The organism is Amycolatopsis tucumanensis (genome assembly GCF_021654135.1).
GTDB classification, from domain to species: Bacteria; Actinomycetota; Actinomycetes; order Mycobacteriales; family Pseudonocardiaceae; genus Amycolatopsis_E; species Amycolatopsis_E tucumanensis.
This window is the reverse complement of the sequence record NZ_JAKGSD010000051.1, coordinates 1-55915: the sequence shown is the minus strand read 5'-3', so window position 1 is coordinate 55915 and position 55915 is coordinate 1. Positions and strand designations below refer to the sequence as shown.

Sequence of the window (55915 nt, the reverse complement as noted above, 5' to 3'; positions counted from 1 at the left end):
GCTCTTGTAGACCGCCGCGACACCCACCAGGAAGGAGCCCTGCTCCTCGGAGAACACCAGCGGGGTGACGTTCGGCGCGGTCACCGAGTCGTCGTCCACGATGGCGAACTGGGTGTTCGGGAACTTCGGCGCGACGGCCTGCACGGCGCTCGCGTAGGCGAAGCCGATCGCCAGGATCGGGCTGTAGCCGTCCGCGGCCAGCTGGGTCAGGCGCTGCTCCTTGGCGGCCTCGTCCTCGGTCGGCGACGCGGTGCTCTCCCGGACGTCGGTGACGCCCATGTCGGCCTTGGCCTTGTCCACGCCCGCGGCGGCGGCGTCGTTGAACGACGCGTCACCACGGCCCCCGATGTCGAACGCGAGCGCGACCCGCAGCTTGCTGGCGTCGACCCGCTCGCCCGCGGCGCTCGAAGTCGTCGAAGCCGCGGTGGCCGCCGGCGCCTGTGCCGTGACGCAGGAACCGGCCGCGGCGTTGTCGTTGTTGCTGCTCCCGCTGGTGCCGGAGTCCTTCGCACACCCCGCCAGCGCGAGCGCCGCCGCCATGGCGGTGGCAGCCAGTGTGGTGGCACGCGTCTTACGCACCCTGTCTCTCCCTCCCCGCTGGTGTTCCAGCGGACCCGAGAACGACCCGGCTCATTGCCGGGCTCGACGGGCGAACGGTACCCGCCTGTGAGCAAATGGCCATGCCAGAGCCACAGCACGTAACCTAAATGTTTGCTTGTTCTCCGGCACGGCGACAGTTCAATCACATTGAGTCACGCCCACCCGACCGAGTGAGGGAGATTCACCTCACTTCGCGAAGTTTGACCGCCGTGCTAACGGGGATGAGACCTGCGACACGCAGAGGGTGTCTGGTCGATCACACACACCAACCACAGGTTGAGTGCGGTATGGCGAGCAGGTCTAGCATCCCCTTTATCCAAGCTCGATGGCCTTGAACACCCCGCCGGGGCGCCTGCGAAGTCCCAGGTGGACGCTCCCGCGGCCCGGTGGATTCGCAGGTCAGCCGGGCACAGTCCAACCACGACGTTGGAGGCCGTACACCGATGTCCACCACGGCGAGCACCGCCGCCGACCAGACGGCGGCGGAGGCGAGCGATCGGGCGGGTGCCTCACGCCGGAGCGGGACCTTCTACCGGGGCGACCCGGGCATGTGGTCCTGGGTCCTGCACCGGATCACGGGCGTGCTCACCTTCTTCTTCCTGTTCGTCCACGTCCTCGACACCGCGCTGGTCCGGGTTTCCCCCGACACGTACAACGAGGTCATCGAGACCTACAAGACCCCGCTGGTCAACCTCATGGAGGTCGGCCTGGTCGGCGCCGTGCTGTTCCACGCGCTGAACGGCATCCGGGTCATGCTGGTCGACTTCTGGTCGAAGGGCACCAAGTACCAGAAGCACATGCTGTGGACGGTCGCCGTCATCTGGGTGCTCGTCATGATCCCCGGTGCCATCGCGATGATGTGGCGCACGGTGTCGGAAATGTTCGGAGGCTGAGCGAGAGATGGCAACCGAGACCCTCGCACTCGACAAGCCGCGCTCGCCGCGGCGCCCCGCCGCCCGCCGCAGCAACTTCGAGCTCTACAGCTGGCTGTTCATGCGGATCTCCGGCCTCGCACTGGTCGTACTGGTGCTCGGCCACCTGTTCATCATGAACATCCTCGACGGCGGCGTGCACCGGATCAACTGGGGCTTCGTCGCAGGCCGCTGGTCCTCGCCGTTCTGGCAGTTCTGGGACCTGGCGATGCTGTGGCTGGCCCAGCTGCACGGCGGCAACGGCCTCCGGACGGTCATCGACGACTACGCGCGCAAGGACAGCACGCGCTTCTGGCTGAAGATCGTGCTCTACGTGTCGATGGTCATCATCCTGTTCGTGGGCACCCTGGTGATCTTCACCTTCGACCCCGACATGGCCGGCAGCTGACCCACCACCACCCGAGGAAGAAGCGGACATGCAGTTCCACAAGTACGACGTGGTGATCGTGGGCGCCGGTGGCGCCGGGATGCGCGCCGCCATCGAGGCGGGCCAGCGGGCCCGCACCGCGGTCCTCACCAAGCTCTACCCGACCCGCTCCCACACCGGCGCGGCTCAGGGCGGCATGTGCGCCGCCCTGGCCAACGTCGAGGAGGACAACTGGGAGTGGCACACCTTCGACACGGTCAAGGGCGGCGACTACCTGACCGACCAGGACGCGGCGGAGATCATGGCCAAGGAGGCCATCGACGCCGTGCTCGACCTGGAGAAGATGGGCCTGCCGTTCAACCGGACACCGGAAGGCAAGATCGACCAGCGCCGGTTCGGCGGGCACACCCGTGACCACGGCAAGGCCGCGGTGCGCCGGGCCTGCTACGCGGCCGACCGCACCGGTCACATGATCCTGCAGACGCTGTACCAGAACTGCGTCAAGCACGGGATCGAGTTCTTCAACGAGTTCTACGTGCTCGACATGATCACGACCGAGACCGAGAACGGGCCCGTCGCCACCGGCGCGGTCGCCTACGAGCTCGCGACCGGCGAGATCCACGTCTTCCAGGCGAAGGCCGTCGTGTTCGCCACCGGTGGCTTCGGCAAGGTCTTCAAGACCACGTCGAACGCGCACACCCTCACCGGCGACGGCATGGGCATCTACTACCGCAAGGGCCTGCCGCTGGAGGACATCGAGTTCTACCAGTTCCACCCGACCGGCCTGGCCGGCCTCGGCATCCTGCTCACGGAGGGCGCCCGCGGTGAGGGCGCGATCCTGCGCAACGCCTCGGGTGAGCGGTTCATGGAGCGCTACGCCCCCACCATCAAGGACCTCGCGCCGCGCGACATCGTCGCCCGGTCGATGGTCCTGGAGGTCCTCGAAGGCCGCGGCGCCGGCCCGCACAAGGACTACGTGCTCCTCGACTGCACCCACCTGGGCGCCGAGGTCCTGGAGACGAAGCTGCCGGACATCACCGAGTTCGCCCGCACCTACCTGGGTGTGGACCCGGTGAAGGAGCCGGTGCCGGTGTACCCGACCGCGCACTACGCGATGGGCGGCATTCCGACGAACGTGCACGGCGAGGCCCTGCTCGACAACGACACCGTCCTGCCCGGCGCCTACGCCGCCGGCGAGGTCGCGTGCGTGTCGGTGCACGGCGCGAACCGGCTGGGCACCAACTCGCTGCTGGACATCAACGTGTTCGGCCGCCGCGCCGGCATCGCCGCCGCCGAGTACGCCAACAACCACGACTTCGTCGAGCTGCCGGAGAACCCGGCCAAGATGGTCGAGGGCATGGTCGACCACCTGCGCACCGCGCACGGTGGCGAGCGGGTCGCGGACATCCGCACCGAGCTGCAGCAGACCATGGACACCAACGCGGCCGTGTACCGCACCGAGGACACGCTGAAGACCGCGCTGACCGACGTGCAGCGGCTCAAGGAGCGCTACGGCCGGATCTCGATCCAGGACAAGGGCAAGCGGTACAACACCGACCTGCTCGAGGCGATCGAGCTGGGCTTCCTGCTCGACCTGGCCGAGGCGCTGGTCAACGCGGCGCTGGCGCGCAAGGAGTCCCGCGGCGGGCACGCCCGCGAGGACTACCCGAACCGCGACGACGTCAACTTCATGCGGCACTCGATGTCGTACAAGATGCTGCCGGAAACGCCCGACCCGGACGCCCCGCTGGGCATCAACGGGTTCATGGCCGACATCCGGCTGGACTACAAGCCGGTGACCTTCACCCGGTACGAGCCGATGGAGCGGAAGTACTGACATGACCGCGGTAGCCGAACAGAAGACCGTGAACGGCATTCCCGCGCCCGAGGGCTCGGTCACCATCACGGTGAAGATCCAGCGGTTCAACCCGGAGATCGACGACGCGCCGCACTGGGAGTCCTACGAGGTCCCGGCGCTGCCGACCGACCGGGTGCTGAACCTGCTGTTCAACATCAAGAACTACGTGGACGGCACGCTGTCGTTCCGCCGGTCGTGCGCGCACGGCATCTGCGGTTCGGACGCGATGCAGATCAACGGCATCAACCGGCTGGCCTGCAAGGTGCTCGTCAAGGACCTGCTGGCGAAGGACGGCAAGGAGACCACCGTCACCGTGGCCCCCATCAAGGGCCTGCCGACGCTGAAGGACCTCTACGTCGACATGGAGCCGTTCTTCGAGGCGTACCGGGCGGTGAAGCCGTACCTGATCACCTACGGCAACGAGCCCACGCGCGAGCGGATCCAGTCGGCGGCGGACCGCGAGCGGTTCGACGACACCACCAAGTGCATCCTGTGCGCGGCGTGCACCTCGTCGTGCCCGGTGTACTGGAACGACGGGTCGTACTTCGGCCCGGCGGCGATCGTCAACGCCCACCGGTTCATCTTCGACAGCCGTGACGAGGGCTCCGAGGAGCGGCTGGACATCCTGAACGACGCCGAGGGCGTGTGGCGCTGCCGCACGACCTTCAACTGCACCGACGCGTGCCCGCGTGGCATCCAGGTGACGAAGGCGATCCAGGAGGTAAAGCGCGCGCTGCTGTTCAAGCGCGTCTGAGGTTCCTGTGGAAGAGGCCCCCTCGCCCTGGTGGCGAGGGGGCCTCTCTCGTTGGTGGTGCGTCGGTCAGGTGCGGCGGCCGCGGACGGCGAGCACGATGATCGCGGCCACGACCACGACGGCCGCGCCGCCGAGCCAGAACGGCCAGACGGGCGTGCCTTCGCCGGTGGCCTCGGCGAGGGGCGTGGCCTCAGCGGTTTCGGTGGGCTGGTCGTCGCCGAAGACGCCCCCGCTCGGGCCGGTGTAGGCCGGGCCGGGTTCCGGCGTGCCTGCCACCGTGAGGTCCAGCGTGACCGGGGCCGGGACGTTGTCGCCCTCGTCGAAGGTCGCGCCCAGTTTGACCGCGATGTAGTACCAGCCCGCGACGGCCTGCGTGCGCACCGTCGAGTCGTCGGCCTCGCGGTTGTGGTAGCGCACGGGCGCGGTGGCGATCGCGTCTTGGGTCGGCAGCACGCCGCCGGAGCCGGTGAAGACCGTGGTGTCGGAGTCGATCTCGGCGCGGTACGGGTTGTAGGCGGTGGTGGCGATGTTCGAGACGTTGTCGACGCCGCTGCCGCCCGCCTGTCCGAAGTGGACGCGGTAGGCCAGGCCCTGGCCCCAGCCCAGCTTGACGCGGTAGAACACGTACTCGCCGCGCTGGAGAGTGTCGGTGTAGCGGCCGCTGCCCGTCAGCGGGGCGGCGACGTTGAACGAGCCGCCGCCGACCACGGGCGTGCCGGCGCCGGTGGGTTCGGTGAACGCGGTGGTGGGCAGGACTGCCTCGGGGCCACCGTCGGCGACCGCGGGCTCGACGCCGACGAGCAGTTCGACCGGCAGCCGCTCGGGCACCTCGGCCGACACGCGGTCCCAGGTCAAGGCGAAGTAGTACCGCCCGCCGCCGCGGCAGTTGTCGGTGCTGCCGCTGCCCTTCTTCGGCTCGGTGGCGCCGTCCCAGGCCTTGGCGATCGTGAGGGCGACGCCGTCGCTGGACATGGTCGCCTGCTCGGACAGGAAGGCGTGGCAGTCCTCGCCGCCCGCGCCGTAGACGCGCAGCTGGAGCGAGTTGATGTCGTCGAGCCGGTCGACGCCGGGCAGGCGGGGGAAGGAGATCGTGCCGCTGAAGTAGGCGGTGGCGCCCTGCGGGACGTCGACCGCGTAGTAGCGGGTTTCCTTCTGGCCGAGGGTGTCCAGGTGCTGGCCGGAGGCGGCGACCGGCGCGGTGTCCCAGCTCGCGGCGCCGGCGATCGGGGTGCCCGCGGGCTCGTAGGTGCGCAGCGCGGTGGCGGAGACGCGCGGCAGGATGCGCTCCAGGGTCTTGCCGTCGGGCGCGTCGCTGTAGGTGCCGCCGGTGACCTGGGCGATGCAGGTGAGCTGCTCGCGGGACTTGGCGTCGACGTCGAAGCCGACCGCGTGCACGACGACCTTGGCGCCCTGGGCGGTCAGTTCCCTGGCGACCTCGCACGGGTCGGGCGGGGCGCAGGTGTCCTCGCCGTCGGAGACGAGGACGATCGCGCGCGGACCGGTCTGCGGGAGCGCGGCGGCGGCGGTGCGCAGGGCGGTGCCGATCGGGGTGTAGCCGCTGGGCTGGATGCCGTCGACGGCCGCGGTGAGGGCGGGTTTGTCGATGGTCTTCGGGGGGCTGAGGACCTGGACGTCCTGGCAGCCCTGGGCCTTCTCGGCGTCGGACGAGCCGGTGCGGGTGCCGTAGACGGTGAGGCCCACTTCAGCCTCCGCGGGAGCCGACCCGATGAACCGGCGGAGGGCGCTCTTCGCGGCGTCCATCTTGGTGCCGGTGGCGTCCGCCTGTTTCATCGAGCCGGACCCGTCGAGGACGAGCATGGTCGGGGCGTAGGCGGGTTGCTGCGCTTCGGGCTGCGCCTGTGCCTGTGCGTGGGCTGGGGCGAGCCCGACGGCCAGCAGACCAGCGACGGCCGCCGGGAGGAGCCTGGAAAGTCGGAACATGATCCCCCATCCGTGTGATCGATGCCGCTTGGATGCGATCGCAAACGGATGGGTTCCGCCTACTTCCGGAAGACGGTGGGCAACGGCCCGCGCGCGACGGCGGGTTCCAAGGTGAAGCCGAGCGCACGGGCAAGCGTGGCCAGGGTGCCGACGAATTCGGCCCGCCGGTCGTTCGACAGCGGGGGCGGGATCAAGCCTGGCGGCGCTTAGCCATGTCGCGACAGCGCCGCGCCGGGCCGGCTCTACGGGACGCCCTTCTCCAGGAGAGCTATCCACTCACCGCAAGCGGCTACCCCGCACGTTCGGCGGCGCGATGCTCCAGCACCCACTGCCAGCCGGTCAGGCGTCGACCTTTTCGGGGCGCTTCGTGCGCAGCCCGCGCCATCCGATGATCCCGATGATCGTTCCCAGCGTGAAGCTCACGATCGCCAGGATGAGGTGCACCACGAAGAACCCGGTGGCCGACCCGTCCGGCCCCCACGAGTTCTCGCTGGCCCACAGGTTCTTCACGAACGTGATCCAGATGACCCAGGACCAGATCCCGAAAGCCAGCAGGAACCACGCCACACGTCGAGACATGCTCCGAGTATCCCCCGATCGGATCAGGGCGCCGCGCCGGGGAACCGGTACGCGCGTCCTCTAGCCTGCTTTGGTGCGACGCGGTTTTCTGCTCTCCCTCGTTCTGGTTGTGTTGTCCGGTCTCGTGCCGTTCGCCGGCACCGCGGCGGCCGCTCCCGCCGTCTGCCCTGACGCGGTCGTGCCACCCCCGCCGGTGGACACCTCCGAACAGCCACCGCCCGGCGTCGCCTCGCCCGCTCCCCTTCCGGTGCCCAAGGCGGCCGTCGGCGGGGCTCGGATGGGCGAGTGCGGTGTCGTCTACCCGTCCGGCGCCGCCGTTCCGCCCGACACCACCGCCGCGTCCTGGGTGGTGCAGGACCTCGAAACCGGCGAGGTGCTCGCCGCGAAGAACCCGCACGCCCGGCAGCGCCCGGCGTCGCTGATCAAGACGCTGCTGGCGCTCGTGGTGATCCGCGACCTCAAGCCGGACCAGGTGATCGTCCCGACGGTCGAGGACGCCAGCCAGGAGTGCACCTGCGTCGGCCTCGTCGCGGGCGGGCGCTACACCGTCGACCTGCTGCTGCACGGCCTGCTGATGCACTCCGGCAACGACGTCGCCCACGCCTTCGCGACCGCGCTGGGCGGGGTGCCTGCGACCGTGCGGAAGATGAACGAGCTGGCCGCGGAACTCGGCGCGACGGACACCCGCGCCGCGACGCCGTCCGGCCTCGACGGCCCGGGCATGTCGGCGTCGGCCTACGACATGAGCCTGATCTTCAACTACGCCATGAAGCAGCCCGAGTTCGCCGACTCGATCGCGACCCGCGCAGTCCAGATCCCGGCGCAGCCCGGCAAACCGGCGTTCTCGATCGTCAACGACAACAAGCTGCTCGGCACCTACAACGGGTTCCTCGGCGGCAAGACCGGCTTCACCGACGACGCCCGCCACACCTACGTCGGCGGCGCCGAGCAGAACGGCCGTCGCGTCGCAGTGGTCCTGATGCGCGCCGAGAACCGCCCGACCCCGGTGGTGAACCAGGCCAAGGCGCTGCTGGACTACGGCTTCGCGCTGGCCCGGTCCAACGCCTCGCCCGTCGGGCACCTGGTGTCGCCCGTCGTGTCGGAGGAGACCGCGGGCAGCACCTCGGACGTCGCCGGTGTCTCCGACGCCGGGGCCGCCGCCGGGGAGAAGGATCCGTTCGGAGTGACGGGGTGGATCCTGACGCTGGTGGTGGCGGTGATCATCGTGGCCGGGTTCGTGATCGGGCACCACCGCAAGAAGGGGCAGGGGCCGCAGGCCTACTGACGGCCTTCGGACCGGCCGGCGCTGTTGTGCGGGAGCCGCGCTGCTACCGCCGGCGCCGGCCGAGCCAGGCCAGCATCGCACCGGCGCTGAACGCTCCTGCCACGGCGCCCGCGCCGGGGCCGCGCCGCACCTCCACCGTCGGGCGGATGACCGCCGGTGGCGGGGGCTCGACCGTCGTCACGAGGTTCTCCCGCGCGGTCGCCGTCCAGGCCGTCACGAACAGCAGGAACCGGGACACCAGGTTGGCGAACACCAGCAGACCGATGATCGGCCCGAACAGGGCCCCGCTCGGCGAACTGGTCACGCTCGCCAGGTAGATCGAACCGACCTGCTTCAGCACCTCGAAACCCACCGAGGCGATCGCGGCGCCCTTGATCGCGCTGCGCGCCGACACCTTCTCCCGCGGCAGCCGCGACAGCACCCACAGGAACACCAGCATGTTCGCCAGCAGCGACAACAGGATCGTCGCCAGGCGGAGGATGAACACCGCCCACCCCTGGTCGTCCAGGCCGACCCACCGCAGGATCAGGTTGCCGACCCCACCGCCGATCGCGGTCAGGCCGAACGACACCACCAGCGCCAGCCCGAGCCCGGCCAGCGCGAGCAGGTCCTTGATCGTCGTCGAGACGATCGGGCGGCTCTTCTTCTCCTGTCCCCACTGGGCGGTCAGCGCGTCCCGCAGGTTGCTCATCCAGCCGATCCCCGAGTACAGGGCCAGCAGCAGACCGAACACCCCCGTGCCGCCGCGCGACTTCAACGCCGTGTCCACGATGTTCGCGACGAAGTCCCCGATGCCCGCCGGCGTCGACGACACGATCCCGTCACGCAGCTCGTTCAGGGCGGCCTCGTTGTTCGCCAGCACGAACCCGGCGATCGAGAACCCGACCATGAGCAGCGGGAACAACGACAGCACGCTGAAATACGTGATCGCCGCCGCGTAGTGGTTGCCGTAGCGCTCACCGAACGCGTCGTTGGCCCGCACCAGGTGATCGAGCCACGGGTACTTCCGGCGCAGCCGCGGGACCAGCTTTTCCTTCTCTTCCGCCACGGGAAAACGCTAACGACCCCGCCCCGACCTCGCAATTCGGGGCCGGGGCGAGTCCACTGTGGACGTCAGGACGCGGGCGGCAGGAATCCGACGCGGTCGAACACCCGGGCCAGCGTCCGCGACGACACCTCGCGCGCCTTCTCCGCGCCGCGGGCCAGGACCTTGTCCAGTTCGGCCACATCGTCCAGATAGGACTGGACGCGCTCCTGGATCGGGGTGACCCACTCGACCAGGACCTCGGCCAGGTCCTTCTTCAGGTCGCCGTACCCCTTGCCCTCGTAGGCCGCCTCCAGGTCCGCGATCGTGCGGTCGGTCAGCGCCGAGTAGATCGACAGCAGGTTCGACACGCCGGCCTTGTTCTCCCGGTCGAACTTGACCTCGCGGCCGGTGTCGGTGACCGCCGAGCGGATCTTCTTAGCCGAGCGCTTCGGGTCCTCCAGCAGCTCGATGATGCCGTTCGGCGAGGACGCCGACTTGCTCATCTTCACCGCCGGGTCCTGCAGGTCGTAGATCTTCGCCGTGCCCTGCACGATGTGCGGCTCCGGCACGGTGAACGTCTTGCCGAAGCGCTGGTTGAACCGCTGCGCCAGGTTGCGGGTCAGCTCCAGGTGCTGGCGCTGGTCCTCGCCCACCGGCACCGCGTCCGCCTGGTAGATCAGGATGTCCGCGGCCATCAGCACCGGGTAGGTGAACAGGCCGACGCTCGCGTGGTCGGTGCCCTGCTTGGCGGCCTTGTCCTTGAACTGCGTCATCCGGCTGGCCTCGCCGAACCCGGTCAGGCACTCCAGCACCCAGGACAGCTGCGCGTGCTCGGGCACCTGACTCTGCACGAACAACGCGCTGCGCTCCGGGTCCACACCCAGCGCGAGCAGCTGCGCGGCCGAGACGCGGGTGCGCTGCCGCAGCACCTTCGGGTCCTGCTCGACCGTGATCGCGTGCAGGTCGACGACCATGTAGAAGGTCTCGTGCGTGTCCTGCATGCGCACCCACTGCCGGAGGGCGCCGAGGTAGTTGCCGAGGTGGAACGAGTCGGCGGTCGGCTGGATCCCGGAGAGCACGCGCGGGCGGGCGGTGGTTTCTGGCGCTTCGGACACGACCCTGATTGTCTCAGGCCCCGCGGACGGCGATCGCAGCGAGGTCCGCCGCCGGGCCGCGCAGCCGCGACCCAGCGCGCCAGACCAGCCGGAGCTCGCGGTGCAGGTCGAGTCCGCCGACGTCGACGGCGACGAGCGTGCCCGCCGTGATTTCCGCGGCGACGGTGTGCGCGCCCAGCACGGCCGGGCCGATGCCCTCCATGACCGCCGACTTGATCGCGGTCGTCGACGAAAGTTCCAGCAGCGGCTCGGCCAGCTCCGCGGGCGCCAGCGCGACTTCCAGCGCGCGGCGGGTGCCGGAGCCGCGTTCCCGGCTGATCAGCGGCGTAGCGGCCAGCTCGTCCGCCCGCGTCGGCCGCCGTCGCCGGGCCCACGGGTGGCCGGGAGCGACGACGAGCCGGAGTTCGTCGACGGCCACCGTCTCGGCCTCGAGTCCCGCCGGCAGGTCCGGCCCTTCGACGAACCCGAGGTCGACCTCGCGGGCCAGCACCTGCGCGGCGACCTCCCCCGAGTTGCCCGAGGTGAGCGCCACCGCGGTGCCCGGGTCGAGGCGGCGCAGCGCGGCGAGCCACCGGGGCAGCAGGTACTCGGCGACGGTCAGGCTGGCCGCCACGCGCAGGTGCTCGTCCCGGCGGGCGCGCAGCGCGGCGATCCCGGCTTCCAGGTCGGTGGCGGCCTCCACGACCGGCCGGGCCCAGTCGGCCACCAGCGCGCCGGAGTCGGTGAGCCGGGAGCCGCGCGGCGACCGGTCGACGAGCGCGACGCCGATCTGCGCCTCCAGCTGGCGGATCCGGGCGCTGGCCGCGGGCTGCGAGATCCCGTGGGCACGCGCGGCCGCCCCGATGCTGCCGAGCTGCGCGACGGACAGCAGCAGCTCGAAGCCGGCGAGGTCGGTGACACGCAGGGGCATAGACACAGGTTATGAGCTCATCGGCCGGTGATCCCTACCGGATGCGGCGTGGTGGACCGAACGTGGAGGCATGCTCGAACGCGCGCCGCGCCTGTCCCGCCCCGGCACCACCCCGAACTGGTTCGCTTCCGTGATGGGCAGCGGCATCGTCGCGACTGCCCTCCCGGCGCCGCTGTCGGTGCTGCGGCCGGTGGTCACGGTCGTGTGGGCGCTGGCCGCGGTGTGGCTGGTGGTGCTGGTCTGGCAGCTGGTCGCGGACCGGCGGCGGCAGCACCGGCACCTGCGCGACCCGGTGCTGGTGCACTTCTGGGGCGCGCCGCCGATGGCGCTGCTGACGATCGGCGCGGGCGCGGTGGCCCTTGGCCGGGACTGGATCGGCACCGGCCCGGCGCTGGTGGCCGGCGCGGTGCTGTGGACCGCGGGCACGGCGCTGGGGCTGGTGACCGCGGTGGGCGTGCCGTACCGGATGATCACCGGCCGCATCCCGGCCGCGGAGCCGTTCGCGGGCTGGCTGATGCCGGTCGTGCCGCCGATGGTCTCGGCGGCCACCGGCGCCGCGCTCGTGCCGCACCTGCCGGCCGGGCAGCCACGGCTGGCGCTGCTGCTGGCGTGCTACGCGATGTTCGGGATCAGCCTGTTCGCCACGGTCGTGCTGCTGCCGCAGATCTGGCACCGGCTGGTGACCGCGGGGACGGAGGCCGCCCGGGTGCCCGCGCTGTGGATCGTGCTGGGGCCGCTGGGCCAGTCGATCACCGCGGCGAACCTGCTGGGCGCTGCCGCGCCGGGGGTGCTGCCGTTCGGGGCCGCGGCGGAGGCGTTCGGGTTGTTCTACGGCCTCGCCGCGTGGGGGTTCGCGATGCTGTGGCTGGCGATCGCGGCGGCGGTCACGTTGCGGACCGTGCGCGCCGGGATGCCGTTCTCACTCACCTGGTGGAGCTTCACGTTCCCCGTCGGCACCTGCGTCACCGGCACGAGCGCGCTGGCCGCGGTGACCGGTTCGGCGTTGTTCGGCGGGGCCGCGGTGGCGCTCTACGTTTTGCTCGTGGGCGCCTGGGTAACCGTCGTACTGCGGACGGGTCAGACCTGGGGACGCCGGTAGGGGGTCAGGGCCGGGCGCGTGGGCTCTTCGGGGGCCTCGACGACGACGGGGACGACGGCCTCCGCCTGGGCCTTGCGGCGCTGGCGCACGATGCCCAGTGCCATGCCGATGATGCCGAGCAGGACCGCGGCGAGGCCGACGGGGCCGAGCAGGCCGAACGAGACGCCGGTCGGTTCGGCCTGGGTGGCCGGCGACGCCGCGGCGACGCCGGTGGTGGTCGCGGTCGCGAAGACCGCCAGGACCAGGCCGGCCCGCAGTACGTGCACTGTTCGGTTGCGCACCGGTGTGCCTCCTGAGACGAGACTGCCGTTCCAAGGTGTGCGTCACCCTAATGGGCGACGGTTACCAGCGTGAAAACTACCGACCGTGTCAAGGCCGATCGTTTTTGATCACGTGCGGGGCAGAGAGTAGCGCCCAACGGAGTGCCGGGGACACGGGGGCCACACCCGAACCAGCACCAAGCACGACGTGCCAGCTCAGACGGCTCGCGCTAGTCGGTCTGCTTCGGGTGCCCGACGCCCGCGTGCTGAACCCAGACCGTCCGCCGCGGCTCGTCGAGGAGGTACCAGACCCGGGCCGCGCCGGTCACCTCCAACTGCCACCGCGGGAGGCTGCGCCCCTGGTGCGTCCCGTGCGCGAGTCCGCCCTTGAGCTGGTGGTGGCGGCTGGTCGGCTTCCCGGGGCCCGGACCGGGGTCCGTCCGCATGGTCTCCCAGGCCTTCCGCAGGTTCCCCCGGGCCGCCGCTTCGAGTTCGTGCCGGCCCTTGACGGCTTCCGTGGTGCTGAACCGGATCTCCCACTCGCCGCCGACGGCAGGCGGAGCGACCGGGTCACCACGCTTGGGGCTCACGCGTCCGCTGCCCCCGGAGCTGGGACCGGGCCGAAGTCGTCTCCGTCCCGCTGCAGCACGGCGAGCAGCTCGGGATCGGCGTAGACCTCCGCCGTGTGCCGCCACGAGGTGATGACCTGAGCCACGGGAGCCGGATTGCGCAAGGCCTCCGCACCTTCGAGCGCGTCGACGAGTTCGACGACGAAGGCCTGCACGTCCTCGCGCGGCAGGAAGCGCACCCACGGGAAGGCGTCTGGCACGACCTCGGTGACCAGGGACCGGATCTGGTCGTCGTGCTTCATCAGCGCCAGGAACAGCCGGGTGGTGGCGGACGCGGCTTCGTCCGCCTGCTCGGCCCGGCTCGACGTGGTCAGGACGAGGTCTTCCTCGTCCGCCGCGCGGCGGTGCACCCGCAGCGTCCGGGCACGCCGCAGCTTGCTCAAGGTGTCCTTGGGCTTGTTGAGCAGGTCGGAGAGGTTGACCTCCGGTGCGGTCATAGTTTCAAACTACTTGCGAACTACTGCGACGGCGAGTCAGGACTTGCTCTGGTCGTTGCTCAGCCACTTCTCCGGGCGCACGCGGACCAGCAGCGACTTCTCCCCCAGCGCGTCGTCCACGTAGGCGCGCGCGTCGGGCTCCGGGAGGTACCTGGCGGTGATCGCGAGGGCCTCCTCGCGCGTCGGCGGGTCGTCGTTGGCCACGACGGGTCCCTCGATCGTCACGTACTTGTACGGCCAGTTCTCGTTCTGCACGGTCAGGCTGAGCCGGCCCGCCTTGCGCGCCAGCTTCTCCTTCACCGTCCCGCGTTCCATCCACAGCAGAACGTCGCCACCGGGCCGGTAGTCGTACCAGATCGGCACGGCCAGCGGCGCCCTTCCGTCCCGCTCGACGGCCAGCACGCCGATGTGCACGCCGGCCAGGAAATCCTCACGCTCGGAAGCGGTCATCACGAATGACACGAGCTGCCCCCAATCAGTCGGTGTGCCAGGGACAACACCCGTGTTCATCCGGACATTCCGGCTATTCCGGAGAAAAGTCGAACGTCGCCGTCACCGGGGCGTGGTCGGACCACCGCAGCTCGTAGCTCGGCGCCCGCTCCACCACCACCGACGTGCACTTCTCGGCCAGGCCGGGCGTCGTGACCAGGTAGTCGATGCGCCAGCCGGCGTCGTTGTCGAAGGCCTTGCCGCGGTAGGACCACCACGTGTACGGGCCGGGCCCCTCCGGGTCGAGCTTGCGCTGCACGTCCACGTACCCGGCTTCGCCGAACACGCGGCTCATCCAGGCCCGCTCCTCGGGCAGGAAGCCGGAGTTCTTCTGGTTGCCCTTCCAGTTCTTCAGGTCGATCTCGGCGTGCGCGATGTTCCAGTCACCGCCGACGACGACCTCGCAGCCCGCCGCCTCGGCCTTGCCCCGCAGCTCGACCAGGTACGGCAGGAACGCGGCCATGAAGCGTTCCTTCTCGTCCTGGCGCGGCGTCCCCACGTCGCCGCTCGGCAGGTACAGGCTGGCCACGACCACGCCGGGCAGGTGCACCTCGAGGTAGCGCCCGCTGTCCTCGAACTCGGCCTCGCCGAAGCCGACGCGGACCTCCGACGGCTCGGCCCGGCTGTAGACGGAGACGCCGTTGCGGCCCTTCACCGCGGACGGCGCGTGGTGCGCGTGCCACCCCGCCGGCGCGACGACGTCCTTGGGGAGCTGCCCGGCCTCGGCGCGCACCTCCTGGCAGAGGATGACGTCGGACCCGCTGGCGGCGAGCCACTCGACGAACCCCTTCTTGGCGGCGGCGCGCATGCCGTTGACGTTGACTGTGGAGACGGTGAACACGCCCAGCACGCTACCGGCCGCCACCGACGTTCCCGGACACTGCTGCCATGAGCGAGCTCATCGTCCTCGGCAGCTGCGGCGCGTGGCCGGAGCCGGGCCGCGCGTGCGCCGGCTTCCTCCTCACGCACGAGGACTTCCGCGTCGTACTGGATCTGGGCTACGGCACCGTCGGCGCCCTGCTGGAGCACTGCCCGCACGGCGAGGTCGACGCCGTGATCGTCACCCACCGCCACCCGGACCACTGCGTGGACCTCAGCGCACTGGCCCGCGTCCGGCACTACGAGGCCCCGGACGCGCCCAAGATCCCCCTCTACTGCGAGCCGGGTGTGCTGGACGTCCTACGCGCCCTGGAGCCCCGGCCGGACCCCGCGACCGTGTTCGAGGTGCACGACCTCGGCCGTCCGGCGCGGGTCGGGCCGTTCTCCCTGACCCCGTTCCCGCTGCCGCACCACGTGCCGGACTACGGCGTGCGCCTCGCGGCGCCCGGCCTCACCGTCGCCTACACCGGCGACTGCGGACCGACGGAGGCCCTGCGTGAACTGGCGCGCGACACCGGCCTCTTCATCGCCGACGCGACACTGCAGGAAGAACCCCCGCCGGGCAGCCCGCGCGGCGTCATGACCGCCACGGAGGCGGCGACCTGGGCGGCTGCCGCGGGCGCGCGCCGGTTGCTGTTGACCCACTTCTGGCCGGGCAGCGATCGGGCGATCTCCGCGGCGCAGGCGCGCGCCGTGTTCGGCGGCGAGGTGATCGTCGCCGAGGAGGGTCTGGTCGTGGCGCTCTGAGGTCAGCAGTTCCCGCTGACCGGCTGCAGGTACTCCGTCTTCGCCCACTTGTTCTCGGCGATCTTGCGGAACCCGTTCTGGACCTCGGCCTGGGCGTCGGTCTCGGCGTTCTGGTTGAACTTGCCCACGATGTCCGCACCGGTGTCCGGCGCCGCCCGCACGTTGAGCACGTCCGCGGTGACGGTCACGCGGCAGCCGCCAGAGCCGCCGCCGGTGGCGCCCTCCGAGACCTGCTTGTCGCTGCCCATCACGTAGATCAGCCCGACGCCGGCCAGGATCGCGACGATGATCAGTGCCCGCTTGGGGATGCCCAGGAACACGGGTGCTCCTCACCAGCTGAAAGTGCGCGTTCCGGGTAAGGGTAGCCACACTTCAGCACCCCCGACAGGCCCGCGCGGGCGAACCACCCGAGAGGCGTCACGACGCGGGCACGCTCGGTGACGAAACGGTCTGCCAGACGCTGTCGTGGCGCACCACGTGAGTGCCGGCGCGGGCCAGGAGGGCGACGACGACCGGATCCCGGTACGGATCGAACGGGCGCTGGGCCTGCCACAGGTGACCGGACAGGGCCTTCGCCAGCTGTTCGGCCGCCCCGGCCCCGCGGACGGTCAGGACGGTGAGCGAGACGATCCGGTCCCCAGGGACGCGGCAGACCACGTCCAGGCGGCTGCGCGCGGCGCCGATCAGCCGCAACGCGCCGAGCACCAGCCCGCACAGCAGCTGCGCGAGCATCTCCAGCAGCGCGAACGGCACGAGCACGAGCCAGACGAGGAGCTGCACGCCGGCCACGACCGCTTCCAGCGCCTGCCCGGCGAGCCCGGCGACCAGCAGCAGCGGCGCGAGGTAGAGCCACTCCCAGCCGCGGATCTCCCGGTCCTTGGCCTTGCGCTGCTCCCGGCGCTCCTGGCGCCACTCCGACGGTGTGCGCCGCGGATCGGTCCGCACGGCGCGGTAGCGGTCGTACTCGCCGGACGCGATGTTCATCGGCTGGATCACGCGCTTCCACGGCGCGAAGCGGCGCGTCAGCGTCCAGACGTGGTCGTCGGGGTGGATCACCTGCACCCGCGCAGTCATACCCGAGACCGCGGGCGGACGAAGAAGAGGCCCGGTCACCGTGCGGTGACCGGGCCTCTCGCAGTGGCCGGAAAAACGCGGACTCAGCCCTGTGCGATCTTCGCCGCCAGGTTCTCGTCCAGGGTCGCCAGGAACTCCTCCGTCGTCTGGAACGGCTGGTCCTTGCCGACGAGCAGCGCCAGATCCTTGGTCATCTTGCCGCTCTCGACGGTCTCGATGACGACCTGCTCGAGCTTGTTGGCGAAGCCGACCAGCTCGGAGTTGCCGTCCAGCTTGCCGCGGTGCTCGAGACCCCGGGTCCACGCGAAGATCGACGCGATCGGGTTCGTCGAGGTCGGCTTGCCCTGCTGGTGCTGGCGGTAGTGCCGGGTGACCGTGCCGTGCGCGGCCTCGGCCTCCACGGTCTTGCCGTCCGGCGTGCGCAGCACCGAGGTCATCAGGCCCAGCGAGCCGAAGCCCTGCGCCACAGTGTCGGACTGCACGTCACCGTCGTAGTTCTTGCACGCCCAGACGTAGCCGCCCTCCCACTTCAGCGAGGCGGCGACCATGTCGTCGATCAGGCGGTGCTCGTAGGTCAGGCCCTTGGCGTCGAAGTCGGCCTTGAACTCGGCCTCGAAGATCTCCTGGAAGGTGTCCTTGAACATGCCGTCGTAGGCCTTCAGGATGGTGTTCTTCGTCGACATGTAGACCGGCATGCCGCGGTCCAGGCCGTACTGCAGCGAGGCGCGCGCGAAGTCCTCGATCGACTTCCGGTAGTTGTACATGCCCATCGCGACGCCGCCACCCTCCGGGTAACGGGCGACCTCGAACTCGATCGGCTCGGAGCCGTCCTCGGGCACGTACGTCATGGTCACCGTGCCGGGGCCGGGAACCTTGAAGTCGGTGGCCTTGTACTGGTCACCGTGCGCGTGGCGGCCGATGATGATCGGCTTCGTCCAGCCCGGGACCAGCCGCGGGATGTTCTGGATGATGATCGGCTCACGGAAGACGACACCGCCGAGGATGTTGCGGATGGTCCCGTTCGGGCTCCGCCACATCTTCTTCAGGCCGAACTCCTCGACCCGGGCCTCGTCCGGCGTGATGGTGGCGCACTTGACGCCGACGCCGTGCTTCTTGATGGCGTTCGCGGAGTCGACGGTGATCTGGTCGTCGGTCCGGTCGCGCTCTTCGATACCCAGGTCGTAGTACTCGAGGTTGATGTCGAGGTACGGGTGGATCAGCTTGTCCTTGATGAACTTCCAGATGATGCGAGTCATCTCGTCGCCGTCGAGTTCTACGACGGTGCCCTCGACCTTGATCTTGGCCATGAGCCGCGGTGCTCCTCTCGCGGATCTGCGCGTGTCTGTGCAGCACGTCTATGCGGTACAAGCGTACTGCTATTAGGAGACGAACGCCTTAAGTGGTGACGTACCTCAGTCTCGCAAAGGCCCGAAGTGGCAGAAGTCACGCCCCTGGCGGAGCAGGTTCCCCGCCATGCGGTTCACGGCGCGGAGGTGGGCCGGGGTCGACGTGGTCGTGCTGAACCTGCCGCACGCCGGGCCAGGCCTGCTGGAGCCGCTCGCCGAGGCGCTGATCAGGTCGGGAAGTGCGCGCTGACGGGCACGGGTGCGACCATGGGCCCATGCCGAAGAAGCTCCGTCTCACCGGTGACGCCGACGCGGACAAGCTCCTCTCCGAGGACCCGTTCGCCCTCCTCACCGGGATGCTCCTGGATCAGCAGATCGCGATGGAGACCGCGTTCATCGGGCCCAAGAAGATCGCCGACCGCATGGACGGCTTCGACGTGCGCAAGATCGCCGAGTCCGACCTCGACGAGTTCGTCGAGCTGTGCGTGACCCCGCCGGCGATCCACCGCTACGGCGGCTCGATGGCGCGCCGCGTGCACGCGCTCGCCAACCACATCGTCGAGCACTACGACGGCAAGACCGACCGGATCTGGAAGCAGGGCAAGCCGGACGGCAAGGAGGTCCTGCGCCGCCTCAAGGAGCTGCCCGGCTACGGCGACCAGAAGGCGCGGATCTTCCTCGCCCTGCTCGGCAAGCAGCGCGGGGTCCAGCCCGAGGGCTGGCGGGAGGCCTCCGGCGCGTACGGCGAAGAGGGCTCGCGCCGCTCCATCGCCGACGTCGTCAGCCCGGAAACGCTCGCCGAGGTCCGCGCCTTCAAGAAAGCCGCCAAGGCCGCCGCGAAGAACTGATCAGCCGGGGTGGGCGCCGACCGTGTCGCGGATTTCGGCGCCCAGTCCCGAACCGCTCTCCCGCGCGCAGTGCGCGCAGCAGAAGAACCGGCCCTCGACCTCGGCGCCGTGCCCGAGGATCCGGCACCCGCAGTGCTCGCACGACGGCGCGATCTTCTGCGCCGCGCATTCGATGCTGTCGAACGTGTAGGTGTCCCCGCTGACCGTCCGGACCTCGAAGGACATCCAGTAGTCGTTTCCACAGACCACACAGCTAGCCATCGCCAGAACTCCTTTTTCGCATCGGGATGAATGGAAGCCTGCTCGCCTCCCGGAAACCCGGCAACTTGATCAATTCCCGGTCCAGTGACAATTGCCCCGCGCCCGATTTACCCTGGTTTCGCGGGAGGTGGTCGGTGATGCACGCAGCCGTAGGAGACCGGATCCTCGTCCACGGTCGCACCGTCGGAGCGGCCGAGCAGCGCGGTGAGATCGTCGAAGTCCGCGGGGAGAACGGCGGGCCGCCCTACCTCGTGCGCTTCGCCGACGGCCACGAAGGCCTGATCTTCCCCGGCTCGGACTGCGAGGTCAGTCACGACAAGCAGGAGCACAACGCCTGACCGGGCCGCGCACGTGGTCATGGTCACCCGGCCGGCGGGATGACATCGGGCTCCCGCCTGGTTGACACTGGTCGAGGGACAGCTCGTGCCGCCATGGACGGCGATGGGCTGTCCTTATTCATGTCCGTTGACTGTATCGATGCAGACGACCCTGGAGAGGAGAACCGTGCCCATCGCGCTGCTCGCGCTCGCCGTCGGTGCCTTCGGTATCGGCACCACGGAATTCGTCATGATGGGTGTCCTTCCGCAGACGGCCGCGACGTTCGGGGTGGACATCCCGACCGCCGGTCACCTCATCTCCGCCTACGCTCTCGGTGTCGTCGTCGGCGCGCCGCTGCTGACGGCGGTCGCCGTCCGGCTGCCGCGCAAGACGATGCTGCTGGCGATGATGGCGCTGTTCACGGCGGGCAACCTGCTGTTCGCCGTCGCGCCGAACCAGGAGTTCGGCGTGGTCTTCCGGTTCCTCGCCGGACTGCCGCACGGCGCGTTCTTCGGCGCCGGGGCGGTCGTGGCGTCGAGCCTGGTCAAGCCAGGCGACCGCGCGAAGGCCGTGTCGCTGATGTTCCTCGGCCTGACCCTGGCCAACGTCGTCGGCGTGCCGCTGGGCACGCTGCTCGGCCAGCAGGTCGGCTGGCGTGCCACGTTCGCCGTGGTCGCGGTGATCGGACTGGTCGCCGTCCTGGCGATCGCGAAGCTCGTGCCGCACCAGGGCCGCCCCGAGTCCCCCTCCCTGCGCGGTGAGCTGGGCGCGTTCCGCCGCCCGCAGGTGTGGCTGGCCCTGGCGATCGTCACGTTCGGGCTGGGCGGCGTGTTCGCCTGCCTGTCCTACGTGACGCCGATGATGACCGACGTCGCCGGCTACGACCCGCAGGCGGTGACGCTGCTGCTCGCGCTGGCCGGTGTCGGGATGACGATCGGCAACCTGCTCGGCGGGCGGCTGGCCGACAAGGCGCTGATGCCGAGCCTGTACGTGGCGCTGCTCGCGCTGGCCGCGGTGCTCGCGGTCTTCACGGTCACCGCGCACAACAAGGTCGGCGCGGCGATCACGATCTTCCTGGTCGGCGTCGCCGGGTTCATGATCGGCCCGATGATGCAGACCCGCGTCATGGTCAAGGCCGGTGGCGCGCCGTCGATGGTGTCCGCCGCGGTGCAGTCCGCCTTCAACGTCGCCAACTCGATCGGCGCCTACCTCGGCGGCCTGGTGATCGCGGGCGGGCTCGGCCTGGTCTCGCCGAACTGGGTCGGCGCGGGGCTGGCCATCGTGGGCCTGACGATCGCCGTGGTGTCCGGCTCGCTGGACCGCCGCGAGGAGGCCACGCGGACTCCGGCGATGGCCGAGGCCTGACTCAGGTGCCGAACGGCCCGTCGGTGATCGTGAAGGCCAGGAAGAGGATGAGCACGCCGAGCCCGGCGTAGCTGAGGACGTCCACCGGGCGGCCGCGGATGGCCAGGAGGCCTGCCCGCACGCCCGGCAGGACGGCCCGCAGGATCGCCGCCACGAGCAGGGCGCCGCCGATGATCGCGGCGCCCTGCCGCCAGTGGTACTGCCAGATCCGCACGCCCGCGACCGCCACCAGCAGCATCACGAGCAGGAACGGGACCTGCTCCAGGACGGCCGCGCGGTTACGCCGTGGCGAGTGCACGCTCGGCCGCCTCGACGACGTTGGTGACCAGCATCGCCCTGGTCATCGGGCCGACCCCGCCGGGGTTGGGCGACAGCCACCCGGCGACCTCGGCGACCGCCGGGTCCACGTCGCCGGTGAGCTTGCCGTCGACGTGCGAGACGCCGACGTCCAGCACCGCGGCGCCAGGCTTGACCATGTCCGGCTTGATCAGGTGCGGCACCCCGGCCGCGGCGATCACGATGTCCGCCCGCTTGACCTCGGCCGCCAGGTCCCTGGTGCCGGTGTGGCACAGGGTCACGGTGGCGTTCTCGCTGCGGCGGGTCAGGAGCAGGCCCATCGTGCGGCCCACGGTGACGCCGCGGCCGACGACCGTGACGTTCGCGCCCGCGATGGGCACGTCGTGGCGCTTGAGCAGCTCGAGGATCCCGTACGGGGTGCAGGGCAGCGGGCCTGCCTCGTTGAGCACCAGCCGCCCGAGGCTGACCGGGGCGAGGCCGTCGGCGTCCTTCTCCGGCGCGATGCGCTCCAGGATCCGGCACGCGTCGAGGTGCTTGGGCAGCGGGAGCTGGACGATATAGCCGTGGCAGGCCGGGTCGGCGTTGAGCTCGTCGATGACGGCTTCGAGCTTGTCCTGGCTGATGTCGGCGGGCAGGTCGCGGCGGATCGAGTTGACCCCGATCTTCGCGCTGTCCGCGTGCTTCATCCGCACGTACGAGTGCGAGCCGGGATCGTCGCCGACCAGGACGGTTCCCAGCCCGGGCGTCACGCCCCGCTCGGCCAGGGCGGCCACCCGCGGCTTGAGCTCTTCGAAGATGGCGTTCTTGGTCGCTTTGCCGTCGAGAACCGTCGCAGTCACGGTCACCATTCTGGCAAAGGAATGAACGGGGCCTCACGCGAGGACGGCGGAGGACACTATGGGTAGTGCCGCTGAAACGCTTAGTACCTCGATTGATGTATCTGCACTGGTCATTGCCCCTATTGGTGCGGGTGGTGTGCAATCGGATCAGTGACCAGTCAAAATGGCCTGGTGGCGCAACCGACGACCCAGCTGAACGCGACCGAGCAGGACACCCTGGTCAAGCAGATCGGACTGGCCCTGCTGCGGGCCGCTCCGCGGGACTGGCGGCGGGTGACCGCGACCTACCGGGCGGTCGGCCGCTACCACGAGCTGTCCGGTGAGGTGCTCCTCGAAGACGGGTCGGCCCAGGAGTGGATGGCCACCCACGACATCGCCACGCTGTTCGGCCGGTTGCGGGCCGGGATGTACCGCGAGGGCCGCGGCACCTGGTTCAACGCGCGTTACCAGCTCGACCACCCATCGAGCTACAACCTGGAGTACGACCGCGACGAGCCGCGGTGGGACCTGATGCCCCCGCCGCAGGCCTACGCCGACGAGCTGCGGATGTTCCCCCGCTCCGAGGACAACGTGCCGGAGTGGCTGATGCGCCGCATGGCAGGCCTGGCGCCCGAGCAGCCCGGTCCGCGCTTCCGGATCGCCCGGATCTTCGACGGCCACGAGCCGAACGGCCGCCCGGTGCTCAACCGTCCCGAGCTGGACGCCGACGAGCAGCAGCGGGTGCTCGAGTACCTGAACAACGCGCCGGTCGTGCGCGCCGAGCGCGGGTTCGACCTGGACCGGCTGGCGCAGCAGCCCGCCGCGACCGTGCCGGTGGCCTTCCACACCGACGGCGTGTGGATCTGGCCCGCCGCGGTCAACTACTACCTGCAGGAGTACGGCGTCGCGCCGGAGGCCGAGCTGGTCGCGCACATCGCCGCGGCCGGGCACACGCTGCCGGAGGTGCCGGAGCAGACCGTGCAGGCCGCGGGGGCGTACCTGAACCGCGGTCCCGCGCAGCCGCCGCGCCGGGTGCCGGAGCAGGCCGCGCCGCCGCCCGCCGAGCCCGCTCCCGCTGTTGAGGCGGAGCCGGTTGAGCAGCCGACCACGCTGACACCGGTGATCGACCCCGACGCCGGGCCGCCGACCATGCTGGTGCAGCCGGCGGTGAAGGACGCCGAGCCGGAGCCCGCCGAGGAGACCGGGGACGAAACCCGCAGCTGGGACGCGCGCGAGGCGTTCACGGACTCGCCGCGTGGTGCTGAAGGGGCTGCGCGTGGTGCCGAAGGGGCTGCGGAAGACCGGCCGTGGGAGCCGACCTGGGAGCCGCGGGACGGTTCGGCCGCCGACGAGGAGCCCACGGAGGGCCGGGGCTGGGACGGCCGCGAGGCGTACGCCGCGCAGGAAAGCGCTGAGGCGCGTGGTGCGGCTGGTGCCGAGGGTCGCGGTGCCGGCCCGGAGGGTGCGGAGGCGCGTGGCTTCGGCGCCGAGGGCGCGGAAGCGCGTGGCTTCGGCCCGGAGGGGCGCGGCTTCGCCGGTCCGGAGGGGCGCGGCTTCGCCGGTCCAGAGGGACCGGAGGCGCGTGGCTTCGCCGGTCCGGAGGGACCGGAGGCGCGTGGCTTCGCCGGTCCGGAGGGACCGGAGGCGCGTGGCTTCGCCGGCCCGGAGGGACCGGAGGCGCGTGGCTTCGCCGGCCCGGAGGGGCCGGAAGGGCATGGGCTCACCCCCGAGGCTCGCGGGCCGGAGCGCTTCGGACAGGAAGCCCCGGAGGGCCGTGGGCTGCCGCAGGAACGCCCCGGACCGGAAGCGCGGGGGCAGGAACGCTTCGGCCAGGCCGGCTCTGAAGGCATCCCCGGCCAGGAGGGACTCGCCGGCCCTGGCTTCGGCCAGGACGGTCCGGAAGGGCGGGGCAGCGGTCCCGAACCCCGCGCCTTCGGCCAGGAAGGCCGTGGCGCCGGGCCGGAACCCCGGGGCTTCGGCCAGGAGGCGCCCGAGGGCCGTGGCCAGCACGGTCTTGCCGGCCCCGAGTCCCGCGGCTTCGGCCAGGAAGGGCACGGCACCGGACCCGAGTCCCGCGGCTTCGGCCAGGAAGCGCCCGAGGGGCGCGGCCAGCACGGCTTCGCAGGCCAGGAAGGGCCGGAATCGCGCGCCTTCGGCCAGGAAGCACCCGAGGGGCGCGGCCAGCACGGCTTCGCACGCCAGGAAGGGCCGGAATCGCGCGGCTACGGCCAAGTAGCGCCCGAGGGGCGCGGCCAGCACGGCTTCGCCGGCGCGGAGCGCTTCGGTCAGGAAGCTCCCGAGGGACGCGGCCCCCGCGGCACGGAGCGCTTCGGCCCGGAGGGGCAAGCCCCCGGCCAGGTGCCCGCGGCGGGGTTGGACGCCCGCCGTTCCGAGGGCTTCGGCCAGGAGGCTCCGGAGGGCCGCGGCCAGCGCGGCTTCGCCGGTCCCGAAGGCCCCGAGGGCCGCGAGGGCCGCGCCTTCGTCGGCCACGAGGGTCCCGACCAGCGCGCCTTCACCGGGCACGAGGGCCCCGACCAACGCGGCTTCACCAGCCCCGAAAGCCCTGACCAGCGCGGCTTCGCCGGGCACGAGGGCCCCGACCAAGGCGGCTTCACCGGCCAGGAAAGCCCTGATCAGCGCGCCTTCACCAGCCACGAAGGCCCCGACCAGCGCGCCTTCACCGGACACGACGACCAGCAGGACACTCCCCCCGGCGCGGATGGCCGCTCCGTCGAGGGGCGTCCGGGCTTCGAGCGGGGTGGCGATCCGCGCGGTGGCTCCAGGGCGTTCGCGGGGCAGGCGCCGCGCGGGGGGCGGCCCTCGAGTGACGGTCCGCCGACCATGCTGGCCCGCCCGGTGTCCCCGCCGCCCGGCCCGGCCGAGCCGAAGCCGTCCGGTCCGGTCGAGCCGGCTCTGGACAACCTGCGCTCCAAGCTCGCCGACCTCGGGGTTCCGGACGGGGCCTACCGCATCGGCGAACCGGCCGAGCACGGCTGGAGCCTCGAGAAGGTCGACGACGGCTGGCGCGTCGGCTGGTACGACGAGGCCCTGACGAGCCCCGCGGTCTTCGGCGACGCCGACGACGCCGCCGCGTTCATGCTCGGCAAGCTGCTGCTCAACCCGGGCGGCCGCACCACACCGCCGGCACGGCCGGAGATGGACGCCACCGAGGTGCCGCTCACCCCGGCCCAGGAACCGGCCGAGCCGCAGCGGCACGACCTCCCGCAGCGCACCCTCACCGACCGCCTCGACGAACCGGACCCGGCCGGGCCGCCCACGGTGCTGGCCGCGCCCCCGGTCGCGCCGCCCCCGCCCGCCCCGCCGCGACGCGAACCGCCGCCGCGACGGGTCGAACCGGCCGCGCCCGCCCCCGCGGCGGCCACGGCCTCGGCGGCCTCCGGTGGCGGCAACCAGCAGTGGCCGATCCAGCCGCTGCCCGGCGAGCCGCCGCTGACGCTGTTCCGCGGCAAGGAGATGCGCGAACTGCCCGCGGGCAGCGAACTCGACCGCTTCGGCGGCCCGAACGGCAACCTGACCTACGCGGCCGGGACCCCGTTCGAGGAGCGCTCGCTGGTGCCGGAGTGGGTGACCCGCCCGTACCACGTGTACCGGGTGCAGCGGCCGATCGAGGCGCTCGCCGGCGTCGCGATCCCGTGGTTCAACCAGCCCGGCGGCGGTGCGGCGTACCTGCTGCCCGCGTCGATCGAGGACCTGCTCGCCTCGGGCGACCTGATCGAGCTCGACCCGGGCGAACCGCCGATCGACTGACGCCAGCCCGGCGCGCGGCCCGGGGTCAGTCGACCACCAGGCCGTGCGCCGCCACGCGCAGCGTGACCGTTGAGGGCAGTGGTGGGTGACGGGTGGGCGGTTCACCTCCGAAACACGCCCCAGCTCCAGCCCGGCGCGCGGCCCGGGGTCAGTCGACCACCAGGCCGTGCGCCGCGGCGAAGGCGATCGCCGTCTCCAGGTCGACCCGCGCGCCGCGCAGTTTCGCCTGCACCAAGGCGTTCGCGTCGAGCTTGGCGCCACGCAGGTCGGCGCCGGTCAGGTCCGCGCCGCCCAACCGGGCGCCGCGGAAGTCGCTGTCCCGCAGGTCGGCCTCGGCCAGGTTCGCGTCCACGAAACTGGCCTCCCGGAACCGCAACCCGGACAGCGACCGGCGCCGCAGGTTCGCCCGGCTGAAGTTGGCCAGCGAGAAATCGCTGTCCCGCACGGACATTCCGCGCAACCCACCGTCCACGAAGGACGATCCGAGCAACGAGCACGCGCTCCACGTGCTGTCCGCCAGCACCGTCCGGTCGAACACGCACGACCGGAACGCCGAGGCCTGGTGCCGGGACTCCCCCAGATCCGCGCCCGAGAAGTCGCACTCGTCGAACGTGCAGCCCTGCGTGACCAGCCGGCGCAGGTCGGCGCCGCTGAAGTCGCACCGGCTGAACTGCCGCTTCTCCCACGTCGTCCCCGGCAGCACGGCGTCCCGGTAGTCCTCGGCGATCTCCATCCGGCGAGCTAATCACACCCGCCAGACCGGGCTGTCGACGTAGTGGTTGTCGTAGCGCTCCTGCGATTCCCGGATCTCCCGCGGGTCCGCCTCGCCGCGGTTGACCCGGTCCAGCAGCCGGTAGTAGTCGAACCGGTCCATCCCGGGCGTGAACGTGACGAGCACGTCCGCGGGAGACCCGGCCGCGGGCGCGAACGCGTGCGGCACCCGCGGCGGCACGGTGAGGAAGTCGCCTTCGCCGAGGGTGACCACCTCCTCGTCGAGCAGGACGTCCAGGCGGCCGCTCAGCACGAAGAAGACCTCGGTGGCCTTGGTGTGGAAGTGCGGCGGCGCGCCGGTGGCGCCGGGCTCGAACGTCGCGCGGTTGCTGGTCAGCGTGTCCGTGTCGGTGAGCAGCGTGATGCGGCTGCCCGGGGCGTCGGCGAGGACTTCGGCTTCGGTGGCGCGGATCAGGTTCATGCCTCCACTCTCGCCGTCTCGAGCGCGGCGACCAACGACAAAACCAGGCTCGATCGATAACCTGGGTGTTATGGATGTGGAGCGGCGGGACATCGAGATCTTCCTGGTGCTCGCCGAGGAACTGCACTTCGGCCGCACGGCCGAGCTGCTGCGCGTCTCGCAGGCGCGGGTCAGCCAGACGATCCGCGCGCTGGAACGGCGCATCGGCGCGCGCCTGTTCGACCGGACGAGCCGCCGGGTCGCCCTGACCGCCATCGGACAGCGGCTGCGGGACGAGGTCGCGCCCGCCCACCAGCAGATCCAGGAGGCGTTCGAGCGAGCCAGGGCAGCCGGCCGCGAACGGAACACCGTGCTGCGCCTGGGTTTCGCGGCACCCGCGGTGGCCGACCTCATCGCGGACCGGCTGGAAACCGTCCGCGCACAGGGTTTCCGCGTCCAGATCAAGGAAGCCGCGTTCGACGATCCCCTGCGGTCACTGCGGGACGGCGAGGTCGACGCGCTGGTCACGCTGCTGCCGGATCCCGAGGTCGTGGTGCACACCGAGCCGCTGGTGCTGGCGGTGGCGGCGAAACACCCGTTCGCCCGCCGGAAATCCGTGTCGCTGGAGGACCTCGCCCGCGACACCGTGCTCCGCGCCCTCTGGCCGCCACGGCTGCCGTGGACCACGCCCGCGGGCCGTCCCATCGAACTCGGGCCCGCGCCCGGGACGATCCAGGAACTGTTCCTCGCTGTGGAAGCCGGTGAGGGCATCAGCCCGCTCGCCGAGCACGCGACGCGTTACTTCGCGCGCCCGAACCTGGCGTTCGTGCCGTTCTCGGACGCGCCGCCGGTGGAGTGGAGCCTGGTGTGGCGGGAGGAGACCGCCGCGGTCCGTGCCCTCAGCGCAACCCGGTGACGCGCCGGGCGATCTCGGCGTCCAGCACGCCCTGGTCGCGCAGCAGGGGCGTGCGGGGGTTCCACCACGCGATCGCGGACACCTCGTCCTCCTGCGGGGTCACCGCGGGCTCGGTCGCGAACCCCGTCCGGTAGACCGCGGCGTACTCGCGGCGCACCGGATCGCTCAGCACGAACCGGGCCACCGCGGCGAACCGCAGGCCGCTCACCACGATCCCGGTCTCCTCGGCCAATTCCCGGACCGCGGCGTGGTGCGACGTCTCCCCCGGTTCGATCATCCCGCCGGGCAGCTCCCACTGCCCGCGCCGCCGGTCGAACACCAGCAGCACGCGGTCGTCCACCTCGACGACCACCAGCGCGAGCGGCATCGGCACCGCGGGATCCGTCGAGACCCCGAACCGCACGCTGACCAGGGTGTTCCCGCGCGCGTCGGTGATCGGCAGGCCGTTCACCGGAAGTCCCGCGACTTCGACGGCACCCGCATCGACAGGTGCTGCAACCGGTCCGCGCGCACGCTCACCACCCCGTCCGCCCGTTCGATCACCCCGCGGATCAGCATCGCCGCGCTGCCCCGCGCCACCCGGTGGTACCGGCGCCACAACCCGGCGCTGCACACGACGTTGACCATCCCCGTCTCGTCCTCGATGTTCAGGAACGTGACCCCGCCTGCGGTCGCCGGGCGCTGGCGGTGCGTCACCGCTCCGCCGATCAGTACCCGGGCGCCGTCTTCGACGTCCATCAGTTTTCCGGCGGGCACCACGCCCAGCGCGTCCAGCCGCTCGCGGATGAACTCCGTCGGGAAGCTGTCCGGCGACAACCCGGTCGCCCACACGTCGGCCACCGCCTCGTCGATGTGGTCCATGCCGGGCAGCGTCGGCGCGTGCGCCCCGGCCAGCGTGACCGGCAGCTTCTCCGGCCGTTCCTGCGCCACCGCCCCGGCCGCCCACAACGCGCGCCGCCGGTCGCCGCCGATCTCGCCGAACCGGCCGAACGCCCCCGCCGTGGCCAGCGCCTCGATCTGCGGCGTGGTCAGCCGCACGCGCCGCGCCAGGTCGGCCATGTCGGCGAACGCCCCGCCCCGCTGCCGTTCCGCGACGATCTCCTCGGCGAGCTTCTGCCCGATCATCCGCACCGTGGCCAGCCCGATCCGCACCGCCAACCCGGAATCCCCGGGTTCGAGCGTCGCGTGCGGCAGGCTCGCGTTGATGTCCGGGCCGTGCACCGTGATGCCGTGCCGGCGGGCGTCGGCGACCAGCGACTGCGGCGAGTAGAACCCCATCGGCTGGGCCCGCAGCAGCGCCGCGCAGAACGCCGCCGGGTGGTAGCGCTTGAAGTAGGCGCTGGCGAACACCAGGTAGGCGAAGCTCAGCGCGTGGCTCTCCGGGAAGCCGAAGTTGGCGAACGCCATCAGCTTGTGGAAGATCCGCGCGATCAGCTCGTCGTCGAGGCCGTTGCGCCGGGCGCCCTCGTAGAACCGTTCCCGCAGCCGCTCCATCTTCCGCGTGGACCGCTTCGAGCCCATCGCGTGCCGCAGCTCGTCGGCCTCGGCGGCGGTGAAGTTCGCGACGTCCAGGGCGATCTGCATCATCTGCTCCTGGAACAGCGGCACCCCCAAGGTCTTGTCCAGCGCGTTGGACAGCAGCGGGTGGTCGTGCCGCCACTTCTCCTTCTTCGTGGCACGCCGAATGTAGGGGTGCACCGAGCCGCCCTGGATCGGGCCGGGCCGGATGAGTGCGACCTCGATCGCCAGGTCGTAGAACGTCTTCGGCTTCAGCCGCGGCAGAGTCGCCATCTGCGCCCGGCTCTCCACCTGGAACACGCCGATCGCGTCCGCGCGCTGCAGCATCCGGTAGACCTCCTGGTCCTCCAGGTCCAGGTTCGCGAGGTCGACCTCGACGCCCTCGAACTCGCGCACCAGGTCGAGCATGTAGTGCACCGCGGAGAGCATGCCGAGGCCGAGCAGGTCGAACTTGACCAGGCCGACGGAGGCGCAGTCGTCCTTCTCCCACTGCAGCACGCTGCGGTCGGCCATGCGCGCCCACTCGATCGGGCACACCTCGCTCACCGGCCGGTTGCAGATCACCATGCCGCCGGAGTGGATGCCCAGGTGACGCGGGAAGTCCTCCAGCGCGGCGGCCACCTGCAGCACCGGCAGCGGGATGTCGTGATCGGTGTCGTCCTTGGTGTCGTGCAGCGGGCCCCAGCGGTCGATCTGCTTGCTCCACGCGTCCTGCTGGCCGGGCGAGTACCCGAAAGCCCTTGCCGCGTCCCGGATCGCGGACTTGGCGCGGTAGGTGATCACGTTCGCCACCTGCGCGGTGCACAGTCGCCCGTACTTGCGGTAGACGTACTGGATCACCTCCTCGCGGCGGTCGGATTCGATGTCCAGGTCGATGTCCGGGTAGCCGTCCCGGTCCGGCGCGAGGAAGCGCTCGAACAGCAGTTTCCAGCGCACCGAGTCGACCTTGGTGATGCCGAGCGCGTAGCAGACCGCGGAGTTCGCCGCCGAGCCGCGGCCCTGGCACAGGATGTTGTTGCGGCGGCAGAACTCGACGATGTCCCAGACGATGAGGAAGTAGCCGGGGAAGCCCAGCTGCTCGATGATCCGCAGCTCGTGCTCGATCTGGTCCAGCGCCTCCGGCCGGTCGCGGTAGCGGTGCGCGGCGCCGCGGTAGACCTCCTCGCGCAGGAAGGACGCTTCGGTGTAGCCGGCGGGGACGTCGTAGGGCGGCAGTTCCGGCGCGACCAGCTTCAGGTCGAAGGCGCACTCCAGCCCGAGCAGCGCGGCCCGCTGCACCGCGCCGGGGTAGCGGGCGAACCGCTGCGCCATTTCCTCGCCGGACCGCAGGAACGACATGCCGGACGCGGGCAGCCAGCCCGCCATGTCGTCGAGGCCGCGTCGGGCGCGGATCGCGGCCATCGCGCCGGCCAACCGTCCCCGGTCCGGGGTGGCGTAGTGGGCGGCGGTGGTGGCGACGGTCGGCAGGCCCTGCTCGGCGGCCAGCGCGGCGAGGACGTCGTTGTGCACCCCGTCCTCGGGGTAGCCGTGGTCGGTCAGCTCGACGTACACGCTCTCGAACCTCTCGCGGAGCCGCCGCAGCTCCTGCCCCGCCGCCTCCGGGCCGCCGCGGGCCAGCGCTTTCCGGACCGCGCCCTTGCGGCAGCCGGTGAGCACCACGACCTTGCCCGCGACCTCGCTCGCGACGGCGTCCAGGTCGTACACCGGGCGGCCCTTCTCGGCCCGGTCCGCCGACGCGGCGTGGTCGTGCCCGGCGAGCTGACCCGCGGTGATCGCCCGGCACAGGGCGGCGTAACCGTCCTGCTGCTTGGCGAGCAGGAGCAGGTGCTCGCCCTCCGGGTCGGCGACGCCGTTCTGCGGGCCGGACAGGCCGAAGCTCAGCTCGGTGCCGAACACCGTGCGCACGCCCAGGTCGCGCGCCGCGTCGGCGAACCGCACCACGCCGTACATGCCGTCGTGGTCGGTGAGCGCGATCGCGTCGAGCCCCAGCCGCGCCGCCTCCTCGACCAGCTCCTCGGGGTGGCTCGCGCCGTCCAGGAAGCTGAAGTTGGAGTGGCAGTGCAGCTCGGCGTAGGGCACCCGGCGCCGCCCGCCCGCGTGGTCGTCGCCGCGTGGGGCCTCGACGGTGCTCGGCCGGACGTAGCCCTCCCGTTTCCGGCTCCAGGCGGGGCTGTCCCCGCCGTCGGCCGTCGCCGGTTTGCCCGCCAGCCTGCGCTCCAGCTCCTCCCAGGGGACGGGCGGGTTGTTGAAGCCCATCAGTCCACCGGGCGGCGCGGCACCGGGATCGGCAGCAGCATCTGCTCGTCCTCGACCGGGTCGAGCGACTCGACCACCTTGCGCGGCAGGGCCAGCCAGTGCTGCAGGTCCCGGAAGTACTCGTCGTCCATCAGTCGTACACTCCCTCCACTGTCCAATGCGGACTCGATCCGCCCACTCTCGTCAGCAGGACCGCCGTTTCCGGTTCCCCGGCCAGCACGGCCTGCACCCGGGTGCGCACCCCGTCGCCACCCGGCGTCCACCAGTGCGCGTCGACCAGCCACGGGCCTGCCCAGTCCAGGACCTCCCGCGGCGGGCCGTCGCCCACCGAAACCCGGTGCGGTGGCGCGGAAAGCTCGCGCCGCCGCGTGATGTGCACCTCCGCGCCCGAGGCGTCGAGGACGCGCGCGGGCAGCGGCTGCGCGTAGACCGTGGCCGGGGACGGCGCGGGCAGCCGGCCCGGCCACGGCACGTCCGGCGGGCTCTGCGGGGTCCGCGGGTCGCCCCACGGCACCAGCCGGACGCGCTCGGCCGGACCGCGGCCGCCGTCGAGCACCGCGGTGAAGACGCTGTCCGGGCCGAGCAGGCCCTGCACCCGCACCAGCGCGCGGCCGGCCCGCTCGGTGGTCTCGTCGGACAGGCCGCGCAGGCCCTCCTGCCACAGCCCCAGCTGCAGCGAGTGCCCCTCGACGGTCTCCTCGGGCGCCAGCCGCAGCCGCTCCACCCCGGCGCTGGGCCGTTCGCCGGGCGCGGCGCGCAGCCAGCCTTCGAACTGCCAGCGCACGCGGTCCGCGATGCCCTGCGGCGTCAGCGGTTCCGCGCACCGCCACACGCGGCTCAGTTCCTCGCCGTTCTCGGTGGTGGCGTAGATGCCGAGGCGCGTGCAGGCCAGGCCGTGCCGGGCCAGGCCGCCGTGGAACCGCTCGGCGAGGGTGCGGGCCATGAACGCCGCGGCGTCGACGCGGTCCAGCGGCGGGTCGAAGGCCTTGGTGACGGTGAGCTCGGGCGGCGGCCGTCGCCGGTGCGGTGGCCGCTCGTCGAGGCCGCGCGCCAGCCGGTGCGCAATCATGCCGGCGCGTCCGAACCGCGCGGCGACGTCCCGTTCGGCGAGGTCGGCGAACGCGCCGAGCGTGCGCAAACCCAGGCGGCGCAACAGGTCCACCAGCTCGGCGCGGTCGGCGGCCGGCTGGTCCAGCTCGTCGACCGGCAGGGGCGCGAGGAAGTCGGCGGCCCGGTCGCGGTCGACGATGCGGGACCGGTGGGCGGCCAGCGTCGCGGCGAACAAGCCGTCGGCGATGCCGATCTGGCACTCCACCTGGTGGGAGACGTGCTCGACGAGCAGTTCCGCGAGGCGCAGCTCGCCGCCGAAGTAGCCGGACGCGCCGTCGGCGGGCACCGCGACCAGGCCGGGGCGGACCACCTCGACCCCGACGACCAGCTCCTCCACGGCGGCCGCGACCGGCTCGAAGAGGCGCGCGTCGCGGTCCTCGTCCGGGCCGAAGACCTGGAGTTCGGGACAGCGGGACTGCGCGTCCCGGCGGCGCATGCCGCGCCGGATGCCCGCCGCCCTGGCGACGGCGGTGCACGCGACGACGCGGTTGGCGTGGAACACCGCGGCAGGCAGGTGCAGGGGCGTGCCGTCGGCCAGGCACGCGGCGACCGCGGGCCAGTCCGGGCACCAGAGGACCAGCATGCGCGGTGGTTTGTCTACTGTGGACATGCCGCGCTCCTCGCGCCGGTGCGGTACCCCGGCCGTGCCAGGACACCCCACGCCGATGCCGGCATCGGCGAGCGTGGCACTCGCGGCCCGGCGCACCTCCCGCGCCGGGCCACCGTGCTGGTGGCGCCGCGCCGCGCCACCGCCGTCCCCGAGCCGCCTGCGCGCCCCGGCCCGTGGCCCGAAGCAACGGCGCTCGTCCCCGGAAGATCGGCGCGCATCAGCCCACCTCCCTGGCCAGTTCGAGCACCGGCTCGGGTGCTGCTGCCGGGGCCCCCGCAGACCCCGGCAGCAGCAGATCCGCCCGCCGGGGACGCGTCGCCGCGCCCCGGCCGGCACCCTGGACACGGACCCGCCGCTCACGCAGGTACCCGTGCCCGCCTTCGAGACCGGCCCAGCGGCCGGCCACGCAGTTCAGCTCCACCTCGGCGCCGGGCCACGGCCCGAGGGAGAGCAGCACGGCGCCCCGGTGCCGTGCCCGCGCCGAAAGACGCCGTGCCTCCTGCGGCGCCGCGCCCCGAGCGGCGACCGCCACCACGTCCACCCCGTCCAGCAGCGCGCCGGTGACCGCGGCGAACTCGGCCCCTGGCCGCGGCACCAGCGCGAGCCGGCTCACCTCGACCCCGAGTTCCGCGGCGGCCACCAGACCGAGGTCCGGCATCCCCACCGCCGCGGCCCACGATCCGGTCGCCGTCGCCTCGGCCAGCAGCGCCAGGAGCAACGACGTCGATCCGCGCACCGCGATCGTGCTCCCGCGCCGCAGGCCCGCCGACGGCAGCAGGCGGCGCAACTCCGGCAGCACCGGCAGGACACGCCCGGTCAGCTGGGCGTGCTCCGCCGCGGCGGCCACCCCGCTCGCCGTGCTCACCCCGGGCAGAGCTGCCAGTGTCGCGACCGACATGCCACCTCCCCACGACGCGCCTGCGAGAACCTGCGGACGTCACCGTGGGGAAGCCGGCGACTGTTCGAACTACTGTTCGATGCGCCTAGTTTGCCTCGAACACCTGTGCGATGTCAAGTCGAGGCGCGGTCCTCCGCGTCACGCCGCGTGAGCACCAGCGGGCCGTCCTCGGTGATGGCGACCGTGTGCTCGGAGTGCGCCGTGCGGGAGCCGTCGGCCGACCGGATGGTCCAGCCGTCGGGGTCGTGGACGATGCGGTCGGTCGTGCGCGCGAACCACGGTTCGAGCGCCAGTGTCAGGCCGGGCCGGAGCTTCAAGCCGCGGCCCGGACGGCCCTTGTTGGGGACGTGGAGGTCCTCGTGCATGGTGCGGCCGATGCCGTGACCACCGAACTCGGTGTTCACCGGGTAGCCGTACGCCTCGGCCACGGACCCGATCGCCGCCGAGATGTCGCCGAGGCGGTTGCCAGGGCGAGCTGCCTCGATCGCGGCCTCCAGCGCCTCCTCGGTGGCGCGGATGATCCGCAGGTCCTCCTCGGCGGCCGTCCCGACGACGACCGTGCGCGCCGAGTCGGCCGCCCAGCCGTCGATGCTCACCGCGAGGTCCGCGGTGAGCACGTCGCCGTCACGCAGCGTGTAGTCGTGCGGCAGGCCGTGCAGGACGGCGTCGTTGACCGACAGGCAGATGACGTTGCGGAACGGGCCCTTGCCGAAGGACGGGGCGTAGTCCCAGTAGCAGGATTCGGCGCCGCGCCGCTTGATCATGCCGCGGACGTGGTGCTCCAGGTCCAGGAGGTTGACGCCCACGTCGGCGAGCCGGCCGACCTCGGTGAGCACCTCGGCCACGAAACGCCCGGTCACGTGCATGCGGTCGATCTCCGCAGGCGTCTTCAGTTCGATCACGGGTACCTCTTGTTCAGGGAACGGTATTGTTTGGACGGTATGATAATACCGCCTACCGTGCCCCTGCTGCGCCGCCAACCCGGATCACGCTCCGGACCAGCGGCGGCGCTCGAGGACCGGCGACGGGCGCGACGGTCACGGCCTTCGGCGGCTACCTCTAGGCCCTCGGTAAGGTCGCCGAACCCCGACGCCTCACGATCGTGCAGGGCGAAGACATGGGGCGGCGCAGCGAACTGCTCGTGGACGTCCACCCCGGCGACGAGCGGGTGACGATCACCAGGACCGCCACCCGCCTCCAGGCGATCAGTGGGCGAAGTGGCGCGTGCCCGTCAGGTACAGCGTCACGCCGGCCTCCTCGGCCGCCGCGATCACCTCGGCGTCCCGCACCGAGCCGCCGGGCTGGACGACGGCCTTCACGCCGGCGTCGATCAGCACCTGCAGCCCGTCCGGGAACGGGAAGAACGCGTCGGACGCGGCGACCGCGCCCTTGACCCGGTCACCGGCGCGCTGCACGGCCAGCCGGGACGAGTCGACGCGGTTGACCTGCCCCATGCCGACGCCGACCGTCGCACCGCCGCTGGCCAGCAGGATCGCGTTCGACTTCACCGCGCGGATCGCCCGCCACGCGAACACCAGGTCCGCCAGCGTGTCGGCGTCGGCGGCCTCGCCGGTGGCCAGCGTCCAGTTCGCCGGCGAGTCGCCGGGCGCGTCGATCCGGTCGACGGTCTGCACGAGCACCCCGCCGGAGATCGGGCGGAACTCGATCGGGTCGGCGTCGGTCAGCGCGGGCAGCTTCAGCAGGCGCACGTTCTTCTTGCGCTTGAGCACGTCCAGCGCCTCGTCCTCGAAGTCCGGCGCGAGCACGACCTCGGTGAACACCTCGGCGATCTGCTCGGCGGCCTCGCGGGTGATCGGCCGGTTCGCCGCGATCACGCCGCCGTAGGCCGACACCGGGTCGCAGGCGTGGGCCTTGCGGTGCGCCTCGGCGATGTCCAGGCCGACCGCGATGCCGCACGGGTTGGCGTGCTTGATGATCGCGACCGCCGGGCCCTCGAAGTCGTACGCGGCCCGGCGCGCGGCGTCGGTGTCGACGTAGTTGTTGTAGGACATGGCCTTGCCGTGCAGCTGCTCGGCGTGCGCGAGCCCGCCGCGCCAGTGCCGGTACACCGCGGCGCGCTGGTGCGGGTTCTCGCCGTAGCGCAGCACTTCGCCGCGCTCCCAGGTGGCGCCGGTGAAGTCGGGGAAGCCGGAGTCGTCGGCCGGGGCGTAGGCGTTGGCGAACCACGACGCGACCGCGATGTCGTAGCTCGCGGTGTGCGCGTAGGCCTGGGCCGCCAGCCGCTTGCGGTCGGCCAGCGCGAAGCCGCCGGCGCGGACCTGCTCCAGCACCCACTCGTAGCGAGCCGGGTCGACCACGACGGCCACGTTGTTGTGGTTCTTCGCCGCGGCGCGGACCATCGCCGGACCGCCGATGTCGATGTTCTCCACGCAGTCCTCGGGGCTCGCGCCCGAGGCGACGGTCTCCCGGAACGGGTAGAGGTTGACGACCAGCAGGTCGAACGGCGCGATGTCCAGCTCACGCAGCTGCTCGACGTGCTCGGGCCGGTCGCGGTCGGCCAGCAGGCCGGCGTGCACCCGCGGGTGCAGCGTCTTCACGCGGCCGTCGAACGACTCCGGGAACCCGGTGACCTGCTCGACCGGCGTGACCGGCACGCCGGCGTCGGCCAGCGCCTTCGCCGTGCCGCCGGTGGAGACGATCTCCACACCCGCCGCGTGCAGCGCGGTGCCCAGCTCCAGCAGGCCCGTCTTGTCCGAAACGCCGATCAGCGCGCGCTTCACCGGACGCCGGTCTTCCACCGTCACCGCAACCTCACCTTCCGTCCCTCGACCGTGGCACCGGCCCGGCCGAGTCGTTCCACCACGTCCACGAGCAGCCGTCGTTCCACGACCTTGATCCGCTCGTGCAGCCTGTCCTCGTCGTCGTCCGGCTCGACCGCCACCGCCTCCTGGGCGATGATCGGCCCCGTGTCGACCCCGGCGTCCACGAAGTGCACCGTGCAGCCGGTCAGCTTGACGCCCAGCTCAAGCGCGTCGGCCACGGAGTGCATCCCCGGGAACGACGGCAGCAGGGCTGGGTGCGTGTTGATCACGCGGTTCGGGAAGCGCGTGAGGAAGTTCGTCCCCAGGATCTTCAGGAAGCCCGCCGACACGACCAGGTCCGGCTCGTGGGCGGCGACCGCCTCGGTGAGGGCCTTGTCCCAGGCGTTGCGGTCCGGGTGGTCGCTCAGCCGGACGGTGAAGTGCGGCACCCCGGCGCGCTCGGCGCGGGCCAGCGCCTCGACGCCCGTGCGGTCGGTGCCGACGGCGACGATCTTCGCCGGGAAGCCGACGCGTTCGGTCGCGTCCAGGAGCGCCTGCAGCAGCGTGCCCGATCCGGAGGCGAGCACCACCAGCTTGACCGGGACGGGCAGTTCCAACCGGCTGGAGTTCAACGCCTCTCCTTCGCCCGTGCCAACGTCCTGACCAGACTAACTGGGCTCGTCGGGCTTCCCGTTGGTGGGCGGTCGCTCCTCGCTGTCGTCCGGCTCGTCCTCGGGCTCCCCTTCGGTGTCCTCTTCCGGGTCCTCCTCGGCAGGCTCCTCGGCGCTCTCTTCGGCCTCGGCCTCCAGCTCTTCGAGCTCGGCGTCGAGGTTCTCCAGCTCGGCCTCGATTTCGGGCTCCACCTGGGGTTCCTCCGGCTCGGGCGCCGGCTTGGGGCGCGCGTGCGGGCCGGCGAACCAGGCGATCAGACCGCCGGGCACCGCGATCCAGCCGAATGCGGCGACGGACACCAGCCCGACCGGGATGGCCACCGGGTCGAACGCCCCGCCGCCGAGCCTGCCGCCGGCGAGCGTGCCGAGCAACACACAACCGAACCCGACGAGCGCACCCGCGATGGCGACGATCCGCAGCCGCGCGAGCGGGTTCTCGTCGGCGCGCCGCAGCGACCAGCCGAGCAGCGCGCCGACCCCGGCCGGCAGCAGCATCAGGACCGGCCACCACGGCGCGGCGTGCTCGGGAACGCCGGCCAGCACCGGCAGCCCTGGCACCGGACCGCCGGTGAACGAGAACACGCTCGCCGAGAACGACCCGATCGAGAAACCCGGACCGGTGACGAAGGCCAGGCCGCCGACCACGGCGTTGGGCAGGTACCCCAGCGACAGCAGCAGCATCCCGGCGCCGCTGCCGAACCCGGGCGCGTTCGCCGCGAACAGCTGGCGGATCGTGCCCGAGGCGAGGACCAGGCCGACGGTGTGCACGAGCGCGCCGACCGCGAGCAGCCCGGCCAGGCCCAGCGCGCCGGCCCGCAGCCCGCGCACCGCGAGCGGGTCCAGGTAGTCGCGGACGGCCGCCGCGACACCGGACCGCGACGCCGCTCCGGCCGCGGCGGCGACGCCCGCCAGGACCGCGGGCACGGCGAACGCGGACAACGGCTCGACGCGCACCCCGGCGCCGTCGTCGAACAACGCGATACCGAGGCCGGCGAGGGCGTGCGCACTGGTCACGGCGGCGATCAACGGCACGGTCGCACCCGGCTCGGCATAGCCGAGGCGTTGCGTGGCGGTCGCCGCCGACCGGGCGACCAGCGCCAGCGCGCCGATCGTCGCCAGCAGCGGCAGCACGCCCAGCGGGCGCCCGGCGATCTCCACGGGCACCTGGTAGGCGGCGAGCCAGCCCGGCCCGGCCGCGCGCAGCACACCGCCGATCGAGAACTCCCCCGCCGCGGCCATGGCCGTGACCAGCCCGAACAGGGCCGCGACCACGACGTACCCGGCGACGATGGGACCGAGGACCGCCGCGGCGAACACCCTCGCCCGGACGACCGGTGAGCGCTCGCCCCGGTCTCCCGGGTCCGTCACCCCTTTCCCGGATCGGCGGTACGAGGTGAGCACCTGCATGCCTCGCACCCTCGCACCAACACTGCTCCGGCCGGGTGAGCCACGCCGTTCCTCCCTCATGCGGGTTAAGCCACACAACGGTGGTGTCGAGCAAGACGCGGCGCGCGAAACGAAAAGCGCCCCTTCCCGGGCCGGGAAGGGGCGCTCCTGCGGAGAAGATCAACCCTGGGGGCTGCCACCGGGCGGGGTGCCGGGGTGCTGGCCCTGCTGGCCCTCGGGCTTGGCCGCCGGGTTGTAGAACTGGCCCTGCTGCGGGGCGTAGACCGTGGACTGCTGCTGCGGCGGCGTCACCGGCGGGCCGTACTGGGTGCCCGACGGGCCGCCCTTCTGCTCACCGGGGCCTTGGCCGAACTGACCCGGCTGTCCGTAGGGCTGGCCGTACTGCGGCTGCTGCGGCTGCGGCATCTTCAGCACACCCGCGTCGAACAGCAGCGCCGCGACCGCGACCAGCATCTGCAGGATGCCCAGGATCAGGATCACCGTGTAGATGCCCGGGGTCTCGGCCTGCTCCGGGATGTGCACGACCACCAGGATCGCGGTGAGCGCGCCGAGCACGCTGAACAGCACCGCGAACGGGAGCGTCCGCGGGCCCCTCGGCAGCACCGACAGGCCGGCCAGCAGACCGCCCACGAGCAGGAACAGGACCGGCTGGTCGGCGCCCTGCGCCTCCTCGGAGAAGCCGATGAAGTAGTTCACCAGGCCCAGCAGGGCGATGAACAGCGTCAGGATCATGCTCAGGTTCGCCGGCGACAGGCTCGGGCCCTGCTGCGGCGGGGGCTGCTGCTGGGGGAACCCGCCGGTCCCCGGGGGCTGGCCACCGCCGCCCTGCTGCGGGTATCCCGGTCCACCACTGGGGAACGTCATCGCGCTTGCTCTCCTGTCTTCGCCCGAACCGGGGTGCCGATATGTCCGGGAACGATGCAACACGTCCCGGGGTTCCCGGTCACCCCATCCGGCTATCCGACGTGCCGGGACGGCAAACGGTTGCGTCGAATTTCGGGGGCCGGGAAGCACGCCGGCCGGGCACCGCGAACGGTGCCCGGCCGGGGTGTGGACCGCTACGGGTCAGTGCAGGTTCTCGTACAGCTCCCGGGCCAGCGCGGCGGTCTCGGACGGCGTCTTGCCGACCTTCACGCCCGCGGCCTCGAGGGCCTCCTTCTTCGCCTGCGCGGTGCCTGCGGAGCCGGACACGATCGCGCCCGCGTGCCCCATCGTCTTGCCCTCGGGGGCGGTGAAGCCCGCGACGTAGCCGACGACCGGCTTGGTCACGTTCTCCTTGATGTAGGCCGCGGCCCGCTCCTCGGCGTCGCCACCGATCTCGCCGATCATGACGATGACCTCGGTCTCCGGGTCGGCCTGGAAGGCCTCCAGAGCGTCGATGTGCGTGGTGCCGATGACCGGGTCGCCACCGATGCCCACGGCGGTGGAGAAGCCGATGTCACGCAGCTCGTACATCATCTGGTAGGTCAGCGTGCCCGACTTCGACACCAGCCCGATCTTGCCGGGGCCGGTGATGTTGGCCGGGATGATGCCGGCGTTCGACTTGCCCGGCGAGATGACGCCGGGGCAGTTCGGGCCGATGATGCGGGTCTTGTTGCCCTTGGCGACGGCGTGGGCCCAGAAGTAGGCCGAGTCGTGCACCGGGATGCCCTCGGTGATCACCACGGCGAGCGGGATCTCGGCGTCGATGGCCTCGATCACGGCGTCCTTGGCGAACTTCGGCGGCACGAAGATGACCGACACGTCGGCGCCGGTCTCCTTCATGGCCTCCTCGACCGTGCCGAACACGGTGAGGTCCTTGCCCGCGATGGTGACGGTCTGGCCTGCCTTGCGGGCGTTCACGCCGCCGACGATGTTCGAGCCGGCCTGCAGCATCTTGGTCGCGTGCTTGGTGCCCTCGGACCCGGTGATGCCCTGAACGATGATCTTGCTGCTGGAATCGAGGAAGATCGACATGTCTCTTACGCTCCTGCCGCGGCCAGCTCGGCAGCCTTGTCCGCTGCGTTGTCCATGGTGTCCACCTGCGTGACCAGCGGGTGGTTGGCCTCGTTGAGGATCCGGCGGCCTTCCTCGACGTTGTTGCCGTCGAGACGGACCACGAGCGGCTTGGTGGCCTCGTCGCCCAGGATCTTGAGGGCCTCGACGATGCCGGTCGCGACCGCGTCGCACGCGGTGATGCCACCGAAGACGTTGACGAACACCGACTTGACGGCCGGGTCGTTCAGGATGACGTCCAGGCCGGCGGCCATGACCTCGGCCGAGGCGCCGCCACCGATGTCGAGGAAGTTGGCGGGCTTGACGCCGCCGTGCTTCTCACCGGCGTAGGCGACCACGTCCAGGGTGGACATGACCAGGCCCGCGCCGTTGCCGATGATGCCGACCTCGCCGTCGAGCTTGACGTAGTTGAGGTCCTTCGCCTTGGCCTTGGCCTCCAGCGGGTCCTCGGTCTGCTTGTCGACGAGCTCTTCCTGCTTCGGCTGCCGGAAGGCGGCGTTCTCGTCCAGGGTGACCTTGCCGTCGAGGGCGACGATCTTGTCCTGCGGGTCGCGGACCAGCGGGTTGACCTCGACCAGGGTGGCGTCCTCGGCCACGAAGGTCTCCCACAGCTTGACGACCACGTCGGCCGCCTGGTCGCGGATGGCCTCGGGGAAGTTGCCCTGGGTCAGGATCTCCAGCGCCTTGGCCTTGTCGACACCGGCGATCGCGTCGACCGGCACCTTGGCGAGCGCCTCGGGCCGCTCCACGGCCAGCTGCTCGATCTCCATGCCGCCCTCGGCGGACGCCATGGCCAGGAAGGTGCGGTTGGCGCGGTCCAGCAGGAAGGAGAAGTAGTACTCCTCCGCGATGTCGGACGCCTCGGTCACCAGCACGCGGTGCGTGATGTGGCCCTTGATGTCGAGGCCGAGGATGGCTTCGGCCTTCTCCTTGGCCTCGGCCGGGTCCTTGGCGAGCTTCACGCCACCGGCCTTGCCGCGGCCACCGGTCTTCACCTGGGCCTTGACGACGACCTGTCCACCGATCTTCTCGGCGGCGGCCTGGGCTTCTTCCGGGGTGCTCGCTACGGCGCCGGGCAGTACCGGCACGCCGTGGGCGGCGAAGAGGTCCTTCGCCTGGTATTCGTAGAGGTCCACTACTCCAGTCTCCTGACGACACACACCGCCTGAGTCACCGGTCGTCTCGCGAGGGGCGATCCGCAGGCGGGTGCTTGTTGCAAACCATGCTGCCGGACGGAGACGACCCTAGCGACCTGGGCTTTGGCTCGGGGCGGCGCATCCGGTGAACTCGGTCACCGTATGGATCCAGAGCGTGGTTTCGGGGTGTGAATCGAGCCACGCGCGGCCAGAACGGCGGCGATGACCAGGGCGAGGGCGCAGCCCAGCGCGAGCCACCAGCCCAGCCCGGCGTGCGCTCCGGCGATCTCATCACCCACGAGTGGCAACTCCGCGGCACGCAGCCCGGCGACGCAGGCGGCACCGGCGAGCAGCGCCGCGGCGCGGGCGGGACGGCACCGCGGGGCGAGGACGCACGCGCCGAGGACGGTGAGCAGCGCGACCAGCAGGCCCCACGAGGGGGTGCCGAAGCTCGACCAGAGGGCGGGTTCGACGTAGTCCGGCGCGAGGATCGAGGGCGTGCCGAAGGCGCCGATGGCGAGTATCCCCGCGGCGACCAGCGGGGTGAGCAGGTCCGCGCCGGGCAGGGCGGGTCCGTCGCCGAGCGCGGTGGCCGGGTCGGTGGTCTCGTCGCGTTCGACCATCCCCGCGACGACGGAGCAGCAGGCGGTGATGGCCGATCCGACGATGGCGAGCGCGGTCCACAGCACCCCGGGCCCCGGGGTGAGACCGGCGCCGAGTTCGGTGGCGGTGACGGCCATGGTCAGGACCGCGGTGCCGGCGAGCGGGACCGTGACCCAGGCGACCGAGAGCGCGGGCCGGGCGTAGGCCGCGGGGCCGGCGGTGAACATGACGAGGCCGAGCACGCCGACCAGCAGCCCCGCGACGAGCAGTGCCGAGCGGGAGGGGCTCTGCGGGCCGTTGAGGGTCTCGGTGATGACCACCTGGGGCGTGAGGGCGCCGGCGATGGCCGCGGCGGAGGTGAGCACGGCGAGGACGCCGGTGACGATCCGCAGGCGGCGGATGCCGGGCAGGGTGATCTCGCCCGCCTCGTCGTCCTGGGCGGCGTCCCGGGTGGCCGCGGTGGGCAGGAACGCGGCGGCGATCATCCCGGCCGCCCCGACGAGCACGAGGATCGGCCCCGCCGCGAGGCGCACGCCGGGCAGGCTGAGCCCCGAGACGAGGTTCGGCAAGCCGACAACGGCGGCGGTGACGCCGAGCCCGAGCAACCCACCCCGGGCGACGGCCGTGCCCGAGCCGGCGAGCAGCATGGTGGCGACGGGCAGAGCGAAGGCGAGCAGCAGACTCCCGGCGAGCACGAGGCCCGGGCTCTCGAACGCGCTATCGGCGGGCAGGAAGGCGTCGGTCGAGGTGAAGGGCGCCATCATGACCCCGACGCCCGCAACGACCGCGGCGAACATCCCGAAAACCAACCCCCCACGGCTCACTTCGGCCGCCTCGGGCCAGGTGCTCTCGGGAGCAGGGGCCAGATCCGAGCCGCCGCCGGAGGCCGCAGGCCGATCAGAGCTCCCGTCGGGGACAGAGGCCCGGTCGGCGGCCTCGGCGCGGGTGGTGGCTCGGCCAGCCTCGTCGGCGCGCGTGGTGGCTCGGCCAGCCTCGTCGGCGCGGGTGGCGGCTTCGCCCGAGGTGGCGGCGTCGCTGGAGGTGGCGGGCCTGTCGGCGGCGGAGTCGTCTGTGCCTGCATCGCCAATGGTGGCGGAATATTCGGTTCGCGAATTGCGAGCCGGAAGGGCGCCGGTCTTCCTGTCGGCGTTCCCGGTGCGCTCCCCCTCATCACTTCCGCTGGCAGCTGCGCCACCGGCCGCATCCGCGGCGTTGCGGCCACGCGCCGCGGTGCCGCCGGGTGCGTCACCGCCGGTGGTCCGGGCGCTGCGGCCGGGATCGGTGCTGGGGCTGCTCGGGCCAGGGCTTCCAGCGGCGCGGGCGGCGGCAGCTTCGGCCGCGGCGGAGGCCCTCGGGGTCCACGGGATGTCCGCCTTCGGCGCGGCGGCTCGTGTTGCCAACACCCCCGCGACCATCGCGGCCACGTGGCCCGCCAGCAGGAGCCACAGTCCGGGCGCGGTGCCGGGGTCGGCCAGTGAGTGCAGCCGGAACAGCTCCGGGCGCGCCGCGCGGACCGGGTCCGTCAGCAGGATCAGGTCGAGCACCAGCCGCCCGGGGGCGAGTGCCGCCACGGCGGCCAGCACTCCCGCCGCCGTCTGGTGGCGTCCCTTCAGCGCGAGCACCGCGACCACGGCCATCGGCGCGATGGCGAGCACCACCAGCAACGGCACGCTGTTGAACCCGCGCGCCACGCCGTTCACCACGGGCACGGCGGCACCCACGGCGAGCAGCACGGCCGAGACCGCACCCACCACGTAGGCCGCGACGGACGGGGACCGGCCCGCGGCGGCCGTGTCGGGGATGGCGTCGAGCTGCACGGCAGCCGCGCCGCCGGTGCTGTCAGTGTCCATGTGTTCTCACGTCGTCGAGGGTCGGAGGAGCGGTCAGGACGGCCGGCCTCGGCGTCCGAGAGCCGCGGGCGCACCGCAGCCTGTGCCTGACACCGGCGCCCGGCACCACCGCCTCACAGACGATCGCGGGCCCGCGCGGTCTCGCTACCGACACCGGCGCCGACGCTAGCAAGCCTCCGAGGTTGCCCCCGGAACGCCACGAACCAACAAACCGTGTCGCACGTCACACCAACGGCGGAATATCCCCTCTACCCAGTGTCATCGCTGCTGCTGGACAGCCGGCCCGCGCCCCACGTTCGGCCCAGACGGCGGCCGGTTCTTGCCGTCGACCACATCCCTTCGTTACTGTCCCCCGGTCCCCATCACGGTCAGGTCACGATGTGGGCGACGGGCAGCCGACCCCCGAACGGTTGCCCACCGGGATCCCCCGCCCGGCGCCCGCGGTCTGACCCCCCGAGCAACGGAAGGCCCTGACTTGGCTCGATACCGCTCCCCCGGCGGCCAAGCTCCTTCCCCGGAACTCGACGACGACGCTATGGACGGCGCCGTCGTCCGTGTCCGGGGCGCCCACCGGCTCCCTGCGCCTTCGTCGGCGCTGCGCGGCCGGGTCGTCGTCGCCGCGGTCGCGGCCGGCGCGTTCGCCGCTGCCGCCGCAGGACAGACCCTCCAGGCCGTACAGACCTCCGACGCCGGTGTGACCCCCCTGGCCAACGCCGAGGACGCCAGCGCGTCGTTCGCCGTCGGTGGTGACGCCCCCACCGGCGCACCCGAGATCCTTCCCGCGGCCAACTTCACGGACGCGTCGGCCGAGGTGCAGCGCCTCACCGACAGTGAGAACGTCACCATGGCCCGCCAGGCCCGGGACGCCGAAGCCGCCCGCGCCGCCGCCGAAGAGGCCGCCCGGCCGAAGACCTGCCTGCCCGCGAAGGGCACCTACACCTCCGGCTTCGGCGCCCGCTGGGGCACCAGCCACTACGGCATCGACATCGCCAACTCGATCGGCACCCCGATCTACGCCGCCTCCGACGGCACCGTGATCGAGGCCGGCCCGGCCAGTGGTTTCGGCCTGTGGGTGAAGATCCAACTGGAGGACGGCACCGTGCAGGTGTACGGCCACATGAACAGCTACTCGGTGCGCGAGGGCCAGAAGGTCAAGTGCGGCCAGAAGATCGCCGAGATCGGCAACCGCGGCCAGAGCACCGGCCCGCACCTGCACTTCGAGGTGTGGCTCAACGGCACCAAGAAGGTCGACCCGCGCACGTGGCTCGCCGCCCGCGGCGTCTACCTCTGACGGCCCCTCCCTGGCTCGCTCACGGGGCGTCCGGCCGCACGAAATAGGCCACCGCGACCTGCCAGACGCCGCACAGCCGCCGCGAAGTACGGCGGCACAGCACGCACCGGCCGTCCGGCCCGCCGTGCCGCTCCAGCAGCGCCTGCCAGGCTCCGAGGACGACGAGCGCCTCCGCGGCGGGTAGTGCACCGTCGCGAGCCGCACGCGCGACCATGCGCTCGACGCGTTCGAGGACGCCCGCCCGCACGTACGGGAACCACTGCCTGCCCACACCATGACCTCCCGAGGGTTCGAACTTTCGTTCGAGACAGTTGTATCGGAGGGGTCTGACAGTTTTGGCGCGGTCGGGCAGCGAGGGTCGACGTTCGCTCGAACGGGTTAATGGGGTGTGCTCACGCTTGAGTTGCGGGCAGCGGTAGGCGGGGTGCAAGGCAGCTGGTAGCGGTGGCGGCCGGGGACGGCACACGGCGGCGGGGCTCATGCCACGGCGGCAGATACGGCGCAGGCGGCCAGCACCCGTGGCGCGCGGCGAACGGCGCGTGACGGCGAACAGGATCTACAGCGTGAATGGATGCCGCGGTCGGCGGCGGAAACGGCACCAGCGGGCGACCGCGGTGACGGCAGCGGTGGCGGCCGAGGAACGGCACGCCACCGCGGCCAGCAACACCTACAGCTTCACCATCGGCACGCTGCCGATCAGCATCAGCTTCACCTTGCCCGCACTGCCGAAATCGATCGTCGCCGTGGCGCGGGGGCCCTCGCCGGACGCCTCGACCACCGTGCCGAGTCCGTACTTGTCGTGGTTGACCCGGTCGCCCACCTCGAGCTTCAGCGCGACCGTGTTCTGCCAGCCCTTGAACGGCGTCGACCGCATGCCGCGGGCCGCGATGCCCGCCTGCGCGGAATCCTCGCCGAAGCGGGAGCGGCGGCCCCAGGTGGTCGCGGCGCGCGGAGAACCGAAGGACGACTCGGCGGCGGACGACGGCTCCTCGCGGCGCCAGTCGAGCAGCTCGGACGGCACCTCGTCGAAGAACCGGGACGCCGGGTTCGTCATCGGCTGCCCCCACGCCGACCGGGTGATCGCCCGGCTCAGGTACAGCCGCTGCCGCGCTCGCGTGATCGCCACGTACGCCAGCCGCCGCTCCTCCGCTAGCTCGGCGGGCTCGCCCAGCGCACGCAGGTGCGGGAACACCCCGTCCTCCCAGCCCGTGCAGAACACCACCGGGTACTCCAGCCCCTTGGCGGTGTGCACGGTCATCAGCGTGACCACGCCGGAGTCCTCTTCCTCGCCGTCGGAGTCCGGCGTCGGCACCGAGTCGGCGTCCGCGACCAGCGACACCCGCTCCAGGAACGCCGCCAGCGAGCCCGGCTCGGGCACCCCGTCGTCGTCCTCGGCGAGCGGCGCCATCTCGGCCGCCTGCTCCGCGAACTCGCGGGCGACGGTGACGAGCTCGGTCAGGTTGTCCACGCGCGAGGCGTCCTGCGGGTCGTCGGACTCCTCCAGCTCGGCCCGGTACCCGGTGCGCTCCAGCACCGCTTCGAGCACGTCCGCGACCTCCGCGCCGCTGTCGACCAGCTCGATCAGCCCGTCGAGCAGCTCGACGAACCCGGCGATCGCCTTGGCCGAGCGCGGGTTGAGCAGCGCGACCCGGCCCGCCGCGGCGTCGCGCAGCGCGGCCGCGAACGAGATCCGCTCGCGCTCGGCGTGGGTGGCCACGCACGCCTCGGCCCGGTCGCCGATGCCCCGCTTGGGCACGTTGAGGATGCGGCGCAGGCTGACCGTGTCCTCCGGGTTGGCGAGCACCCGCAGGTACGCCAGCGCGTCCCGGACCTCGCGGCGCTCGTAGAACCGGACGCCGCCGACCACCCGGTAGGGCAGGCCGAGCCGGATGAAGATCTCCTCGAACACCCGCGACTGGTTGTTGGTGCGGTAGAAGACCGCGACGTCGGAGTACTTCGCCTGGCCCTGGTCGACCAGCGCGTCGATCTCGCCCGCGACGAACGCCGCCTCGTCGTGCTCGTTGTCGGCGACGTACACGCCGATCTTCTCGCCGTCGCCGGAGTCGGTCCACAGCCGCTTGTCCCGGCGGTTCGGGTTGCGCGCGATGACCGCGTTGGCCGCGGACAGGATGGTCTGGGTGGAGCGGTAGTTCTGCTCCAGCAGGATCGTGCGGGCGTCCGGGAAGTCCCGCTCGAACTCCTCGATGTTGCGGATCGTGGCGCCGCGGAAGGCGTAGATCGACTGGTCGGCGTCACCGACGACGCACAGCTCCGCGGGCTCGACGCCGGACTCGCTCGTCGACGTGCCGACCAGCTCCCGCACCAGCGTGTACTGGGCGTGGTTGGTGTCCTGGTACTCGTCGACCAGCACGTGCCGGAACCGCCGGCGGTAGTGCTCGGCCACGTCCGGGAAGGCCTGGAACAGCTCGACGGTGCGCATGATCAGGTCGTCGAAGTCGAACGCGTTGGCCAGCCGCAGCCGTCGCTGGTACTCGGCGTAGACCTCGGCGACGCGGCGCTCCAGGTCGTTGGACGCCTTCGCGGCGGCGTCCTCCGGGTCGGTCAGCTCGTTCTTGTGGTTGGAGATGTGCACGGCCAGCGCGCGGGCCGGGTAGCGCTTGGGGTCGATGTCCAGGTCGCGCGCCACGAGCGTGACCAGCCGCCGCGTGTCGTCGGCGTCGTAGATCGAGAAGTTCGACGACATGTCCAGCGTCTTGGCCTCGCGGCGCAGCAACCGCACGCACATCGAGTGGAACGTGGAGACCCACATCGCGTTGGCCCGCCTGCCGACGAGGTCGCTGACGCGCTCGCGCATCTCGGCCGCGGCCTTGTTGGTGAACGTGATCGCCATGATCTCGCCGGGGTGCACGCCGCGTTCGGCCAGCAGGTAGGCGATCCGGCGGGTCAGCACCCGGGTCTTGCCCGACCCGGCGCCCGCGACGACCAGCAGCGGCGCGCCCGCGTGCGTGACCGCCTCCCGCTGCGCGGGATTGAGGTCGGCGAGCAGGTCGGCGTGGCGGCCCGGCGCTGGGCGCGCGGGCGGCTCGGCGGGGAGGTCGAACAGGGTGCTCATCGGTTCTCCACGCTACTCGGGGGCACTGACGGTTTACCGCGCCGGACGTACCGCCAGGTGTCGTCGGCGGACGGACGCGCGCCCGCTCGCCGCGGCGGAGGATCGACGGCATGGACGCACCATCGAACCGGATCCGCGCCGGAGACCAGGACCGGGAGCGCGTGGCGACCCGGCTGCAGGAAGCGAGCGGCGAGGGCAGGCTGACCCTAGGCGAAGCCGAAGATCGCCTCGCCGCCGCCTACGCCGCGACCTACGTCGACGAACTGTCCGCGCTCACGCGGGACCTACCGGAACCAACGCCGCCGCGCCCCTCGCGCTTCCCCGTGCCCCTGCGGGTGCACGCCGCGGTGGTGGCCGTGCTGTCCGCGCTGCTCGTCACGCGGTTCGCGGTGTCGGACGCGGAGTTCTTCTGGCCGGCGTTCCCGATGTTCTGGCTCGGCGTGAGCCTGGTCGCACACGCGGCCGTCCGCGCCCGGGGGCGAGTTGTGCCATACTGATCTCGTGCAGCACCACCCGTACCGATTTTTCTACGGGATCCGGACTCCGGCTCCCGTGATCGCGTAGGTGCCCACACCACACCGTCACCACAAGCCCCGGAGTCCGCGGACCCGGGGCTTTCGTCGGCTTCGGGGCCGTGCGGGTCCGGGAACCGACCGGAGGGCCCGATGAACGCACAGACGAACGAGAAAGCCACCCCGCCGGAGACTTCCGGCGAACCCGTCGCCACGGCCGAGGAGATCGCCGAGCTGCGCAAGGAGATCGACTGGCTCGACTCCGAGATCCTGCGGCTCGTCAAGCGCCGGGTCGAGGTCTCCCAGACGATCGGCGCCGCGCGGATGGCCGCGGGCGGCACCCGCATCGTCTACAACCGCGAGATGGACGTGCTCGCCCGCTACCGCGAACTCGGCCCGGACGGCCGCCAGCTCGCGATGGCGTTGCTGAACCTGGGGCGCGGTCGGCTCGGCCGCTGAAAATCGTCCGATTTCCGGGGCTTCCCGGAGGTCCGGTGGCTCGGCGGACGGGCACACTGGAGACATGATTAACGTCATCGCGGTCATCATCGCGATCGCCAGTGTGCTCGCCTCGCTAGCCCATGTGGGTTACCTGGCGCTGCTGAACAACGCGGCGAACAAGCGGGCCGGCGGCGCGCCGGTCGCGCAGTACGTCCGCAGCCGGTGGGCGCTCGCCGGCGGAACCTCCGCCGCGGCGCTCCTCGCGTGGCTGTTCACGTCGGGTGGCACCGGGATGGACATCCTCGCGATCATCGTCGCCGCGGGCAGCGGCGCGGTCGCGACCAAGGCCCTCCAGTCGACCCAGGCGCGCTACCGAAGCGGTGGGTGACCGGAGCGCCGACGCCCCAACAGAGTGAACTTGCGGGCTCACGCTTTGACGACCGGCGCGGGCTCTTACTCTTTAGGGCGTGGGATGCCCCAGATTCGGCTCCGCGCGCCCGGCGACAGGCCGTGCGCGTGCAGACGAACGTGCACCCGCACATGCACGGCCTGCTCCATTCGGTCGAATCGGCCTCTTTCCGGCGTCAGACGACGCAGAGGGCGGTGTCCACACGGCATGACACGCGGGGCCGATTTCACGGAAAGCTCTCGTTCCCGGACCGGCCGGCACCGCCGTGGTGCCGGAACCTGGACCCCGGTCGTCCCGGCGCACCCGCCGGCCGCCCGGCGGGCTCCGGAGCCGGTCCGGCCGATGCCGGTGCACCCGCGAAGCTCCGAGCCGTTCGACGCCCCCGCCCGCGGCTCGCTGCCGCTGACCGAACGCATCTCCACCACCGACGTCTTCCCGGCCGCGCACGGTGAGCTCCCTCTGCCCGAGCCGCCAGCCCCGCCCGAGCAGCCTGCCCCGCCCGAGCAGCCCGCGCCGCCTGCCGCGAAACCGGGGCAGCGCCCCCAGCGGACCAAGGTCAAGCTGACCCCGCCGCGCCGCCGCGAGGCCGAGGACACCGACGTGCGCGTGTACGAGGCGGCCCCGGTGACCGGCCTCGGCTCCTTCGACCTCGGCAACGTGCCCGCGTCGGTCACCCCGCCGCGGAGCTGGCGCAAGGCCGCCTGGTTCGCCACCGCCTCGTCGGGCGGCGTCGTCGTCGCGCTGATGTTCGCCGGCTCGGCGTTCGTCGCGAAACCGGCGCCGGACCAGGCGGGCGGCGCGTGGGTGCCCGGCCTCGGCGGCGGGGTGCCCACCCTCTCCGGTGAGCAGATCGCCCCGCCCAGCTCCGGCGGCGACGAGAGCGGCACGTCCAGCACGTCCCGCGACGACATCCGGGACACCGGCGCGACCAGCGCCCGGCCGACCGAGAGCGCGGGCGTGCGCGCGCCCGCGGGATCGAGCACGGTCCGCGACACCTCGGCGACCGGCGGCCCGGCGAGCGGCACGACCACCGCGACGCCGACCACCAGCAGCGTCCCGCCCAAGCCGGCGCCATCCCCCGCGCCCTACGAGGCGGACCCGTACCGGTTCGCCGCGTACGCGGACGAGGACCCGAAGACGCTGGCCAGCAACTCGCAGACCTACCTCGACACGGTCACCGAGAACCCCGAGGCCGCCGCGAGCCTGACCGACGGCGAGCTGAAGCAGGAAGGCCCGCAGGGGCTGGAGCGCAAGTACGCCGAGGTGGCGTACTTCCAGGTCAAGCACATCCGCGTGCACCAGTACGACGGCAAGACGGTGTGCACCGTGCAGACCGTCTACAAGGACGGCCGCGAGGTCACCGAGGAGCGCACGCTCGAGTTCTCCGGCGACAAGATCACCAGCGACGGTGCCTGACCACCGCACTGCTCCAGGTGGGTGACGGTGACTGCCGTTCGTCGTTCCCCGGTGCCCCTCCACCGATCGGGTGTGGCAGGTAACGCGGTACGGGGGTTCGCTGATTAACAGCTAGACAGCCCCGGCCAGTCCCCCCGAGACGGAAGATCCAGACGACAGGTCCATGAGAGTCGCACACGAACGGCGTCGCGCCACCCGCACGCCGGACGCACTCCGCGTCGAGGAGCTGATCTCCCCCGAGATCCTCGACAACGAGATGGTCGACCGCGAGTACCTCACACAGGTGTTCCGCGAGCCGCGGAAGTACCTGCCGCCACCGCGCGTCCGGACCAGGACCGAGCCGCAGCGGGAGCCGGAGAGCCGGGGCGCGAAGCTCGCCAAGCTCACCGGGCTCACCATGGCGGGCACGCTGCTCGTGGGCGCGGTCGTGGCGTCGTCGGTGCTCAGCCGCGGCCGGGACCAGTCGGCCGCGCCGGTCAGCCCGGCCCCGCCGCAGATCACCGGGGCGGCCGCGCTCGGCGGGTTCGCCGCGGGCGGCGCGCCGGGCGGCAAGCAGGGCAGCAACACCGTGGGTCACGCCGAGGCGACCAGCACCCCGCTCACCCAGGTGCCGGTGGCCCAGACCCAGCCCGCGGAGACCGGGGCGCCCGTCGCGCCCGAGGGCTCCGTGACCACGACGACGACCGCCCCCGTGCTGACCGACGCGGAGAAGCTGGCGGTGGTCAACGAGTTCTACCGGCGGGTCGATTCCGCACCGGAGAAGGCGCTGGACCTGCTCAGCCCGGCGCTGGCCGGCGAAGAGGCCGGCGACCTGGTGCGGGCGTGGAGCACCATGCGCCAGGTCGAGGTGGTGGAGACGCGCGTGCAGCCGGACGGGTCCGTGCTCGCCGTGGTGCTGATGCGCCGCGACGACGGCACCCGGCTGCGCGTCACCCAGCAACTGGGGCTCGACGAGGCCGGACGCAGCATCTCGGAAGCGGTCCTGCTGGCCGCCGAGGAGCTGTAGCGGACGTCATACCAGGCACGGTCCCGGCCGCCCCAGACAGTGCCGGATGCATGCGCGCAGAGTGAGCACCCTAGCCTTGATTGACGGATCTGGCCCAACCCCCGGCCCACGGGCCGAGCTACGTGCATAGGCTTCCAGGCGTGCGGCACTGTCGCGCCCTGAAACAGCCCCCGAAGGAGGTCGCGTGAGCGACGAGGGTCGCCTGGTCGCCGGCCGGTACCGGATCGAGCGGCGAATCGGCAGCGGCGCCATGGGTGCCGTGTGGCAGGCGCACGACGACGTACTCGGCCGTTCGGTCGCGATCAAGCAGTTGCTTCTGCAACCGGGGCTGGACCAGCACGAGGCCGAGGACGCCAAGCAGCGCACGATGCGTGAGGGCCGCATCGCCGCCCGCCTGCACCACCCGAACGCGATCTCCGTCTTCGACGTCGTCACCGACGACAACGGCCACCCGTGCCTGGTGATGGAGTACCTGCCGTCGACGAGCCTGGCCGAGCTGCTGCGCGACCGGAAGACGCTGCCGCCGCGCGAGGTCGCGCGCATCGGCGCCCAGATCGCGGCCGCGCTCAAGGAGGCGCACGCGGTCGGGATCGTGCACCGGGACATCAAGCCGGGCAACATCCTGCTCGCCGACAACGGCGTGGTGAAGATCACCGACTTCGGCATCTCGCGTGCCAAGGACGACGTGACGGTCACCAAGACCGGCATGATCGCGGGCACCCCGGCCTACCTGGCGCCGGAGGTCGCGATCGGTGGCGACCCGGGCCCGGAAGCGGACGTCTTCTCGCTGGGCTCCACGCTGTACGCGGCGTGCGAGGGCCAGCCGCCGTTCGGTCTGAGCGAGAACACCCTGAGCCTGCTGCACGCGGTCGCCGCGGGGCAGATCAACCCGCCGCGGCAGTCCGGTCCGCTCGCCAGCGTGCTGGCCGTGCTGCTGCACCCGGAGGTCCAGCACCGCCCGACCGCCGCGGAGGCCGAGGAGCTGCTCGCGGCCGTGGCGCGCGGTGAGACGCCGCTGGGCGGTCCGGACGACGAGACGCGGTTCTCGCCCTCCGGCGGAGCGCTCGCCGGTGGCGCGCTCGCGGCTGGAGCGCTGGGCGCGGCGGCCGGCGCCGGCGCCACACGGGCTTTCCGCGGTGACGAGCTCGGCGCGCACTCCGGCACGCTGGCCGGCGGCGCGAGCGACCAGTTCTACGACGAGTACGACGACTACTCGGACGACCCGTACGCCGCCACCGCCGCGTACCCGACGGACGACTACGACCGCCAGGGCGCGACGCGCGCGGTGCCTGCGGGCTACGACGGCTACGACGACGAGCCCCGGGCCGCCGCGGCGGACGACGAGGACGAGAAGCGGGGCAAGTGGAAGGTGCCCGCCGCGATCGGCGCCGTCGTGGTGGCCGGTCTCGTGGCGCTCGGCATCTGGCTGTTCACGCCGGCGAACAACAACACCACGAACACCACCGAGACCAGCCCGCCGGTGGTGCCGCCGCTGGTGACCAGCTCGTCGGTGGAGACGACGGAGAGCTCGACGCCGACCGCGACGCGCTCGAGCCAGGCCAACGAGCCCACGAAGTCCTCCCCCTCGCGGCGCAGCTCCGCCGAGGAGACTTCGACGCCGCGGACCAGCTCGCCCACCAAGTCCAGCCCGCCGAAGACGAGCTCGTCGGAGCCGTCGACGTCGAACACGGCAACCAACACCTCGACTTCGCCTGCCGGGAACGGCTGAGTCGACTGCCGGAAACGTTCAGGATCGGTCAGTAGGGTGGTGGGTGACTATCCGACAGGCCGGGACGACGAGAGGGTGTAGTGGGTACTGAGGGCGCACTCGTCGGCGGCCGGTACCGGTTGGACCAACCGATCGGTCGTGGCCGCGCCGGAATCGTGTGGCTGGCGTACGACACGCAGCTGAACCGCACGGTGGCCGCCAAGAAGATGTCGGTCGCGCCGGGGCACAGCGAGCAGTCCGTCGCCGCCGCGTTGGAAGAGGGCCGCGCCGCGATGCGGATCCAGCACGCCTGCGCGATCGGCGTCTACGACGTGCTCCGCGACGGGCCGGACCCGTGGGTGGTCATGGAGTACGTGCCCTCCCGCAACATGGCGGACTTCCTGAGCGAGTACGGGACGCTCACGCCCGACCAGACCGCGTTCCTGGGCATCCAGCTCGCGTCCGCGCTGGCCGCGGCGCACCGGGCCGGTGTGGTGCACCGCGGGCTGGAGCCGGGCAACGTGCTGCTCGCCGACGACGGGGGCGTCAAGGTCACCGACATCGGGTTCACCGGCGCCGGTTTCAACCCCGCCTACCGGGCCCCGGAACTCTCGCGGGGCGCGACCGCCGCGCCGGCCACCGACGCGTTTTCGCTCGGCGCCACCCTCTACACGGCTGTCGAAGGCGTGCCGCCCTACGGCGACCACGGCGGCGGGCCGCTGCGGCAACCGGAGAAGGCCGGCGTGCTCGCGCCCGCGCTGATGAAGCTCCTGCGCGAGGACCCGCTGAGCCGCCCCACGCTCGGCGACAGCATCACCTCGTTCCAGGCGATCACGCAGGGACGGCAGACCGCGTTCATCCCGCCCACCGCGCCCGCGCTGCCGACCGTGCCCGCGTTCCGGCCGCCGTCGCCGCCGCCTCCGCCGAGGGAGCCGTTGGTGCGGATCTCACCGGTCCGGGCGCGGCAGTTGATCCTCGCGACGATGGCTGTGCTGGTCGCGGCGGCTATTGGGATCGGGGTTACGCAGCTTCTTTTTCTCTGAGCGGGCGCTACGCTTTCTCAATCGCTGGCTTCGCTTCGCTACGCCCCGGTTGAGTCCTCCCGAACCCGATCTTTCAGTGTTCGGTTGCCGAGACACCGCGTCAAGGCGGG

The 55915-nt window shown here is 71.9% G+C and carries 55 protein-coding genes (1 of these 55 cut by a window edge); 21 read left to right on the top strand and 34 right to left on the bottom strand.

Features of this window, described 5'->3' with window-relative positions; genetic code table 11:
• A protein-coding gene (locus L2C96_RS34920) for a BMP family lipoprotein (RefSeq protein WP_237339220.1) crosses the window boundary here: on the bottom strand, positions 1-540 show its 5' end (the start). It extends 564 nt beyond the left edge of the window; 540 of the gene's 1104 nt are visible here — the first part of the coding sequence; its start codon is at positions 538-540; the stop codon falls past the left edge of the window.
• A gap of 503 nt (positions 541-1043) precedes the next feature.
• Here L2C96_RS34920 and sdhC point away from each other — a divergent pair.
• From sdhC to L2C96_RS34900, 4 genes are read left to right on the top strand one after another with little or no spacing between them, the layout of a single operon-like run.
• Positions 1044-1493 (top strand): succinate dehydrogenase, cytochrome b556 subunit, encoded by a 450-nt coding sequence (gene sdhC / locus L2C96_RS34915; protein WP_017986770.1) that lies wholly within the window; start codon positions 1044-1046, stop codon positions 1491-1493.
• Between the two features lie 7 nt (positions 1494-1500).
• On the top strand, positions 1501-1920 hold the full coding sequence (locus L2C96_RS34910) for a succinate dehydrogenase hydrophobic membrane anchor subunit (RefSeq protein WP_020421792.1): 420 nt from the start codon (positions 1501-1503) through the stop codon (positions 1918-1920).
• A gap of 28 nt (positions 1921-1948) precedes the next feature.
• On the top strand, positions 1949-3736 hold the full coding sequence (gene sdhA / locus L2C96_RS34905) for a succinate dehydrogenase flavoprotein subunit (RefSeq protein ID WP_020421791.1): 1788 nt from the start codon (positions 1949-1951) through the stop codon (positions 3734-3736).
• Between the two features lies 1 nt (position 3737).
• A complete protein-coding gene (locus tag L2C96_RS34900; protein ID WP_020421790.1) occupies positions 3738-4511 on the top strand; it encodes a succinate dehydrogenase iron-sulfur subunit in 774 nt (257 codons plus the stop codon).
• A 66-nt stretch (positions 4512-4577) separates the two neighbouring features.
• Here L2C96_RS34900 and L2C96_RS34895 read toward each other — a convergent pair whose 3' ends face one another.
• The gene (locus tag L2C96_RS34895; protein ID WP_027936417.1) at positions 4578-6452 is read right to left on the bottom strand and encodes a vWA domain-containing protein; all 1875 of its coding nucleotides are present in this window, start codon (positions 6450-6452) and stop codon (positions 4578-4580) included.
• 339 nt (positions 6453-6791) lie between these two features.
• The gene (locus L2C96_RS34890; RefSeq protein WP_027936416.1) at positions 6792-7031 is read right to left on the bottom strand and encodes an SCO4848 family membrane protein; all 240 of its coding nucleotides are present in this window, start codon (positions 7029-7031) and stop codon (positions 6792-6794) included.
• A 73-nt stretch (positions 7032-7104) separates the two neighbouring features.
• Between L2C96_RS34890 and L2C96_RS34885 the strand changes: the two genes are divergently transcribed.
• On the top strand, positions 7105-8316 hold the full coding sequence (locus L2C96_RS34885; RefSeq protein ID WP_157358774.1) for a D-alanyl-D-alanine carboxypeptidase family protein: 1212 nt from the start codon (positions 7105-7107) through the stop codon (positions 8314-8316).
• A gap of 43 nt (positions 8317-8359) precedes the next feature.
• Here the strand turns inward: L2C96_RS34885 and yhjD are convergent, their stop codons facing one another.
• The 3 genes from yhjD to L2C96_RS34870 all read right to left on the bottom strand — a co-directional run bounded on the left by yhjD (position 8360) and on the right by L2C96_RS34870 (position 11368).
• Positions 8360-9364 (bottom strand): inner membrane protein YhjD, encoded by a 1005-nt coding sequence (gene yhjD, locus L2C96_RS34880; RefSeq protein WP_020421785.1) that lies wholly within the window; start codon positions 9362-9364, stop codon positions 8360-8362.
• 65 nt (positions 9365-9429) lie between these two features.
• Positions 9430-10458 (bottom strand): tryptophan--tRNA ligase, encoded by a 1029-nt coding sequence (trpS, locus tag L2C96_RS34875; RefSeq protein ID WP_020421784.1) that lies wholly within the window; start codon positions 10456-10458, stop codon positions 9430-9432.
• Positions 10459-10471: 13 nt separating this feature from the next.
• Complete coding sequence (locus tag L2C96_RS34870) at positions 10472-11368, bottom strand: LysR family transcriptional regulator (protein WP_020421783.1); 897 nt, start codon at positions 11366-11368, stop codon at positions 10472-10474.
• Positions 11369-11438: 70 nt separating this feature from the next.
• On the opposite strand from L2C96_RS34870, the gene L2C96_RS34865 reads away from it, so the two are divergent.
• Entirely contained in the window at positions 11439-12467 is a 1029-nt protein-coding gene (locus L2C96_RS34865; RefSeq protein ID WP_020421782.1) for a TDT family transporter, read from the top strand.
• Here L2C96_RS34865 and L2C96_RS34860 read toward each other — a convergent pair.
• The 5 genes from L2C96_RS34860 to L2C96_RS34840 form a co-directional block, all read right to left on the bottom strand.
• Complete coding sequence (locus L2C96_RS34860) at positions 12446-12748, bottom strand: hypothetical protein (RefSeq protein ID WP_369794373.1); 303 nt, start codon at positions 12746-12748, stop codon at positions 12446-12448. The genes L2C96_RS34865 and L2C96_RS34860 overlap by 22 nt on opposite strands.
• 209 nt (positions 12749-12957) lie before the next feature.
• Positions 12958-13317, bottom strand: coding sequence for a hypothetical protein (locus L2C96_RS34855; RefSeq protein WP_020421780.1), 360 nt, complete (start codon positions 13315-13317; stop codon positions 12958-12960).
• Entirely contained in the window at positions 13314-13793 is a 480-nt protein-coding gene (locus L2C96_RS34850; RefSeq protein WP_020421779.1) for a hypothetical protein, read from the bottom strand. The genes L2C96_RS34855 and L2C96_RS34850 overlap by 4 nt, the downstream gene beginning before the upstream one ends.
• A 36-nt stretch (positions 13794-13829) precedes the next feature.
• Positions 13830-14243, bottom strand: a complete 414-nt coding sequence (locus L2C96_RS34845; protein ID WP_020421778.1) for a pyridoxamine 5'-phosphate oxidase family protein — start codon at positions 14241-14243, stop codon at positions 13830-13832.
• A gap of 73 nt (positions 14244-14316) precedes the next feature.
• Complete coding sequence (locus L2C96_RS34840) at positions 14317-15147, bottom strand: exodeoxyribonuclease III (protein ID WP_020421777.1); 831 nt, start codon at positions 15145-15147, stop codon at positions 14317-14319.
• 23 nt (positions 15148-15170) lie between these two features.
• Here L2C96_RS34840 and L2C96_RS34835 point away from each other — a divergent pair, with 23 nt between their 5' ends.
• Positions 15171-15908, top strand: coding sequence for an MBL fold metallo-hydrolase (locus tag L2C96_RS34835; protein ID WP_020421776.1), 738 nt, complete (start codon positions 15171-15173; stop codon positions 15906-15908).
• Between the two features lie 2 nt (positions 15909-15910).
• Here the strand turns inward: L2C96_RS34835 and L2C96_RS34830 are convergent, their stop codons facing one another.
• The 3 genes from L2C96_RS34830 to L2C96_RS34820 all read right to left on the bottom strand — a co-directional run bounded on the left by L2C96_RS34830 (position 15911) and on the right by L2C96_RS34820 (position 18289).
• The gene (locus L2C96_RS34830) at positions 15911-16228 is read right to left on the bottom strand and encodes an SH3 domain-containing protein (RefSeq protein WP_020421775.1); all 318 of its coding nucleotides are present in this window, start codon (positions 16226-16228) and stop codon (positions 15911-15913) included.
• A 97-nt stretch (positions 16229-16325) separates the two neighbouring features.
• The gene (locus tag L2C96_RS34825) at positions 16326-16982 is read right to left on the bottom strand and encodes a hypothetical protein (RefSeq protein ID WP_051123642.1); all 657 of its coding nucleotides are present in this window, start codon (positions 16980-16982) and stop codon (positions 16326-16328) included.
• An 83-nt stretch (positions 16983-17065) separates the two neighbouring features.
• Positions 17066-18289, bottom strand: a complete 1224-nt coding sequence (locus L2C96_RS34820; protein ID WP_020421773.1) for an NADP-dependent isocitrate dehydrogenase — start codon at positions 18287-18289, stop codon at positions 17066-17068.
• 166 nt (positions 18290-18455) lie between these two features.
• Between L2C96_RS34820 and L2C96_RS44820 the strand changes: the two genes are divergently transcribed.
• Together L2C96_RS44820 and L2C96_RS34815 are read left to right on the top strand one after the other, a co-directional pair.
• Complete coding sequence (locus L2C96_RS44820) at positions 18456-18578, top strand: hypothetical protein (protein WP_020421772.1); 123 nt, start codon at positions 18456-18458, stop codon at positions 18576-18578.
• A 25-nt stretch (positions 18579-18603) separates the two neighbouring features.
• A complete protein-coding gene (locus L2C96_RS34815) occupies positions 18604-19176 on the top strand; it encodes an HhH-GPD-type base excision DNA repair protein (protein ID WP_020421771.1) in 573 nt (190 codons plus the stop codon).
• On the opposite strand, the gene L2C96_RS34810 is transcribed toward L2C96_RS34815, so the two are convergent.
• A complete protein-coding gene (locus L2C96_RS34810; RefSeq protein ID WP_026153780.1) occupies positions 19177-19437 on the bottom strand; it encodes a metallothionein in 261 nt (86 codons plus the stop codon).
• 137 nt (positions 19438-19574) lie between these two features.
• Here L2C96_RS34810 and L2C96_RS34805 point away from each other — a divergent pair, with 137 nt between their 5' ends.
• Together L2C96_RS34805 and L2C96_RS34800 are read left to right on the top strand one after the other, a co-directional pair.
• Positions 19575-19775, top strand: coding sequence for a DUF1918 domain-containing protein (locus L2C96_RS34805; RefSeq protein ID WP_020421769.1), 201 nt, complete (start codon positions 19575-19577; stop codon positions 19773-19775).
• 166 nt (positions 19776-19941) lie between these two features.
• Complete coding sequence (locus tag L2C96_RS34800; protein ID WP_020421768.1) at positions 19942-21120, top strand: MFS transporter; 1179 nt, start codon at positions 19942-19944, stop codon at positions 21118-21120.
• 1 nt (position 21121) lies between these two features.
• Here L2C96_RS34800 and L2C96_RS34795 read toward each other — a convergent pair whose 3' ends face one another.
• Both L2C96_RS34795 and L2C96_RS34790 read right to left on the bottom strand, forming a co-directional pair.
• Positions 21122-21418: a DUF3017 domain-containing protein gene (locus L2C96_RS34795; protein ID WP_020421767.1), complete on the bottom strand. Its 297-nt coding sequence runs from the start codon at positions 21416-21418 to the stop codon at positions 21122-21124.
• Positions 21399-22265 carry a bifunctional methylenetetrahydrofolate dehydrogenase/methenyltetrahydrofolate cyclohydrolase gene (locus tag L2C96_RS34790; RefSeq protein ID WP_020421766.1) on the bottom strand — a complete coding sequence of 289 codons (867 nt, stop codon included), beginning with the start codon at positions 22263-22265 and terminating at the stop codon, positions 21399-21401. The genes L2C96_RS34795 and L2C96_RS34790 overlap by 20 nt, the downstream gene beginning before the upstream one ends.
• Before the next feature lie 162 nt (positions 22266-22427).
• On the opposite strand from L2C96_RS34790, the gene L2C96_RS34785 reads away from it, so the two are divergent.
• Positions 22428-26003 carry a glycohydrolase toxin TNT-related protein gene (locus L2C96_RS34785; RefSeq protein ID WP_237339215.1) on the top strand — a complete coding sequence of 1192 codons (3576 nt, stop codon included), beginning with the start codon at positions 22428-22430 and terminating at the stop codon, positions 26001-26003.
• Positions 26004-26151: 148 nt separating this feature from the next.
• On the opposite strand, the gene L2C96_RS34780 is transcribed toward L2C96_RS34785, so the two are convergent.
• Together L2C96_RS34780 and L2C96_RS34775 are read right to left on the bottom strand one after the other, a co-directional pair.
• Entirely contained in the window at positions 26152-26736 is a 585-nt protein-coding gene (locus L2C96_RS34780) for a pentapeptide repeat-containing protein (protein ID WP_237339214.1), read from the bottom strand.
• A gap of 12 nt (positions 26737-26748) precedes the next feature.
• Entirely contained in the window at positions 26749-27195 is a 447-nt protein-coding gene (locus tag L2C96_RS34775; RefSeq protein ID WP_020420081.1) for a cupin domain-containing protein, read from the bottom strand.
• 70 nt (positions 27196-27265) lie between these two features.
• Here L2C96_RS34775 and L2C96_RS34770 point away from each other — a divergent pair, with 70 nt between their 5' ends.
• Positions 27266-28090, top strand: a complete 825-nt coding sequence (locus L2C96_RS34770; RefSeq protein ID WP_237339213.1) for a LysR family transcriptional regulator — start codon at positions 27266-27268, stop codon at positions 28088-28090.
• Here the strand turns inward: L2C96_RS34770 and L2C96_RS34765 are convergent.
• The 13 genes from L2C96_RS34765 to L2C96_RS34705 form a co-directional block, all read right to left on the bottom strand.
• Complete coding sequence (locus L2C96_RS34765; protein ID WP_237339212.1) at positions 28074-28541, bottom strand: NUDIX hydrolase; 468 nt, start codon at positions 28539-28541, stop codon at positions 28074-28076. The genes L2C96_RS34770 and L2C96_RS34765 overlap by 17 nt on opposite strands.
• On the bottom strand, positions 28538-31864 hold the full coding sequence (locus L2C96_RS34760; protein WP_237339211.1) for an error-prone DNA polymerase: 3327 nt from the start codon (positions 31862-31864) through the stop codon (positions 28538-28540). Before L2C96_RS34760 ends, L2C96_RS34765 begins: the two co-directional genes overlap by 4 nt.
• Positions 31864-31995, bottom strand: a complete 132-nt coding sequence (locus L2C96_RS44815; RefSeq protein ID WP_020420077.1) for a hypothetical protein — start codon at positions 31993-31995, stop codon at positions 31864-31866. Before L2C96_RS44815 ends, L2C96_RS34760 begins: the two co-directional genes overlap by 1 nt.
• Positions 31995-33557: a DNA polymerase Y family protein gene (locus tag L2C96_RS34755; RefSeq protein ID WP_237339219.1), complete on the bottom strand. Its 1563-nt coding sequence runs from the start codon at positions 33555-33557 to the stop codon at positions 31995-31997. Before L2C96_RS34755 ends, L2C96_RS44815 begins: the two co-directional genes overlap by 1 nt.
• Positions 33558-33801: 244 nt before the next feature.
• On the bottom strand, positions 33802-34482 hold the full coding sequence (gene imuA' / locus L2C96_RS34750; RefSeq protein ID WP_020420075.1) for a DnaE2-dependent mutagenesis accessory factor ImuA': 681 nt from the start codon (positions 34480-34482) through the stop codon (positions 33802-33804).
• A gap of 113 nt (positions 34483-34595) precedes the next feature.
• Positions 34596-35384: a type I methionyl aminopeptidase gene (map, locus tag L2C96_RS34745; RefSeq protein WP_237339210.1), complete on the bottom strand. Its 789-nt coding sequence runs from the start codon at positions 35382-35384 to the stop codon at positions 34596-34598.
• 303 nt (positions 35385-35687) lie between these two features.
• Positions 35688-37247, bottom strand: coding sequence for a bifunctional phosphoribosylaminoimidazolecarboxamide formyltransferase/IMP cyclohydrolase (purH, locus tag L2C96_RS34735; RefSeq protein WP_020420072.1), 1560 nt, complete (start codon positions 37245-37247; stop codon positions 35688-35690).
• Positions 37244-37861: a phosphoribosylglycinamide formyltransferase gene (gene purN, locus L2C96_RS34730; RefSeq protein ID WP_237339218.1), complete on the bottom strand. Its 618-nt coding sequence runs from the start codon at positions 37859-37861 to the stop codon at positions 37244-37246. The genes purH and purN overlap by 4 nt, the downstream gene beginning before the upstream one ends.
• Positions 37862-37912: 51 nt before the next feature.
• The gene (locus L2C96_RS34725; RefSeq protein WP_237339209.1) at positions 37913-39322 is read right to left on the bottom strand and encodes a cell division protein PerM; all 1410 of its coding nucleotides are present in this window, start codon (positions 39320-39322) and stop codon (positions 37913-37915) included.
• 159 nt (positions 39323-39481) lie between these two features.
• Positions 39482-40186 (bottom strand): DUF5336 domain-containing protein, encoded by a 705-nt coding sequence (locus L2C96_RS34720; protein ID WP_020420069.1) that lies wholly within the window; start codon positions 40184-40186, stop codon positions 39482-39484.
• A 201-nt stretch (positions 40187-40387) separates the two neighbouring features.
• Positions 40388-41278: a succinate--CoA ligase subunit alpha gene (gene sucD, locus L2C96_RS34715; protein ID WP_017986721.1), complete on the bottom strand. Its 891-nt coding sequence runs from the start codon at positions 41276-41278 to the stop codon at positions 40388-40390.
• Between the two features lie 5 nt (positions 41279-41283).
• Positions 41284-42453: an ADP-forming succinate--CoA ligase subunit beta gene (gene sucC / locus L2C96_RS34710; protein ID WP_020420068.1), complete on the bottom strand. Its 1170-nt coding sequence runs from the start codon at positions 42451-42453 to the stop codon at positions 41284-41286.
• A 155-nt stretch (positions 42454-42608) separates the two neighbouring features.
• Complete coding sequence (locus tag L2C96_RS34705; RefSeq protein WP_237339208.1) at positions 42609-44906, bottom strand: hypothetical protein; 2298 nt, start codon at positions 44904-44906, stop codon at positions 42609-42611.
• A gap of 535 nt (positions 44907-45441) precedes the next feature.
• Between L2C96_RS34705 and L2C96_RS34700 the strand changes: the two genes are divergently transcribed.
• Entirely contained in the window at positions 45442-46197 is a 756-nt protein-coding gene (locus L2C96_RS34700) for a M23 family metallopeptidase (protein ID WP_020420066.1), read from the top strand.
• 19 nt (positions 46198-46216) lie between these two features.
• Here L2C96_RS34700 and L2C96_RS34695 read toward each other — a convergent pair whose 3' ends face one another.
• The gene (locus L2C96_RS34695) at positions 46217-46468 is read right to left on the bottom strand and encodes a hypothetical protein (protein ID WP_020420065.1); all 252 of its coding nucleotides are present in this window, start codon (positions 46466-46468) and stop codon (positions 46217-46219) included.
• A 396-nt stretch (positions 46469-46864) separates the two neighbouring features.
• Positions 46865-49270 (bottom strand): DNA helicase PcrA, encoded by a 2406-nt coding sequence (gene pcrA / locus L2C96_RS34690; protein ID WP_020420064.1) that lies wholly within the window; start codon positions 49268-49270, stop codon positions 46865-46867.
• Positions 49271-49380: 110 nt separating this feature from the next.
• On the opposite strand from pcrA, the gene L2C96_RS34685 reads away from it, so the two are divergent.
• The 7 genes from L2C96_RS34685 (at position 49381) to L2C96_RS34655 (ending at position 55805) form a co-directional block, all read left to right on the top strand.
• A complete protein-coding gene (locus L2C96_RS34685) occupies positions 49381-49767 on the top strand; it encodes a DUF1707 SHOCT-like domain-containing protein (protein ID WP_237339207.1) in 387 nt (128 codons plus the stop codon).
• Positions 49768-49935: 168 nt separating this feature from the next.
• The gene (locus tag L2C96_RS34680; protein ID WP_020420062.1) at positions 49936-50241 is read left to right on the top strand and encodes a chorismate mutase; all 306 of its coding nucleotides are present in this window, start codon (positions 49936-49938) and stop codon (positions 50239-50241) included.
• A gap of 64 nt (positions 50242-50305) precedes the next feature.
• The gene (locus tag L2C96_RS34675) at positions 50306-50611 is read left to right on the top strand and encodes a hypothetical protein (protein ID WP_020420061.1); all 306 of its coding nucleotides are present in this window, start codon (positions 50306-50308) and stop codon (positions 50609-50611) included.
• A gap of 363 nt (positions 50612-50974) precedes the next feature.
• Positions 50975-52048, top strand: a complete 1074-nt coding sequence (locus tag L2C96_RS34670) for a hypothetical protein (RefSeq protein ID WP_237339206.1) — start codon at positions 50975-50977, stop codon at positions 52046-52048.
• Between the two features lie 163 nt (positions 52049-52211).
• Complete coding sequence (locus L2C96_RS34665) at positions 52212-53054, top strand: hypothetical protein (protein WP_237339205.1); 843 nt, start codon at positions 52212-52214, stop codon at positions 53052-53054.
• Positions 53055-53238: 184 nt separating this feature from the next.
• Complete coding sequence (locus L2C96_RS34660) at positions 53239-54783, top strand: serine/threonine-protein kinase (protein ID WP_020420059.1); 1545 nt, start codon at positions 53239-53241, stop codon at positions 54781-54783.
• Positions 54784-54863: 80 nt separating this feature from the next.
• Positions 54864-55805, top strand: coding sequence for a serine/threonine-protein kinase (locus tag L2C96_RS34655; RefSeq protein WP_237339204.1), 942 nt, complete (start codon positions 54864-54866; stop codon positions 55803-55805).
• Positions 55806-55915 lie beyond the last annotated feature (110 nt).

Excerpts from the sequence above, each read along its gene's own strand:
- sdhC (WP_017986770.1), top strand. The coding sequence starts at position 1,044 with ATGTCCACCACGGCGAGCACCGCCGCCGACCAGACGGCGGCGGAGGCG.
- L2C96_RS34910 (WP_020421792.1), top strand. The coding sequence starts at position 1,501 with ATGGCAACCGAGACCCTCGCACTCGACAAGCCGCGCTCGCCGCGGCGC.
- sdhA (WP_020421791.1), top strand. The coding sequence starts at position 1,949 with ATGCAGTTCCACAAGTACGACGTGGTGATCGTGGGCGCCGGTGGCGCC.
- L2C96_RS34900 (WP_020421790.1), top strand. The coding sequence starts at position 3,738 with ATGACCGCGGTAGCCGAACAGAAGACCGTGAACGGCATTCCCGCGCCC.
- L2C96_RS34895 (WP_027936417.1), bottom strand. The coding sequence starts at position 6,452 with ATGTTCCGACTTTCCAGGCTCCTCCCGGCGGCCGTCGCTGGTCTGCTG.
- L2C96_RS34890 (WP_027936416.1), bottom strand. The coding sequence starts at position 7,031 with ATGTCTCGACGTGTGGCGTGGTTCCTGCTGGCTTTCGGGATCTGGTCC.
- L2C96_RS34870 (WP_020421783.1), bottom strand. The coding sequence starts at position 11,368 with ATGCCCCTGCGTGTCACCGACCTCGCCGGCTTCGAGCTGCTGCTGTCC.
- L2C96_RS34865 (WP_020421782.1), top strand. The coding sequence starts at position 11,439 with ATGCTCGAACGCGCGCCGCGCCTGTCCCGCCCCGGCACCACCCCGAAC.
- L2C96_RS34850 (WP_020421779.1), bottom strand. The coding sequence starts at position 13,793 with ATGACCGCACCGGAGGTCAACCTCTCCGACCTGCTCAACAAGCCCAAG.
- L2C96_RS34845 (WP_020421778.1), bottom strand. The coding sequence starts at position 14,243 with ATGACCGCTTCCGAGCGTGAGGATTTCCTGGCCGGCGTGCACATCGGC.
- L2C96_RS34835 (WP_020421776.1), top strand. The coding sequence starts at position 15,171 with ATGAGCGAGCTCATCGTCCTCGGCAGCTGCGGCGCGTGGCCGGAGCCG.
- L2C96_RS34825 (WP_051123642.1), bottom strand. The coding sequence starts at position 16,982 with ATGACTGCGCGGGTGCAGGTGATCCACCCCGACGACCACGTCTGGACG.
- L2C96_RS34820 (WP_020421773.1), bottom strand. The coding sequence starts at position 18,289 with ATGGCCAAGATCAAGGTCGAGGGCACCGTCGTAGAACTCGACGGCGAC.
- L2C96_RS44820 (WP_020421772.1), top strand. The coding sequence starts at position 18,456 with ATGCGGTTCACGGCGCGGAGGTGGGCCGGGGTCGACGTGGTCGTGCTG.
- L2C96_RS34815 (WP_020421771.1), top strand. The coding sequence starts at position 18,604 with ATGCCGAAGAAGCTCCGTCTCACCGGTGACGCCGACGCGGACAAGCTC.
- L2C96_RS34810 (WP_026153780.1), bottom strand. The coding sequence starts at position 19,437 with ATGGCTAGCTGTGTGGTCTGTGGAAACGACTACTGGATGTCCTTCGAG.
- L2C96_RS34805 (WP_020421769.1), top strand. The coding sequence starts at position 19,575 with ATGCACGCAGCCGTAGGAGACCGGATCCTCGTCCACGGTCGCACCGTC.
- L2C96_RS34790 (WP_020421766.1), bottom strand. The coding sequence starts at position 22,265 with ATGGTGACCGTGACTGCGACGGTTCTCGACGGCAAAGCGACCAAGAAC.
- L2C96_RS34780 (WP_237339214.1), bottom strand. The coding sequence starts at position 26,736 with ATGGAGATCGCCGAGGACTACCGGGACGCCGTGCTGCCGGGGACGACG.
- L2C96_RS34775 (WP_020420081.1), bottom strand. The coding sequence starts at position 27,195 with ATGAACCTGATCCGCGCCACCGAAGCCGAAGTCCTCGCCGACGCCCCG.
- L2C96_RS34770 (WP_237339213.1), top strand. The coding sequence starts at position 27,266 with ATGGATGTGGAGCGGCGGGACATCGAGATCTTCCTGGTGCTCGCCGAG.
- L2C96_RS34760 (WP_237339211.1), bottom strand. The coding sequence starts at position 31,864 with ATGGGCTTCAACAACCCGCCCGTCCCCTGGGAGGAGCTGGAGCGCAGG.
- L2C96_RS44815 (WP_020420077.1), bottom strand. The coding sequence starts at position 31,995 with ATGGACGACGAGTACTTCCGGGACCTGCAGCACTGGCTGGCCCTGCCG.
- L2C96_RS34755 (WP_237339219.1), bottom strand. The coding sequence starts at position 33,557 with ATGCTGGTCCTCTGGTGCCCGGACTGGCCCGCGGTCGCCGCGTGCCTG.
- imuA' (WP_020420075.1), bottom strand. The coding sequence starts at position 34,482 with ATGTCGGTCGCGACACTGGCAGCTCTGCCCGGGGTGAGCACGGCGAGC.
- L2C96_RS34725 (WP_237339209.1), bottom strand. The coding sequence starts at position 39,322 with ATGCAGGTGCTCACCTCGTACCGCCGATCCGGGAAAGGGGTGACGGAC.
- L2C96_RS34720 (WP_020420069.1), bottom strand. The coding sequence starts at position 40,186 with ATGACGTTCCCCAGTGGTGGACCGGGATACCCGCAGCAGGGCGGCGGT.
- sucD (WP_017986721.1), bottom strand. The coding sequence starts at position 41,278 with ATGTCGATCTTCCTCGATTCCAGCAGCAAGATCATCGTTCAGGGCATC.
- L2C96_RS34705 (WP_237339208.1), bottom strand. The coding sequence starts at position 44,906 with ATGGACACTGACAGCACCGGCGGCGCGGCTGCCGTGCAGCTCGACGCC.
- L2C96_RS34700 (WP_020420066.1), top strand. The coding sequence starts at position 45,442 with ATGGACGGCGCCGTCGTCCGTGTCCGGGGCGCCCACCGGCTCCCTGCG.
- pcrA (WP_020420064.1), bottom strand. The coding sequence starts at position 49,270 with ATGAGCACCCTGTTCGACCTCCCCGCCGAGCCGCCCGCGCGCCCAGCG.
- L2C96_RS34685 (WP_237339207.1), top strand. The coding sequence starts at position 49,381 with ATGGACGCACCATCGAACCGGATCCGCGCCGGAGACCAGGACCGGGAG.
- L2C96_RS34680 (WP_020420062.1), top strand. The coding sequence starts at position 49,936 with ATGAACGCACAGACGAACGAGAAAGCCACCCCGCCGGAGACTTCCGGC.
- L2C96_RS34675 (WP_020420061.1), top strand. The coding sequence starts at position 50,306 with ATGATTAACGTCATCGCGGTCATCATCGCGATCGCCAGTGTGCTCGCC.
- L2C96_RS34670 (WP_237339206.1), top strand. The coding sequence starts at position 50,975 with ATGCCGGTGCACCCGCGAAGCTCCGAGCCGTTCGACGCCCCCGCCCGC.
- L2C96_RS34665 (WP_237339205.1), top strand. The coding sequence starts at position 52,212 with ATGAGAGTCGCACACGAACGGCGTCGCGCCACCCGCACGCCGGACGCA.